67 protein-coding genes, 2 tRNA genes and 1 pseudogene (2 of these 70 cut by a window edge) are annotated in these 52,596 nt (G+C 62.4%); 31 read left to right on the top strand and 39 right to left on the bottom strand.

Features of this window, described 5'->3' with window-relative positions; all coding sequences use genetic code 11:
* Together DVK01_RS17765 and DVK01_RS17760 are read left to right on the top strand one after the other, a co-directional pair.
* Positions 1–40: the end of a hypothetical protein gene (locus tag DVK01_RS17765; protein ID WP_233560827.1), read on the top strand. It extends 161 nt beyond the left edge of the window; 40 of the gene's 201 nt are visible here — the last part of the coding sequence; its start codon lies beyond the left edge, outside the window; its stop codon occupies positions 38–40.
* Positions 41–46: 6 nt separating this feature from the next.
* Entirely contained in the window at positions 47–580 is a 534-nt protein-coding gene (locus DVK01_RS17760) for a hypothetical protein (RefSeq protein WP_121537802.1), read from the top strand.
* On the opposite strand, the gene DVK01_RS22335 is transcribed toward DVK01_RS17760, so the two are convergent.
* The 14 genes from DVK01_RS22335 to DVK01_RS17705 all read right to left on the bottom strand — a co-directional run bounded on the left by DVK01_RS22335 (position 577) and on the right by DVK01_RS17705 (position 7,582).
* Positions 577–714 carry a hypothetical protein gene (locus DVK01_RS22335; protein WP_199722362.1) on the bottom strand — a complete coding sequence of 46 codons (138 nt, stop codon included), beginning with the start codon at positions 712–714 and terminating at the stop codon, positions 577–579. The two genes, DVK01_RS17760 and DVK01_RS22335, sit on opposite strands and share 4 nt — an antisense overlap.
* Positions 715–752: 38 nt before the next feature.
* A complete protein-coding gene (locus DVK01_RS17755) occupies positions 753–977 on the bottom strand; it encodes a hypothetical protein (protein ID WP_121537800.1) in 225 nt (74 codons plus the stop codon).
* Between the two features lie 335 nt (positions 978–1,312).
* Positions 1,313–2,947, bottom strand: a complete 1,635-nt coding sequence (locus DVK01_RS17750; RefSeq protein WP_121537798.1) for a helix-turn-helix domain-containing protein — start codon at positions 2,945–2,947, stop codon at positions 1,313–1,315.
* Positions 2,944–3,474, bottom strand: coding sequence for a hypothetical protein (locus DVK01_RS17745; RefSeq protein WP_121537796.1), 531 nt, complete (start codon positions 3,472–3,474; stop codon positions 2,944–2,946). Before DVK01_RS17745 ends, DVK01_RS17750 begins: the two co-directional genes overlap by 4 nt.
* Positions 3,474–3,992 carry a hypothetical protein gene (locus DVK01_RS17740; protein ID WP_121537794.1) on the bottom strand — a complete coding sequence of 173 codons (519 nt, stop codon included), beginning with the start codon at positions 3,990–3,992 and terminating at the stop codon, positions 3,474–3,476. The genes DVK01_RS17745 and DVK01_RS17740 overlap by 1 nt, the downstream gene beginning before the upstream one ends.
* On the bottom strand, positions 3,992–4,114 hold the full coding sequence (locus DVK01_RS22885) for a hypothetical protein (RefSeq protein ID WP_255410232.1): 123 nt from the start codon (positions 4,112–4,114) through the stop codon (positions 3,992–3,994). Before DVK01_RS22885 ends, DVK01_RS17740 begins: the two co-directional genes overlap by 1 nt.
* Positions 4,107–4,307 (bottom strand): hypothetical protein, encoded by a 201-nt coding sequence (locus DVK01_RS17735; RefSeq protein ID WP_121537792.1) that lies wholly within the window; start codon positions 4,305–4,307, stop codon positions 4,107–4,109. The genes DVK01_RS22885 and DVK01_RS17735 overlap by 8 nt, the downstream gene beginning before the upstream one ends.
* Positions 4,304–5,218, bottom strand: a complete 915-nt coding sequence (locus DVK01_RS17730) for a DUF6884 domain-containing protein (RefSeq protein WP_121537790.1) — start codon at positions 5,216–5,218, stop codon at positions 4,304–4,306. The genes DVK01_RS17735 and DVK01_RS17730 overlap by 4 nt, the downstream gene beginning before the upstream one ends.
* Positions 5,219–5,554, bottom strand: coding sequence for a hypothetical protein (locus DVK01_RS17725; RefSeq protein ID WP_121537788.1), 336 nt, complete (start codon positions 5,552–5,554; stop codon positions 5,219–5,221). It lies immediately after the preceding gene.
* Positions 5,551–5,991 carry an HNH endonuclease gene (locus DVK01_RS17720; RefSeq protein ID WP_121537786.1) on the bottom strand — a complete coding sequence of 147 codons (441 nt, stop codon included), beginning with the start codon at positions 5,989–5,991 and terminating at the stop codon, positions 5,551–5,553. Before DVK01_RS17720 ends, DVK01_RS17725 begins: the two co-directional genes overlap by 4 nt.
* Positions 5,991–6,113 carry a hypothetical protein gene (locus DVK01_RS22880; RefSeq protein ID WP_255410231.1) on the bottom strand — a complete coding sequence of 41 codons (123 nt, stop codon included), beginning with the start codon at positions 6,111–6,113 and terminating at the stop codon, positions 5,991–5,993. The genes DVK01_RS17720 and DVK01_RS22880 overlap by 1 nt, the downstream gene beginning before the upstream one ends.
* Positions 6,114–6,190: 77 nt before the next feature.
* A tRNA-Trp gene (locus tag DVK01_RS17715) sits at positions 6,191–6,371 on the bottom strand.
* A gap of 54 nt (positions 6,372–6,425) precedes the next feature.
* Positions 6,426–6,653, bottom strand: coding sequence for a DUF5795 family protein (locus tag DVK01_RS17710; RefSeq protein ID WP_101349970.1), 228 nt, complete (start codon positions 6,651–6,653; stop codon positions 6,426–6,428).
* A 41-nt stretch (positions 6,654–6,694) separates the two neighbouring features.
* Positions 6,695–7,582, bottom strand: coding sequence for a DUF5794 domain-containing protein (locus DVK01_RS17705; RefSeq protein ID WP_101349969.1), 888 nt, complete (start codon positions 7,580–7,582; stop codon positions 6,695–6,697).
* 411 nt (positions 7,583–7,993) lie between these two features.
* Between DVK01_RS17705 and guaB the strand changes: the two genes are divergently transcribed.
* Positions 7,994–9,478, top strand: a complete 1,485-nt coding sequence (gene guaB / locus DVK01_RS17700; RefSeq protein WP_101349968.1) for an IMP dehydrogenase — start codon at positions 7,994–7,996, stop codon at positions 9,476–9,478.
* A gap of 185 nt (positions 9,479–9,663) precedes the next feature.
* Here the strand turns inward: guaB and DVK01_RS17695 are convergent, their stop codons facing one another.
* Complete coding sequence (locus DVK01_RS17695; protein WP_101349967.1) at positions 9,664–9,888, bottom strand: hypothetical protein; 225 nt, start codon at positions 9,886–9,888, stop codon at positions 9,664–9,666.
* A gap of 87 nt (positions 9,889–9,975) precedes the next feature.
* On the opposite strand from DVK01_RS17695, the gene DVK01_RS17690 reads away from it, so the two are divergent.
* Complete coding sequence (locus DVK01_RS17690; RefSeq protein ID WP_101349966.1) at positions 9,976–10,416, top strand: GNAT family N-acetyltransferase; 441 nt, start codon at positions 9,976–9,978, stop codon at positions 10,414–10,416.
* A 124-nt stretch (positions 10,417–10,540) separates the two neighbouring features.
* Here DVK01_RS17690 and DVK01_RS17685 read toward each other — a convergent pair.
* A tRNA-Lys gene (locus DVK01_RS17685) sits at positions 10,541–10,614 on the bottom strand.
* Between the two features lie 251 nt (positions 10,615–10,865).
* Here DVK01_RS17685 and DVK01_RS17680 point away from each other — a divergent pair.
* Entirely contained in the window at positions 10,866–12,332 is a 1,467-nt protein-coding gene (locus DVK01_RS17680; protein WP_101349965.1) for a DHH family phosphoesterase, read from the top strand.
* Here the strand turns inward: DVK01_RS17680 and DVK01_RS17675 are convergent.
* On the bottom strand, positions 12,329–12,628 hold the full coding sequence (locus DVK01_RS17675) for a PRC-barrel domain-containing protein (RefSeq protein WP_101351430.1): 300 nt from the start codon (positions 12,626–12,628) through the stop codon (positions 12,329–12,331). The two genes, DVK01_RS17680 and DVK01_RS17675, sit on opposite strands and share 4 nt — an antisense overlap.
* 204 nt (positions 12,629–12,832) lie before the next feature.
* Between DVK01_RS17675 and DVK01_RS17670 the strand changes: the two genes are divergently transcribed.
* Positions 12,833–13,288, top strand: a complete 456-nt coding sequence (locus tag DVK01_RS17670; RefSeq protein ID WP_121537784.1) for a redoxin domain-containing protein — start codon at positions 12,833–12,835, stop codon at positions 13,286–13,288.
* Here the strand turns inward: DVK01_RS17670 and DVK01_RS17665 are convergent, their stop codons facing one another.
* Both DVK01_RS17665 and DVK01_RS17660 read right to left on the bottom strand, forming a co-directional pair.
* Positions 13,289–13,828: a GNAT family N-acetyltransferase gene (locus DVK01_RS17665; protein WP_101349963.1), complete on the bottom strand. Its 540-nt coding sequence runs from the start codon at positions 13,826–13,828 to the stop codon at positions 13,289–13,291. It lies immediately after the preceding gene.
* A 55-nt stretch (positions 13,829–13,883) separates the two neighbouring features.
* On the bottom strand, positions 13,884–14,402 hold the full coding sequence (locus DVK01_RS17660) for a GNAT family N-acetyltransferase (RefSeq protein ID WP_101351429.1): 519 nt from the start codon (positions 14,400–14,402) through the stop codon (positions 13,884–13,886).
* A gap of 117 nt (positions 14,403–14,519) precedes the next feature.
* Between DVK01_RS17660 and nth the strand changes: the two genes are divergently transcribed.
* Complete coding sequence (gene nth, locus DVK01_RS17655; RefSeq protein WP_101349962.1) at positions 14,520–15,203, top strand: endonuclease III; 684 nt, start codon at positions 14,520–14,522, stop codon at positions 15,201–15,203.
* A 16-nt stretch (positions 15,204–15,219) separates the two neighbouring features.
* Here the strand turns inward: nth and DVK01_RS17650 are convergent, their stop codons facing one another.
* A complete protein-coding gene (locus DVK01_RS17650; protein ID WP_101349961.1) occupies positions 15,220–15,726 on the bottom strand; it encodes a universal stress protein in 507 nt (168 codons plus the stop codon).
* Between the two features lie 90 nt (positions 15,727–15,816).
* Positions 15,817–16,299, bottom strand: a complete 483-nt coding sequence (locus DVK01_RS17645; RefSeq protein WP_101349960.1) for a hypothetical protein — start codon at positions 16,297–16,299, stop codon at positions 15,817–15,819.
* 87 nt (positions 16,300–16,386) lie between these two features.
* Between DVK01_RS17645 and DVK01_RS17640 the strand changes: the two genes are divergently transcribed.
* The 8 genes from DVK01_RS17640 (at position 16,387) to DVK01_RS17605 (ending at position 21,585) form a co-directional block, all read left to right on the top strand.
* Positions 16,387–17,310: a hypothetical protein gene (locus DVK01_RS17640; protein ID WP_121537782.1), complete on the top strand. Its 924-nt coding sequence runs from the start codon at positions 16,387–16,389 to the stop codon at positions 17,308–17,310.
* 64 nt (positions 17,311–17,374) lie between these two features.
* Positions 17,375–18,031: a halocyanin domain-containing protein gene (locus tag DVK01_RS17635; protein ID WP_101349958.1), complete on the top strand. Its 657-nt coding sequence runs from the start codon at positions 17,375–17,377 to the stop codon at positions 18,029–18,031.
* A complete protein-coding gene (locus tag DVK01_RS17630; RefSeq protein WP_101349957.1) occupies positions 18,031–18,450 on the top strand; it encodes a hypothetical protein in 420 nt (139 codons plus the stop codon). The genes DVK01_RS17635 and DVK01_RS17630 overlap by 1 nt, the downstream gene beginning before the upstream one ends.
* Before the next feature lies 1 nt (position 18,451).
* Complete coding sequence (locus DVK01_RS17625; RefSeq protein WP_101349956.1) at positions 18,452–19,318, top strand: cytochrome B; 867 nt, start codon at positions 18,452–18,454, stop codon at positions 19,316–19,318.
* A gap of 3 nt (positions 19,319–19,321) precedes the next feature.
* A complete protein-coding gene (locus tag DVK01_RS17620) occupies positions 19,322–20,125 on the top strand; it encodes a cytochrome bc complex cytochrome b subunit (protein ID WP_058996093.1) in 804 nt (267 codons plus the stop codon).
* Between the two features lie 4 nt (positions 20,126–20,129).
* Positions 20,130–20,894, top strand: a complete 765-nt coding sequence (locus DVK01_RS17615; protein ID WP_053968070.1) for a cytochrome bc complex cytochrome b subunit — start codon at positions 20,130–20,132, stop codon at positions 20,892–20,894.
* 111 nt (positions 20,895–21,005) lie between these two features.
* Positions 21,006–21,305 (top strand): hypothetical protein, encoded by a 300-nt coding sequence (locus DVK01_RS17610; protein ID WP_101349955.1) that lies wholly within the window; start codon positions 21,006–21,008, stop codon positions 21,303–21,305.
* Positions 21,306–21,315: 10 nt separating this feature from the next.
* Entirely contained in the window at positions 21,316–21,585 is a 270-nt protein-coding gene (locus DVK01_RS17605) for a hypothetical protein (RefSeq protein WP_004517812.1), read from the top strand.
* 45 nt (positions 21,586–21,630) lie between these two features.
* On the opposite strand, the gene DVK01_RS17600 is transcribed toward DVK01_RS17605, so the two are convergent.
* From DVK01_RS17600 to DVK01_RS17585, 4 genes are all read right to left on the bottom strand, one after another.
* The gene (locus tag DVK01_RS17600; RefSeq protein ID WP_077067787.1) at positions 21,631–21,807 is read right to left on the bottom strand and encodes a UPF0175 family protein; all 177 of its coding nucleotides are present in this window, start codon (positions 21,805–21,807) and stop codon (positions 21,631–21,633) included.
* A gap of 232 nt (positions 21,808–22,039) precedes the next feature.
* On the bottom strand, positions 22,040–22,501 hold the full coding sequence (locus DVK01_RS17595; RefSeq protein ID WP_101349954.1) for a hypothetical protein: 462 nt from the start codon (positions 22,499–22,501) through the stop codon (positions 22,040–22,042).
* 41 nt (positions 22,502–22,542) lie between these two features.
* The gene (locus DVK01_RS17590; RefSeq protein ID WP_101349953.1) at positions 22,543–23,256 is read right to left on the bottom strand and encodes an NAD(+)/NADH kinase; all 714 of its coding nucleotides are present in this window, start codon (positions 23,254–23,256) and stop codon (positions 22,543–22,545) included.
* A 54-nt stretch (positions 23,257–23,310) separates the two neighbouring features.
* Positions 23,311–24,546, bottom strand: a complete 1,236-nt coding sequence (locus tag DVK01_RS17585) for a digeranylgeranylglycerophospholipid reductase (protein ID WP_101349952.1) — start codon at positions 24,544–24,546, stop codon at positions 23,311–23,313.
* Between the two features lie 111 nt (positions 24,547–24,657).
* On the opposite strand from DVK01_RS17585, the gene DVK01_RS17580 reads away from it, so the two are divergent.
* The 3 genes from DVK01_RS17580 (at position 24,658) to DVK01_RS17570 (ending at position 26,929) form a co-directional block, all read left to right on the top strand.
* The gene (locus tag DVK01_RS17580) at positions 24,658–25,827 is read left to right on the top strand and encodes a hypothetical protein (protein WP_121537780.1); all 1,170 of its coding nucleotides are present in this window, start codon (positions 24,658–24,660) and stop codon (positions 25,825–25,827) included.
* Between the two features lie 68 nt (positions 25,828–25,895).
* Positions 25,896–26,444 (top strand): hypothetical protein, encoded by a 549-nt coding sequence (locus DVK01_RS17575; RefSeq protein ID WP_121537778.1) that lies wholly within the window; start codon positions 25,896–25,898, stop codon positions 26,442–26,444.
* Complete coding sequence (locus DVK01_RS17570) at positions 26,444–26,929, top strand: metal-dependent hydrolase (protein ID WP_101349949.1); 486 nt, start codon at positions 26,444–26,446, stop codon at positions 26,927–26,929. Before DVK01_RS17575 ends, DVK01_RS17570 begins: the two co-directional genes overlap by 1 nt.
* A 21-nt stretch (positions 26,930–26,950) precedes the next feature.
* Here DVK01_RS17570 and DVK01_RS17565 read toward each other — a convergent pair whose 3' ends face one another.
* Positions 26,951–28,321 carry a deoxyribodipyrimidine photo-lyase gene (locus DVK01_RS17565; protein WP_121537776.1) on the bottom strand — a complete coding sequence of 457 codons (1,371 nt, stop codon included), beginning with the start codon at positions 28,319–28,321 and terminating at the stop codon, positions 26,951–26,953.
* Between the two features lie 280 nt (positions 28,322–28,601).
* Positions 28,602–29,792, bottom strand: a complete 1,191-nt coding sequence (locus DVK01_RS17560) for an ABC transporter substrate-binding protein (RefSeq protein WP_121537774.1) — start codon at positions 29,790–29,792, stop codon at positions 28,602–28,604.
* 127 nt (positions 29,793–29,919) lie between these two features.
* Between DVK01_RS17560 and DVK01_RS17555 the strand changes: the two are divergent.
* Positions 29,920–30,177 (top strand): annotated as a pseudogene (locus tag DVK01_RS17555) (zinc ribbon domain-containing protein); the annotation flags it as partial.
* Between the two features lie 474 nt (positions 30,178–30,651).
* Here the strand turns inward: DVK01_RS17555 and DVK01_RS17550 are convergent.
* On the bottom strand, positions 30,652–31,515 hold the full coding sequence (locus DVK01_RS17550; protein ID WP_004517803.1) for a 2-oxoacid:ferredoxin oxidoreductase subunit beta: 864 nt from the start codon (positions 31,513–31,515) through the stop codon (positions 30,652–30,654).
* Complete coding sequence (locus DVK01_RS17545) at positions 31,512–33,272, bottom strand: 2-oxoacid:acceptor oxidoreductase subunit alpha (protein ID WP_101349947.1); 1,761 nt, start codon at positions 33,270–33,272, stop codon at positions 31,512–31,514. Before DVK01_RS17545 ends, DVK01_RS17550 begins: the two co-directional genes overlap by 4 nt.
* Before the next feature lie 205 nt (positions 33,273–33,477).
* On the opposite strand from DVK01_RS17545, the gene DVK01_RS17540 reads away from it, so the two are divergent.
* On the top strand, positions 33,478–34,113 hold the full coding sequence (locus DVK01_RS17540) for an FAD-dependent oxidoreductase (RefSeq protein WP_101349946.1): 636 nt from the start codon (positions 33,478–33,480) through the stop codon (positions 34,111–34,113).
* A 66-nt stretch (positions 34,114–34,179) separates the two neighbouring features.
* Here the strand turns inward: DVK01_RS17540 and DVK01_RS17535 are convergent, their stop codons facing one another.
* On the bottom strand, positions 34,180–35,049 hold the full coding sequence (locus DVK01_RS17535) for a universal stress protein (RefSeq protein WP_101349945.1): 870 nt from the start codon (positions 35,047–35,049) through the stop codon (positions 34,180–34,182).
* Positions 35,050–35,173: 124 nt separating this feature from the next.
* Here DVK01_RS17535 and DVK01_RS17530 point away from each other — a divergent pair, with 124 nt between their 5' ends.
* Positions 35,174–35,464, top strand: coding sequence for a transcriptional regulator (locus tag DVK01_RS17530; RefSeq protein WP_004592932.1), 291 nt, complete (start codon positions 35,174–35,176; stop codon positions 35,462–35,464).
* A 36-nt stretch (positions 35,465–35,500) separates the two neighbouring features.
* Here DVK01_RS17530 and DVK01_RS17525 read toward each other — a convergent pair whose 3' ends face one another.
* From DVK01_RS17525 to DVK01_RS17500, 6 genes are all read right to left on the bottom strand, one after another.
* Positions 35,501–35,917 carry a Rieske 2Fe-2S domain-containing protein gene (locus DVK01_RS17525; protein WP_101349944.1) on the bottom strand — a complete coding sequence of 139 codons (417 nt, stop codon included), beginning with the start codon at positions 35,915–35,917 and terminating at the stop codon, positions 35,501–35,503.
* A gap of 92 nt (positions 35,918–36,009) precedes the next feature.
* On the bottom strand, positions 36,010–36,882 hold the full coding sequence (locus DVK01_RS17520) for an aminotransferase class IV (protein WP_121537772.1): 873 nt from the start codon (positions 36,880–36,882) through the stop codon (positions 36,010–36,012).
* On the bottom strand, positions 36,867–37,631 hold the full coding sequence (locus DVK01_RS17515; RefSeq protein WP_121537770.1) for an aminodeoxychorismate/anthranilate synthase component II: 765 nt from the start codon (positions 37,629–37,631) through the stop codon (positions 36,867–36,869). Before DVK01_RS17515 ends, DVK01_RS17520 begins: the two co-directional genes overlap by 16 nt.
* On the bottom strand, positions 37,628–39,097 hold the full coding sequence (pabB, locus tag DVK01_RS17510) for an aminodeoxychorismate synthase, component I (protein WP_101349941.1): 1,470 nt from the start codon (positions 39,095–39,097) through the stop codon (positions 37,628–37,630). The genes DVK01_RS17515 and pabB overlap by 4 nt, the downstream gene beginning before the upstream one ends.
* Positions 39,098–39,160: 63 nt before the next feature.
* Entirely contained in the window at positions 39,161–39,760 is a 600-nt protein-coding gene (locus DVK01_RS17505) for a helix-hairpin-helix domain-containing protein (RefSeq protein ID WP_101349940.1), read from the bottom strand.
* 50 nt (positions 39,761–39,810) lie between these two features.
* Positions 39,811–40,608 (bottom strand): shikimate dehydrogenase, encoded by a 798-nt coding sequence (locus tag DVK01_RS17500; RefSeq protein WP_101349939.1) that lies wholly within the window; start codon positions 40,606–40,608, stop codon positions 39,811–39,813.
* Positions 40,609–40,739: 131 nt separating this feature from the next.
* Here DVK01_RS17500 and DVK01_RS17495 point away from each other — a divergent pair, with 131 nt between their 5' ends.
* From DVK01_RS17495 to DVK01_RS17465, 7 genes are all read left to right on the top strand, one after another.
* Entirely contained in the window at positions 40,740–42,101 is a 1,362-nt protein-coding gene (locus DVK01_RS17495; protein ID WP_121537822.1) for a sodium:calcium antiporter, read from the top strand.
* Positions 42,101–43,456 (top strand): D-aminoacyl-tRNA deacylase, encoded by a 1,356-nt coding sequence (locus tag DVK01_RS17490; RefSeq protein ID WP_121537768.1) that lies wholly within the window; start codon positions 42,101–42,103, stop codon positions 43,454–43,456. Before DVK01_RS17495 ends, DVK01_RS17490 begins: the two co-directional genes overlap by 1 nt.
* Before the next feature lie 103 nt (positions 43,457–43,559).
* Positions 43,560–44,720, top strand: coding sequence for a cell division protein FtsZ (ftsZ, locus tag DVK01_RS17485; RefSeq protein WP_121537766.1), 1,161 nt, complete (start codon positions 43,560–43,562; stop codon positions 44,718–44,720).
* Positions 44,721–44,846: 126 nt separating this feature from the next.
* Entirely contained in the window at positions 44,847–46,085 is a 1,239-nt protein-coding gene (locus DVK01_RS17480) for an ABC transporter substrate-binding protein (RefSeq protein ID WP_232794539.1), read from the top strand.
* Positions 46,082–48,535: a methyl-accepting chemotaxis protein gene (locus tag DVK01_RS17475; protein ID WP_121537764.1), complete on the top strand. Its 2,454-nt coding sequence runs from the start codon at positions 46,082–46,084 to the stop codon at positions 48,533–48,535. The genes DVK01_RS17480 and DVK01_RS17475 overlap by 4 nt, the downstream gene beginning before the upstream one ends.
* A gap of 140 nt (positions 48,536–48,675) precedes the next feature.
* Positions 48,676–48,855 carry a protein translocase SEC61 complex subunit gamma gene (locus DVK01_RS17470; RefSeq protein ID WP_004516835.1) on the top strand — a complete coding sequence of 60 codons (180 nt, stop codon included), beginning with the start codon at positions 48,676–48,678 and terminating at the stop codon, positions 48,853–48,855.
* Between the two features lie 4 nt (positions 48,856–48,859).
* Positions 48,860–49,297, top strand: a complete 438-nt coding sequence (locus DVK01_RS17465; RefSeq protein WP_121537762.1) for a transcription elongation factor Spt5 — start codon at positions 48,860–48,862, stop codon at positions 49,295–49,297.
* Between the two features lie 121 nt (positions 49,298–49,418).
* On the opposite strand, the gene DVK01_RS17460 is transcribed toward DVK01_RS17465, so the two are convergent.
* Entirely contained in the window at positions 49,419–49,718 is a 300-nt protein-coding gene (locus DVK01_RS17460) for a hypothetical protein (RefSeq protein WP_004516837.1), read from the bottom strand.
* A gap of 115 nt (positions 49,719–49,833) precedes the next feature.
* Between DVK01_RS17460 and DVK01_RS17455 the strand changes: the two genes are divergently transcribed.
* Entirely contained in the window at positions 49,834–50,595 is a 762-nt protein-coding gene (locus tag DVK01_RS17455) for a PHP-associated domain-containing protein (protein WP_121537760.1), read from the top strand.
* On the opposite strand, the gene DVK01_RS17450 is transcribed toward DVK01_RS17455, so the two are convergent.
* Together DVK01_RS17450 and DVK01_RS17445 are read right to left on the bottom strand one after the other, a co-directional pair.
* Complete coding sequence (locus DVK01_RS17450) at positions 50,592–51,098, bottom strand: metal-dependent hydrolase (RefSeq protein ID WP_121537758.1); 507 nt, start codon at positions 51,096–51,098, stop codon at positions 50,592–50,594. The two genes, DVK01_RS17455 and DVK01_RS17450, sit on opposite strands and share 4 nt — an antisense overlap.
* 36 nt (positions 51,099–51,134) lie before the next feature.
* Complete coding sequence (locus DVK01_RS17445) at positions 51,135–51,644, bottom strand: CinA family protein (protein ID WP_101349933.1); 510 nt, start codon at positions 51,642–51,644, stop codon at positions 51,135–51,137.
* 78 nt (positions 51,645–51,722) lie between these two features.
* On the opposite strand from DVK01_RS17445, the gene DVK01_RS22330 reads away from it, so the two are divergent.
* Positions 51,723–51,866, top strand: a complete 144-nt coding sequence (locus DVK01_RS22330) for a hypothetical protein (protein ID WP_198560230.1) — start codon at positions 51,723–51,725, stop codon at positions 51,864–51,866.
* 38 nt (positions 51,867–51,904) lie between these two features.
* Positions 51,905–52,596, top strand: partial view of a pyridoxal phosphate-dependent aminotransferase gene (locus DVK01_RS17440; RefSeq protein ID WP_121537756.1) — the 5' portion only. Its footprint extends 427 nt past the window's final position; only the first 692 of its 1,119 coding nucleotides appear in the window; its start codon is at positions 51,905–51,907; the stop codon falls past the right edge of the window.

The raw sequence follows: 52,596 nt of genomic DNA, 5'->3' as shown, positions 1-52,596 counted from the left end.
CGACGAAACTAACCCGGCCGTCGACCGGAGGGCAATCTGAAATAGTATGATACAAGCATTCACAACACTGTTTTCGACTGTTGCACAGCAGACTGCTGAACTGACCGGTTTTGAGTCAGGACTGGCGACTATAGCAGCTATCACCGCGGTAGGGTTAGTCGGCTTGCTGGTGTTGATCCAGACCTTCACCAGTCGAAATATCTGGAACTATCTTTCGCGGGTTAATGGAATCGGTGTCGTCGCCATCGGCACGTCGCTATCGGTGCTGTACGCGGTCGACACACAGAACACCGAGTTGCTACGGGTGTATGGGACACCGATTGCCGGCCTCCTGATCCTCGTAATCGGTATCATGTCCGAGCGAGTGTCAGGGCCTGCGGGGCTGTTAGAGTGGCTGACACTGGATGATGCACTGCGGTCAATCATCGTTGCAGCCTCTGGTACAACGCTGATCGGCGTATTCACCCCTGAATCCGTGGCGGTGTCTGATTACCTAGCCGGGTTTCCGGCAGCAGGTCTGCTGATTCTTGGAGTGATTGTAATAGTCCCGGCAAAGAAACTGAAAGAACCAGACGATTAGCGCTCGATTAATTCACCAGTCTTGATCAGTGCTAGCGGGTCGTACCCGTCCCGATAGACCGTATAGAGATAGTACGCAAATGTGAGGAAGACAAGCCCCGACACGATAACAAACCCCTGCATTCCGGAGTTCATATCTGATATTACGAACATTCTGAAAATATATGTTTGGGTCACTCAGCGGCTTCGGGATGGTCGACGAGTGAACTGTAGACGGCAGGTTCTCTGCCTTTCCCGCCCTGTTTGGATAACACGCCCGACTCGTGCATCGTTTCGAGGCAGTCCCTCGCTGTGCGCTCGCTGACGCCGATTGCGTGGGCGAATGCTTCAGGCCGAATCTCGTCGGTTTTCTTGAGTGCGGTGTTCCATATCTTATCTCGGCTTGTCCACTTGGTCATACAGAAGATATCTTCAACACGGGATTGTAAAGCTTTGCTATAATCTGGCGATTGGGGGTTTGTAGATAGCTAAGACAAGCGATAGAATATATCTTCTACACAACCGATGGCGGAGCGGTGCGGTGTGTATTTTTGCGCCCCGCAGGGGCGTGGCCTTAGCCACACCCGCTAAGGGGGTTTGCCCGCCGGGCGGGAACGCGGCCAGCGCCGAACTGCTGACGGACGCAACACCAGACCAGAAGCGACTCGATGCGAGACCGTGGCCCGTGGTCAAACGCGGGACCACTTATAAAGGAACGGGCCGCAGAACAGTGATGCCTCTCAGCTGTCGGGCGTTACCGGAGGGTCCGAACCGGGCGCTCAGACCGCGAACCGTCGATGCTGACATCGACAGTTGCGTCCAGCAGTGTCTCTGGGTCGCGACCGTCCTTCCGCCATGCACGCATCATTTCGGTGATGACCTTACCGACGAGCGGCTTATCCGTTGACCGCAGCTCGGACAGCACCGTGTCGATGCGGACGACGGGTCGCTGTCCGTCGTGATCGGGGGCATCGAACTCAGCTCCGTACTTAGCGAGCCAGCGGTCGAACGCGCTCGACACCGACTGTCGCACATCCATATCGACGATGCGCGCCGCCCGGTCGGCAGCAGAGTCTATCGCGTGCTCGACGGACTCAACGAGCCCACGAACCTCCTGCCGGAGCTTCTCGGAGACGAATCGAACGTGACCATTGTCACTGGTGACGACTCCCTCTAACCGCTGCAGCATTCGATAGACAGTCGAGAGAGATGTGTCCGTGGCGTCGGCAAGGTCCTCCGCGGGCATCCCACCGTCGGTGGCAAGCGTCTCAGTCAGGTTCTTATCTGACGGCGTCATGTCGCGCAGGACAGACATCAGGATATGTTCTTGCTGTGCCTCCAGGCGTGGCAGCGGGTCCTCGTGGATCGGAACCGGAGAGTCTGCGGGGGCTGCCTCGAAGTGATCGTCGGCGACGAACGTGGTTCCGCCAGCCTCGGTCGGCACGTCTGCCCACGACAGCAGCGACAGCAGACGTTCATCGAGTTCCTGAACCACGTCGTGGCGGTCGGCCCACGAGACCGAGCCCGTCGACGTGCGCCCCGAGCCGAACTTCACACCAAGCTTCGGGTGGTATAGCGGATCGTCGGGTGTGAAGTTCTCTGGATTCTCTGGCAGGTAGCTCTTGATTTGCCCGCCAAGACGGTGGTTCGGAACCAGTTCGCGGGCGCTGACAGACCCGTGCTTGAGTCTGTGGAGATGGCCGCGCTCTTCCTCGTTGTCCCACTTCAACTCGCCGACAGTGCCATCCGCATCGGACAGCAGCATCGTCAGCCGGTCGAAAACACCGCCGGTCCCGATGAGTTTCTCGTTCATTGAGCGGGTGAGTCGAATGTACCGCTCAACAGCGTTGACGTGACCGTCAAAGGGCGCGTCGAAGTATCCGTGGTAAAGACCAATGCCAGCGTCGTTGGCCAGCTCGAATATCGCCCGCGCCAACAGGCTCGGGAGTTCGTCGAGGTCGATGTTCGATGGCTGGGCGTGCACACTCACTCCGGAGTCAGCAGAACTGTGGTGGAACGGGAACGTCAGCGCTTCGCCGTCCGGTTTCCGCATCTCCGGGAAGCGGGGCGAGACGTTGAAATTGCACTTACGTTCACCTTCACCGTCGACGTGGATGTCGAACTCGTACAGCGTGTCTCTGTCGACGGGATCAGTCAGCCGTGGCGCGATGCCCGAACCCGAGTAGTTCAGTCGGAGGTCGCACACTTCGCCGTCGATGACGACCTCGGAGACCTCGGTGTAGCCGTCGCACTCGTTGATAAGCAAGTCGGCGAGTGCCCAGTATGGGTCGAGACCGTCGTAATCGTCGGCTTTGCTGTTCCCGTCGGTGACCGGGCCATAGTACAGCCACGCATCGGCCTCGTGGATGTGTGGCTCGACGTGCGTCACTGCGGTTCACCCCCGTCGGTCGCGAACGCTCCAAGCGTCGACGCTTCCGTTTCCGGACTCGTCTCGCTCGTATCGACGCCGTCAGCCTGGTAGCTCTCGACGAGGCGCTGGGCGGCAGCTTCGTCACGCTCCCGGAGATCCTCGGGCGTGACCTCCGACTCCCCGTCGCAACAGTCACAAGGGCGACGTGGGCCACACGGCAGCCGGTCTGGTCTCTCGCCGTGGAGTTCAAGCCACTTCTCGCGCTGTTCCAGACGCTGCATGATCTTCGCCCGCGGTTTTTCGAGCGGGTTTCGCGCTTTCTCGGCAACACGGTCACTCGCGAGTTTTCGCTCAGTACCTCGCCAAGCACGAATCCGCTCGATACTGTCGATGCCGTCGATGAGCGAGAAGACCAGTTTGCGGCGATCCGGGTGCGACAGCAGGTCCTGATCCAGCCAGCGGGCAGGGTCCTCGCCGATATCCTCGACAAGCCTGGGACAGCGCAGCCGCTCGCGGCGGTCTCCTGCCTGGTTCTCCGACGGCATTACGCACCGTCACCTCCGAGTACCCTTGCTAACACGTGAGGCCAGCCGAGCTTCGCGAGTGTTCCCTCGCGACGGTCAGTATCGCGCCATCGACCGCGGAGATGCTCATCGAGTAGTGTCGCAGGGATAATCGCGATAGCGAGGAGTCGTCGCTCGTCGTCGGGCGTCGTCTCGTAGACTGTCAGGGCGTATATAGCGGCGCTGTCCAATAGCGTAGCATGCTGGCCTGCATCGCGACCTTTCAGGACCCACCGTCCTCGAACGTCACCGGAACCGTTGCTCGTCCAACGCTTCGCGGCCTTGATTTCGACAAGCGTTCCAGCTTCAACGAGCGGTGTACCGGCGAAGACGACAGGGACACGGGCATCCAGTGAGGAGGGTTCCAGCAGCCCAGCGGTAACGGCGTCGTGATGCGCATCGTCATTATCAGCTGCATCAAGGACACCGAGGGCGTTGACGACCAGTGTCTCGATGTCCGTCCCGATCGCCTTCGGCTGGGCGAACGCGTCGGTGCTCATCAGGCGACCCTCCAGAACCGCGAGAAGTGCTCGCGACGAGTCCAGGGCTTGACGCTCACGCCGCCGCTGCTGTATGCCCAGACGGTTGCGCCCAGCAGGTGCTCGCGGGTGATGCTACGCACCGTCATCACCTCCTGTGAGGTCCGCGTCAGCACGGAACAGTCGCGACGAATCCTTCCCCGTTGAGCAGCGCGGGCAGAGTTCGTCGGTGACGGGCTCGCCCTCGTCGTCGGGCTGGTTGGGACGGAGGTAGCGGTAGCGCTTGTCCGTCGGCGTCTCCTCACCACACCCGTCGCAGTCGAACGTGGCGCTCACCGCGACCCCTCCTGGTCGGTGGCCGTGCGTAGTGATCCCCCACCGTCGGTAGCAACGTAGTGCTGGATGTCCGCCTGCCCGGGTGGATGGTAGCTGTCGATTTCCTCGCGGAGCCAGCTCTGTTGATCGCCGATCCCTTCAATATCATCCCCACGGAACGGAAATGCAACGTGTCGGTGACGATCAAGTTCGTCCTCGATGTGCTGGTGGCCGACGTAGTCCTCTCCAGCGAGCACGACGTAGCGAGTGTACGGTATCTTCATCGAGGTCCAGACAGAGAGCGATTGAGCGGTCTCGACAGCCCACACGCCGGCCTCGTAGTCGCCGATATAGCTGTCTGACCGAGGGTTCAGCGAGGCGTCGTAGCTCTCGATTTCCGTCTCGGGATCGAGGAGACCGTGCTTCGCCGAAAGGATTTTCCACTCATCACAGCATTCCTCGGCGTACTCACGCTTCAGCGAAAAGTACGGTGAGGTGTAGAGGTCCTTTGCTGGGACAGTCTCGCCCTCGTCGAGATCCTGCTTTGCAGAGCCACACGCGACGAACGCGACTCGCGGCGTATCGACGCACTCGTGGCAGTACTGGCCGTCCTCGCGAGCGAACGCGCTGTCGATACCTCCACCCGGTGGAAGCCGGCTATCACAGTCGAGACAGCGGTCAGTACCATCCATAGGCTGCCCACCGTCGGTCATCGGCTCGCCGCCGTCGGGGCGGGCACGGCTCTTTCGGTTCGCTTTCGCGCGAACGCGGTTGGCCTGTCGGGGCTGAGATTCACAGAACCACCGCCAAATGTACGTCCAGCGCCGTTCGCAGGGTCCGCACATCTCGCGGGCCTCACCATCGGGCCACCGCATTCGACAGGTCCGACCGACGGCGCCGCAGGAGTCACACTCGTCGTCGTGGGTGACCATCTACGCATCACCTCCCTGCTTGTCCCACTCGAACTCGTGATCAAGCGAGGTAGAGGGATCGGCGAGCTGGGCGGCAAGGGTCTCTTCGGGATAGTCGTGGTCGCCGAACTCACTCGTATCGGCGTCGTCGCCGGTATCGATGCTCCGGTGAAGCTTCGACCCGTTTTTCGGGGTGACCAGAAACGTCTCGATATCCTTCTCGTCGACGGTTCTCTCGCCGTCGGGGAAGCACTGACTACAGAAGTCGAAGTCGGCGACGCGCGTCGAGTCTACGGCGGCCCGCTGCCAGCGCCCGTTCGCCAGGCACGGCGTTTCCAGCGTGGGTTCGGGCGTCACGCGGACTCACCTCGATTTCGCTTTTCGTTCTCAGCCCGCTCTAAGCCGTGTATTTGACTGTGCTCTGCATGGGACACCGGCTCCAAATTCTCGGGTCTGTTGTCCCATGGGATTGAGTTCTTGTGGTGGACATCCTTACCAACAACCTGGTCGAATCCATACTCAGCAACAGCTACAAGACGATGGACACGAACTGACTCTCGCTCACCACGGTAGCGATGCAGCCACCGCTCGTAGCTCGTTGTGTGAGTTCTGAACGGAACCGCGTCGTGCCTGATAGAATGTGCCTGATGCTGGTCGCGAGATTCGATCCCGTGTTTTTTGAGCCATCGGCAGACGGTCCGGGCGCTACATCCGAGCCGCTCACCGATTTCTTCCATCGAAAGCTTCTGGTCGATGTAGAGGGACTGAAGAACCCTCTTTTCGCGCCAGCGCATTAGGGACGACACCTCCGGCCGTCGTCGGTGGCTGGACAGCGCTGGTCGTCGTCCTCGATAACCTCGCCGCAGAATTCGCAGATGAGGGGAAGCCCCTCAGTGGAGCGGCGGTCGAGGCTCATGCGGACCACCTCGTGCTAACCGCTCTGGAGTGGTGAAGCGAAAGCGGCGAAATAAACCGCTTTACTTTTATACGGAGTGGGGTCGGAGGGATTTGAACCCCCGATCGGCTGATATCTCCGTCCTGCGCCTCGGAACTCCAGAGGGTCATCGTCGCGAACCGGTGATCAGCCGGCCGCTCAGTATATCAGCCCTCGAAGTGTCGTCCCAGGCGCGTGGCCTCTGGAGTCAGCCGCCTTCCCGGACTAGGCCACGACCCCGCACTCCGGCGTAAGCCGACTCGCATTAAAGGGATTTCGATTGGCAGACGGCGATCAGTCGCGGTCGGTGTCGGCCCAGTCGCACTCCTGGCACTTGTATCCAGTAACAAATTCCAGTGCAGAGGGCATGTAACCTACAGAGATGACGTTTTCACCACATTCCGGACAGTCGGAATCGGCGTCTTCGATCGGTTCTGCGTCCATGACGTCCTCGCCTTCGATGAGTTCGGCTAGGCTCTCAGGGGTCTGCATCCGTCCCTGGACCACGCGATTGTCGCTCATACCGGACAGCCGGGCCTGATGGGCCTAAAAGTTCTCCCTCGTCATAGCCACGGGGCGCGTTCTTGCTCGGGTTCGTACTCGACCGCAGCTCCTTCGTCGGTCTGTTCGTCGGCGGCGACGCCCTGTGACGCGCCGCCGTCGGCGAAGGCAGCGGTGAGGTCCACGGCGTCAGGTCGGTATTCCGTGTGGCGCGTGCGGGCGTTTTCCGGGTCGAACGACAGCAGCGCCGTGACGGCGAGCACAGCCAGTGCCACTGGCGCGTCGGTCGGCATCACGCCGAGAACAGAAAGGGCGAGGACGCCGAGCGCGACAGCGCTACCGAAGCGGAACCGGTCGATGTCGACGGCGTTGCGGAGCCACGGACTCGCCAGCGCGACAGCCAAGGCGAAGCCGATACCGACGCCGGTGGTAGCGGCGGCGCGGAGCAAGACGCCGGGTTCGATGGCGGTGACCAGCTTTGCGCCCGCGGGGTCGAGGCTGGCTAGCAGGCCGAGCATGACGATAACGGCCGGCCGCGGGAGGTACTCGCCGATGCGGGCGCTTGCGGTCTGTGCGGCGATTGCGAGGATGACGAGGCCGGCGAAGCGTTCGAGGGTCGCCAGTTTGACGATCCCGGCGATCGTCGGCGCAAGGGCTGCTTCAACGAGCGCAATCGGCATCAACACAGCGCCGATGATGAGGACCGAGCGCGCCTGCTGTCGGGGGCCGCCTTCGAGTTCGGCTAACACGACGGCAACAGTGGCCGATCCGCCGAAGACGAGCAAGCCCACTTCAAGGACGCCCATCCAGGTCGAAAGTGCCCCTGCAAGGACGAGTACCGGGAAAATGCCGTCGACGAGGGGGAGACCCATGACAGTCGCCAGTAGCCGACCACCGCGGCCGACCTGCTGCTCGATGTCGAGAGCAATCGGGTGTCTGGAGATACTCATGTCGTGTTACGGTCGAGCGTAACCCAACTCTCGTCGGGAAGTTCTCACTCGGTCCTGACGAACACGACAGGCTTGCCAGAACTTGTTACCGAACCACGTGAACGTTGTGTTGCCCGACGCTGTGGACGTCATCTGACGGGCAGTACCGTTCCGTGCGGGTTCGGTGAGTCGCATGTTTTTAATTATCCTTCATTCGCACATAATCGTTGCGTGAGAACTGCGCACATGCGCCACCGTTTTTCCGGAATACCCCGTCGTTTGTGGACGGATGTCTCACCTTCAACAGCAGGGTGTGACAAATGAGTGGTCAGGAGCGGATTTCTGGAATGCTGCCGAGGACAGGTGTGGCATCGAACCCCACGTAGCGCCGAGTCTCGCAACGCTTTTGCCGGGCCGTCGTGGACGATTTACATGGCGAACGATTCCGAGCCTTTCTCAGAGAAGCTCCGAGTACCGGAGGCGCTGACGTTCGACGACGTACTCCTCAGACCCAAGGAGTCTCGCGTCGAACCAGACGAGGCAGACACGACGACGCGGGTCTCGAAGTCGGTCGAACTGACCGTCCCTGTCCTCTCCGCGGCGATGGACACCGTCACCGAGAGTGACATGGCGATCGCGATGGCGCGGCAGGGCGGTATCGGTGTCCTCCACCGCAACATGAACGCCGACCAGATGGCGACCGAAATCGAGCGGGTCAAACGCGCCGACGAACTCATTATCCGCGACGTCGTGACAGCCAGCCCGAACCAGACCGTGCGCGAGGTCGACGAGATGATGGAACGGGAGGGCGTTTCTGGCGCGCCGGTCGTCGACGACGACAGCGGCGAAGTGCTTGGCATAATCTCCGGGACTGACATCCGCCCGTACCTCGAAGTCGGGGAGGACGACGCCGTCACGGACGCGATGACCGACGAAGTCGTCACCGCCCCCGAAGACGTGACGCCCCGCGAAGCGCTGGAGCTGATGTACGACCACAAGATCGAGCGCGTCCCCATCGTCGACGGCGAGAACCGACTCGTCGGGCTGGTCACGATGCAGGGCATCCTCCAGCGTCGCGAGTACGACCAGGCCGCCCGCGATCACGACGGCTCGCTCCGCTGTGGCGCGGCTGTCGGCCCCTTCGAGATGGACCGCGCGCAGGTCGCGGACGAGGCTGGCGCCGATATCCTGTTCATCGACTGTGCGCACGCCCACAACGCGAACGTCATCGAGAGCGCCCGCGAGATTAAGGCCGAAGTCGACGCCGACGTGGTCGTCGGCAATATCGGGACCCGGGAGGCCGCCGAGGCCGTCGTCGACTTCGCCGACGGCGTCAAGGTGGGAATCGGTCCCGGTTCTATCTGTACGACTCGCGTGGTCACGGGTTCGGGAATGCCTCAGATCACTGCCGTCGCGCAGGTCGCCGACGTGGCGAGCCAGCACGACGTGCCGGTCATCGCCGACGGCGGCATCCGCTACTCCGGGGACGCCATCAAGGCCATCGCCGCCGGCGCGGACGCGGTCATGCTCGGCTCGTACTTCGCCGGCACCGACGAGGCCCCGGGCCGCGTCATCACGATGAACGGCAAGAAGTACAAGCAGTACCGCGGGATGGGCAGCGTCGGCGCGATGAACGAAGGCGGCGGCGACCGCTATCTCAAGGACGACGAGGAGGGCGAAGAGTTCGTCCCCGAGGGTGTCGAGGCCGCGACGCCGTACAAGGGCTCGCTGGCCTCCGAACTCCACCAGCTCGTCGGCGGGATGCAGTCCGGGATGGGCTATGTCGGGGCCGAGACGATTCCCGAGTTCAAGCAACGTGCCGAGTTCGTGCGGGTCTCTGCCGCGGGACAGCAGGAGAGTCACCCACACGACGTGATGATTACGGACGAAGCACCCAACTACAGCCCCGACAGCTAAGGAAAAGCCCGCAGTCGACTACGACGCGGTTTCGCAGACCGGACTACACGCTTCTTTCTGTGCCGCATTCGCGTCGGGGTACGCTTTGAACGACTCACCACAACTCGAACACTCGAACGTATCGAAGTCGGACATAGCGACCCGCTGTACTCGCGCCGCGGAAAAAATTATTTCGGGATTGGCGGTCAGTCGTAGTAGTCTTCGTCCAGCGGCAGCTCCGTCCCGGACGACGTGACTTTGTCGACGGTCGTCTCCAGACGGAGTGTCTCGCTGCACTCGGGGCAGATGACCGCCACGTCGACCTGTAGAGCGTCATCGGCGTCGTAGATTCCCAGGACCTCCGCGTCAGAGGCGTACAGATACTCCGCCGACAGTTCGTGCTCGTGGTCACGAGCGTAGTCGTACGTCATGCATGCCCGCTACACCCGGGTCTGTGTTGATGGTTTCGGCGGTTCTCAGTAACAGCACATACAGGGGACCCGCTCGAACCTGCGGCCATGAGTGACTTAGAAGTCGAGGTCGGCACCTGGGAGACATTCGCAGATGCAGCAACTGCCGTTCGAAAGGCGGTGTTCGTCGAGGAACAGGGTGTTTCTGAGGCGGAAGAACTCGACGGGAACGACTCGGACGCCGTTCAGTTTCTGGCCTGTGACGGCGAGTATCCAGTCGGCACTGCCCGGCTCCGGTTTCCTGAACCCACGGTCGGCAAGGTCGAGCGGGTCGCGGTCCGCGAGCCCTATCGGGACGATGGCGTCGGGACAGCACTGATGCGAGCCGTCGAAGACGCCGCGCGTGACGACGGCGCAACAGTGCTCAAGCTTCACGCACAGACTCGTGTCGAGCCGTTTTATGCACAACTCGGCTACGAGACAGTTAGTGACGAATTCGAGGAAGCAGGCATTCCACACGTCAAGATGCGAAAGCGGCTGAATGGCTGACGTGCCCGTCTGACAGGCCGGAAGGGATTTGAACCACCTGCACGTCGCTCATTGACACTCGCTCGTGCCGTCATTCAAATCCCTCCGTGGACGCTTCGCTCGTCGGGTCTATTCCTCGCAGAAGCGGGCCGGAAGGGATTTGAACCCTCGACCGACGGCTTAAGAGGCCGTCGCTCTGCCAGACTGAGCTACCGGCCCAGTGCACTCATTGCTCTGGACGGCCTGGTAAAATAGGTTTTCATTCGGACGCCTCGTGTCGGTCGGTCTCACGCTTCTTGCACACAACACTCGGCTAGCGGCGATTGACTGTGGTAAGAACCGGGGCACTCCTGTGACGGTTCTGAACGACGGTTGACGGCCTCTCAGACCAGCCTGTCTGGTGGACGTTCCCAGTTATTGGGGAAATAGCTGGCATTAAAGAGGCTTGACGCCAAGCGATACAGACACTAATGAGCACAGCCAGCGGCATCACGATGGCCTCTATGTCGACCTACGCCATCCTCGGGTGTGGGAGTGTTGGCCACGCCGTGGCGGAAGAACTCGTCGAGGAGGGGAAAGACGTACTCATCCTCGACGCGGACGAGGGGCGAGTCGAGGCGCTCCGTGATCAGGACCTCAACGCACAGCAAGCCGACATCTGCGAGACTGACGTCGCTCAAACAGTTGCCGACCGCGACGTGGTTCTCATCATGTCCCCGGACGTGAACGCCAACGCCGAAGCAGTCCAAAACATCCGCGAGTCCGGCGGCGAACAGTTCATCGTCGCTCGCGCCGACGACCCGGTGTCGGCCGACGACCTTACTGAACTTGGTGCCGATATAGTCATCAACCCTTCCGCGGTCATCGCGGACTCTGCGCTCCGGGCGCTCGAAACGGGCGAACTTGAGTACAAGGCCTCACAGCTGGGCGATGTCATCGACGGGACCGAAGAGCGTATGGCGATTCTGATTCACCGGTCGCCGGACCCGGACTCCATCGCCTCGGCCGCCGCGTTGCGGGCCATCGCCGCGAGCCGCGATGTCGAGGCCGACATCATCTACGAGGGAGAAATCGGTCACCAGGAGAACCGCGCGTTCGTCAATCTCCTCGGTATCGAACTGACATCGAACGAGGATGTGGACCTCGACGAGTACGATACGTTCGCACTGGTGGACGTTGCCAAGGGCGGCGAACCGGCTATCGACTCGGTCGACATCGTCGTCGACCACTACGAGCACGAACACGAACTGGAACACGACGCCACCTTCTCCGACATCCGGCCGAACATCTCGGCCACGTCGACGATTCTGACGAAGTATATCCAGGAGCTGGACCTCAATCTCGACCAGAGTGTCGCCACGGCGCTGCTGTACGGAATCCGCGCCGAAACGTTGGATTTCAAGCGGGACACGACGCCGGCGGACCTGACCGCCGCGGCGTACCTGTACCCGTTCGCCGACCACGACACCCTCGAACAGGTCGAGTCGCCGTCGATGAGTCCGGAAACCCTCGACGTGCTCGCCGAAGCGATCCGGAACCGCGAGGTCCAGGGGAGCCACCTCGTTTCCAACGCCGGGTTCATCCGGGACCGCGACGCGCTAGCGCAGGCAGCCCAGCACCTCCTGAATCTGGAAGGCATCACGACCACAGCGGTGTTCGCCATCGCCGACGACACCATCTACCTCGCCGCGCGCTCGAAGGACATCCGGATGAACATCGGGAAGGTGCTGTCGGACGCGTTCGGCGGGATGGGCGAGACTGCGGGCCACTCCACCGACGCCAGCGTCGAGATACCGCTGGGCATCTTCACCGGCTTAGATACGAGCGACGACAATAGAGACACACTGCTGGAACTCACCGAAGAAGCCGTCAAACGGAAACTGTTCGAAGCGATGGGTGTCGATAGTTCCAGTAGCGAGAGTTCGAACGGCAACTAGGCGGGAACTTCTTCTTCTTCGTCGCCGGCCTCGGGCTGACGGAGCCGTTCGACGATATCGCTGACGATGATGACATCGCCGACGGCCTGGACCCACCGGTACGGAATAATGACGCCGCGTGCCGCGTTCACTTCTTCGTCAAATAGCTCCGTGTTAAGCTGGTGGAGTGCCAGCCCTGTCACTTCCTTGCGGTCGAGTTCCAGCCGGAGGTCTTCGACTTCGCCGACAAACACGCCGTTTTTCGAATACACCTCGCGACCCACGAGGGCTGTAATCTCCTGTGGCAGATTCTCCATTCCCATACGACGGTGGTTGGTCGGACGGGTTATAAAGCTTCTTTGCGACTGAAACATCCGTCATGCGGGGCGTCACTCACACGCAGTCCGTTCGAAACCCGACCGTCGGGCTGCTCCCATCGCGCCGATAGCGCTGCCTCCACACGGGGAGCGGTCGCTTGGTCAGGCCACGGAACTTTTGGCCCGCACTCCCGTTCGCTCAGTATGCTCTCGCCCGGTGACCCTGCCCCCGATTTCGATCTGCAAGGGACCGCTGACAGGGGTGTTGGTGCCTATCGACTGTCGGCTGCGACGAACCGCGCGCCGGCGGTTGTGGCGTTCGTTCCCAGTGACGACCCCGATTCACAGACTCTCCTCACCGAGTTATCCCAGACAGACTGGGCGAGCGTAGCGGATGCCGTGGCTGTCTTCGGCGTTCTCGCGGCAGATATCGACGACTGCCGGTCGCTCGCGGCATCGCTATCGCTTCCCTATCCGTTACTGGCCGACACCCACGGCGTCGCTGCTCAGTTCGGTGTCCGAATGCAGGACGGCCACGGGCAGCGAGCGGTGTTCGTTGTCGACCAGCGATGTCGTGTTCAGGCGGCGACTGTGGTCGACGACACCGACGGGGCCGGGTCGGCTCTCGACACGGTCCTGCGTGGCCTTGCCGAGCTGTAGCTACGCATCGCGGTTCAGTTCGTCTTCTAACAGACCGTAGAGGTACACGTCTTCGTAGCGGCCGTCGCGGAACCAGTGGTCCCGCATCGTCCCCTCTCGCTGGAACCCGGTCTTTTCGAGCACGCGCTGGGAGCCTTCGTTGCCGGCGAAGACCTTCGCGTACACCCGATGAAACCGCCGCTCCTGAAAGGCGTACTCGGTGATCGTCCGGGCGGCGTCGGTCGCGTAGCCGTTGCCCCACGCGTCGGGCGTGAGCCAGTAGCCGAGTTCGGCCATTCCGATCCGGTCTGTAACGTCGTTCAGCCCGATGATGCCGACCGCCTCGCCGTCGACACAGACGAGCAGATGCACGTCATCAGTCTCGCCGCTGGCGACGGATTCGACCCACTCGCGTTCTGCCTGTTCGGAGATCGGCTCTGTGGCCGAGAGGCCGTGTCTGACATCCGGGTCGTTGACCGTCTCTTGCAGGAACTCGACATCTTCGTCTTCGACCGTTCGGAGCGCTACTGTTTCGCCCCGGAGGAATGTTGGTCCGGGCATACACGAACCGATGAGGGGGTACTGAAAGAAGCTTCGGTAGGTGTGTGAGTGTATTTCAGGCCGTCCACTCGTCAGCGAGCAGGCCATACTCCAGCAAGTCGACGTACTCGCCGTCAACGAAGGCGTGGTCGCGCCGTCGTCCCTCCTGCTGGAACCCCACCTTTTCGAGCACACGCGCGGAAGCCGGGTTGGTGGCGTAGCAGTCCGCACCGAGTTTGTTCAACCGCAGTTCTTGAAACGCATACTGTGCGAGACAGTCGACAGCATCGGTGGCGTAGCCGTTGCCCCAGTGATCCGGACGGATCGAGTACCCGAGTATACCAACCCCCCACTGATGGCGGTCTTCGTGAAGCAGACACGACCCGACCGGCTCATCGTCTACACAGACAACAAAGTGCGTATCGGCATCGCGACTATCGAAATCTTCGGCGGCAGACTCGGAAAGTGGCTCGTAGAACCCGATGTTCTGCCGAACCTGCGGCTCGTTGAATAGGCGCTGGAGCAGGTCGCTGTCGGTTGCTTGCTGTGGATGAAGCGTCACCCGGTCGCCGTGGAGAAACACTGGACCTGGCATGTGTGACTCCACTCGCAACTGATACAAGGGTGTTACCGTAGTCTGTGAGGCGACACCATACAAATACGACCCGGCGGAAAGCGACACGGAGAAGGGGGCCCAGCACTGCCCTGCGGTATGGGAACGCCGCTGGAGTCACGCGAGGAACAGGCAACGGAGGTCGTCGACCGTCTCCACGAGGAATACCCCGATTCAGCTATCTCGCTGAACTACAGCAATCGGCTGGAACTGCTGATTGCCGTCGTCCTCTCGGCACAGTGCACTGACGAACGAGTCAACGAAGTCACAGCGGACCTGTTCGAGAAGTACCAGAGCGCCGAAGACTACGCCGCGGCCTCCGAGGAGCAACTCGCCGAGGACATCTACGGCATCACGTTCCACAACAACAAGGGCGGCTATCTTCAGGGAATCGGAGAACTTCTGACAGACGAACACGGCGGCGAGGTCCCGGACACGATGTCCGCCCTCACTGACCTCCCGGGCGTGGGCCGCAAGACGGCGAATGTCGTCCTCCAGCACGGCCACGACATCGTCGAGGGAATCGTCGTCGACACGCACGTCCAACGCCTGTCACGACGGCTGGGCCTTACGGATCAAGAGCGCCCGGAAACTATCGAGCAGGATCTGCTCGACGTGGTACCCGAAGACGAGTGGCAGCAGTTCACACACCTGCTCATCGACCACGGGCGAGCGGTGTGTGGGGCGCGTTCGGCGGACTGCGATGCGTGCGTACTCGCGGATGTCTGTCCCTCTGAAAAGGGCGACAGCGAGGTCGACCTTGCCACCGGCGAGGCGTGGTAGCCGCGTGCCGAACGGCTCAGTTTTCGCCGTCACCGAGACGTGCAGTGAGCACAGGCACGTCGGACGTTCGAACAACCTTTTCAGCGACGCTGCCGAGTAGATACCGCTCGATTCCCGTCCGGCCGTGGGTCCCCATCACGATGAGGTCGATGTCGTTCTCGGAGGCGTAGTCGAGGATCGCGCTGTGCGGTGGGCCGCGTTCGACAGTGGTGACGGTATCGACGCCGTCGACCTCGTCCGCCGCAGCCTCGACGATTGCCTGCGCTCGCTCCTGCAGTGACGATTCGATGTTGTGCTCTTCGCCGACCATCCCCGGCTCCGACGCGTCGTGTTCCTCCGCAATCATGCCGGTCGTCGCTCCCTCCGGCCCGGCGGAGGTCATCCCGATGTGTGGCGACGACGTATCGAGCACGGTCATGATGTGTAACGTCGCGTCGTGCGTCTCGGCGAGATTCCGTGCGTGTGCCAGCGCGGCTGCTGCTCCGTCACTCCCGTCTGTCGGAAAGAGAATGTGTTCGTACATTGGAACCACAGCTAGCGATGGACATGCCATGCTAATGAAACATCTAGCCTGTTCGCAGAGGCCGAGAATGAGGCCCGCTGTCAGCGACACTTACGCGACGTACCGGAGAGCGAACCGGACGATGCCGACCAGATACGCCAGCAGCCAGAAGATCACGTAGCCGAACACGCCGATACGGAGCCGTGAGCGCCAGTGGCTGAACGTCTCGTCACCGATTTCGTCCAGTAACAGGTCTTCATCGTACTCGTTGTAGAGGTCATGTTCCCGCTTTGCACGGAAGATGCGGACGATGCCCGTTCCACCGAAGGCAAGCAACGCGTAGGCTTGGAGCCCGAGCATCGCGTGAACAGCGGACAGCCCACCGAGCTGATCCGGCAGGCGCGGGATCATCCAGACCACCATCGGGACGGTGGTCAACACCAGCCCCGTCGTGACGAACTTCAGATGATGCACGAGCACGTCCCAGGTGACTGGCTCTGTCTCGATGATGTAGTACGCGCCGTACAGGAAACAGGGGAGGCTGAGGCTTACCGACAGTAACACGACTGTGGCCACGAGGCCGTCCGACACCATGAGTCGACCTAGGGACAGTGCTCGCTAAAGACTGCCGGATGCAGAAGGTCAGAACTTGTAAGCCGTCGCGGTCCGTACACCCGAGCAATGGCCGACCCGGACTCGACGTCTCCCACGGAGGACGAGCGCGGGAACACCCCTGCGGACGCAGTAACTGCCGAGCCAGAACCCGGCGAGCCCGGGGCCGAGGGCGACGGCGGTGAGACGGCCGAAGACGGCGAGTCGGGTGACGACAGTGAGCCGGACGAAGAGCTCGACACGGAGGCGCTCCGAAAGCAGGTCGAAAAAAAGTACGACTTCGACAACTTCGGCCCGGCGGATATGGCCGAGATGACCGCCGAGGAGTGGGACGTTGCCTTCGACGAAGACTCCTGGATCACCGGCGACGAACTCCTCGACCGGGTCGCTCGGGACCTGCGAAACCGCGTCGCAAACCGCGACGTGTTCGCCCGTATCGAACGCCACCGGGACCCACCGCGAGTGCTTGCGTACTCTGATGAGGGCTACGCGGTCGTCTATCCCGATGGAAGTCTCGAAGGCGAGGGGACCGTCATGCGTGACGTAAAGCCCACAGTCGCCCTGTGTTCCATGGATTCCTACGACGTACCTGAGAACGTCCCCGACCGGCCCCTTCCCCAGCCGGACGAGGTCCCCGAAGGTGGCGGCGAACTCGGGAACTGGATGCTGCAGGCGATTGCTGGGGCACAGTTTTTGGCCGGGATTGCACTCCTGGGGGGCGCAGTACTCGCGACCGCTGGCGTCATCGGCAACAGAGGAACCAGTATCGCGCTGTTGGTCGTGGCTGGTGTCGCTTTCATCGGCGTTTCGCTCGTCCTCTTTTTCACCGTCGCAAACGCACGACTCTCCGATACCTTCCGCTCCGAGGAGTACAGAGACAGACTGCGTGCCATCGGGCTTGAGGACGGCGAACGACCGGAGTTCGTCCCGGAGCTTGACCCGCAGAATTCGGGGTCTGAAGCGGGGGCTGACGAAACTGACGAAGCCGGGTAATGACGGTTCCTGCGGGTGGTATTCGGTGGGTTTATACAAACTCAGTCCTGATTCTACAGTGTATATGAACAGACGGGAGTTCGTCCGGACAGCAGGGGGGGCCGCCGGTGCTGCGGCGACCCTCAGCGCCACCGGCGCTGCCGCCGCACAGGAGGAAGGCGGTGACGGTGCGAAAACCGTCCCGGACTACGGCGGTTTCCTGGATTCGGTCGGGAACTTCGACGGGTCGACCGTCGATGCGACCGGGCAGGACACAGTAACTGTCGAGGTCGGCGTGCAGGCCAACGGCGGCGCGTACGGGTTCGGTCCGCCAGCTGTCCACGTGGACAACGGCGCAACCGTCCAGTTCGAATGGACGGGCAACGGCGGCGGCCACAACGTCGTCTCGGACGGCGACGGACCACTGGACTCCGGAAGTACGACGTCCAGCGCCGGCGTCAACTACGAGCATACCTTCGAAGAGGACGGCATTTACCCGTACCTCTGTGTCCCCCACGAGGGACTCAACATGAAGGGCGCAATCGTCGTCGGCGAAGAGTACCCGACACAGACAATCGGTGGCGGTGGTCCGGTCGAAGTCGACCCGCACTACGCCGGCGTCCCGATCCAGCCCCACTTCGTCGGATTTGGCGCTGGACTCGCAGTTATCATCCCGCTGATATTCACCTTCTTCCAGTTGAAGTACGGCGAATCGCCCCACACTAGTGGAGGGAACAACTAATGGCATCCGAAGGTTCCACCTACGGCGACATTCACCGCTACGAGCCGCCGCGTGAGAGCACAGCGGCGGCCGTTGGTATCGTCCTCCTGACGATCATTCAGGTCGCCCTTGTCGGGCTGTTCACGTACGGCATGATTGCCGGATGGGCGTCCGGTATCGGGACAACGCTGACCGTCCGCCTCATTGAGGCCAATATGTTCATGGGCGGCGTGTTGACAGCGATATTCATCGATCTGGCGTTCATCATGTTGCTGTACCGCAAAGAGTTCCTCCCAGACGTGATGATCGTCAAGAAGCGCCGTCGCAAGTGGGAAGACCTCTATATCCGTCAGGAAGACGTCGACGGCACGACGATGGCGGACGGCGACAAGCTTGCAGAGACATTCAAACGCGCAGTGTACCCATACTACAAGAAATAATATGCCACTTGATGAAGACAAATATCCGGCTGAAACAGGCCGTCGTCGCTTCGTAAAGGGCGTCGTCGGGAGTGCAGCACTCTCCAGCGTCGGTGTCGGTGGCGCCGCAGCCGTCGACGCGACGACAGACGCCGCCGGCGAAGGTGGCGGGACGACCCCGTTCGTCGCCGTCGAGAACACCGCCGGACCGGCCCCGCGAGGGATGCCGATCATCCCTATCGAGATCAACGGTGGCGAGATCAGTGGCCTCTGGCCGGAGTACGACGAGAAAGCCGGCGCAGCCGTCGCACCGGACTTCGGCGGGAGCGGCATCGACTACTCCTCGCAGTGGTTCCAGTACTGTGGTATCCAAAGCACCGCAGCCATCTATCCGCAATCCGACCGGAACAGTACGTTCCTCAACGACACCGGGACCTTCTCTTGGCAAGGGGAGTACGAATCCGGCAAACCACTCACGGTCGACATGTTCGACGACTACAAGGAATGGGGCAACGGCATCGGTGACCCCGGTGTCGGAAAGCCTGCGAGCGTCGTCTGGCGGACCAACAGCGACGGAAAGAACGGCGCTCCGGTGCAGATAATCAGGTCCGTCGAAGTCGAAAAGATGGCAAACGGTGAGGGCGAGTACGCGGAGCTTCCCAGCAGCGTCCAGTCGTTCGTCTCCGAGGCGACTGACCAGGGCTTCATCGCCTGGCTGAACAAATGCACGCACTTCTGTTGCGTGCCAGGGTTCAAAACGCAGAGCGGGAGCGCTAACTTTGCCGCAGCCAACGATATCTACTGTCAGTGCCACCAGTCCGTGTACGACCCGTTCAGTCCCGTGCAATCGACGTTCGTGGCGCTGCCACGCCCACCACAGACGGAGTAATCAATGAGTCTCGAACGCAAAGACGAACACGATCACAAAGGCTGGATGGAATCGCGCGAGCTGACGCCGATCGAATCGGTGTACCTGACCGTGCTTATCTGGCTCGACCGACGGCTGCGCGTCGTTGACTATCTTGAGATCCTCGAAGATCTCTACTACAAGGTCAACATGCAGATGCCGAAGAGCCACACGGAGCAGTACAACCTCGACAACAAGTTCTGGTACTGGTACCCGCTGTACGCACTCGGGTCGTTCTCGACAGTTGCGTACATCGTTGCCGCGATATCCGGCGCGCTACTTGGCTTCTACTACGCCCCGGCCGCCGCGGCTGCCGACGGGTCACCGACGGTCGCGTACGACTCGGTGATGCTCATCATGGGCCAGCTCAACCTCGGCTACTTCCTGCGCTCGGTCCACCGCTGGGCCGCCCAGATTATGGTCGCTGCCGTGTTCCTCCACATGCTTCGTGTGTACTTCACCGGGGCATACAAGGAACCGCGCGAACTGAACTGGCTCATCGGCATCGTCCTCATCTCGCTGACGCTGGTGTTCGGATACACCGGCTACCTGCTGCCGTGGAGCCAGCTCTCGTTCTGGGCCGGCCAGATCGGCGTCGAGATGTCCCTTTCCATCCCGCTCATCGGTGAGTGGGTCGCACAGCTGATGTTCGGCGGGTTCACGCTTTCGCAGGCCACGCTACAGCGGATGTACATCCTGCACGTGTTCTTCCTGCCGTTCATCACGACTGCCATCATCGCGGTCCACATCGGCATCGTCTGGATGCAGGGGATCGCTGAACCACACTAATACTATGAGCGACAACGACACAGACGACGTTCGCACGGACGGTTCCGGCACCGGTATCGTTTCGCCGGACGACGAGACTCCCGCATGGTCCGAGCGAAAGGAACGGACACAGGGGCTCTCCCGGCTGACGTACGAGTACTTCGAACGGGCACGCCGCGAGGACCAGGACCTCCGCCAGCAGTCGGACTACGTCGAGCGTGACGTGCTCGCGTTCCCGGCCTGGCCCCACGAGATGATGCGCAACATCGCGCTGACGTCCTTCTTCGTGGGCATGATCCTGTTCGTCTCGGCGACGCTGCCCCCGGAGATGCCAAACCCTGCTAACTCCAGTGTGACGCCGGCGATTATCCTGCCGGACTGGTATCTCTACTGGTCCTTTGGCCTGCTCAAGCTCGGTCCGCTGAACCCCGACCTGAGCATCCTCGGCGGCTCGAAGCTCATGGCCGACCGAACCTACGGTGTGTTGGCAAACGTCGTGGTCGTCGGCTTCGTCGCCATCGTCCCCTTCCTGAACAAGGGGTCCGCGCGCCGTCCCGTCGAGCAGCCCTTCTGGGCCGCGGTCGGGATGTCCGGCGTCATCTTCAGCCTGACCATCGCCGCACTGTCCATCAAGAACCTCGTTCCGATGGACTCGCACCTGCTGTTTGACCTGACGTTCCTCGTCCCCATCGTCAGCGCGACGATCACCTACGCGGTGCTCAAGACGATGCGCGAGGGCTACATGTTCGACCTCAACCGTCGGTACTACCGGCTGCGACCGCCGAAGTAACCGACTCGGCCAGTTTCTCCGTCGTTTCTTTGCATCCGCAGCTCAGTTCCACCGCAAGCGTAGTGACTTCGTCTCGCCGCAGTAAAGTGGCTCCCGTCCGTAGTAGTAGCGATGACAGAGGACCAGCCAGCGGGGACTGAAGACGGTTCGGACCGGCGGGATGTCGTGGTCCCGCTGCGCGTGTACAAGGCTGTGACGGTGTTCTCGACGCTGTTTGCGGTGATAAGCGTCGTCGCCGGATTCATCCTCGTCGACGTGGCGACACAGCGGGCCTCAGCGCCGGCCTCGGAGATTGACGTGCCGGTCGGCATCGCCGGAATCGCGTGCATTCTCGCTGGCACAGTCGTGTACGCGTTCTCGACGCGGTTCCGTACCGAGGAAATGGGAAAGTCTAAAGACGACGCTACCTAACGTTCGGATAATGGCTGACGAGTTCATGAAGGGGTTCGCGTGCCTCATGGTCGGCGGACTGGGTTGGATGACCATCAAGGGATGGTACAACACGCCGAGTTTCGAAGGGGCACAGCTCACTGGCGAACTTACTATCGAGGAACCGACCACGTTCGACCAGATCGCCCTGTTCATGGGCGACGCGTTCTTCTGGTTCGCAGTGCTGGGCGCACTGACCTTCTGGGTCGTGCTCCCGCTGATCAGCGAATTCCAGGCGTACCTCAACGAGCGGTCGGCATAACAGGACGCAGTCGTTATGTCTTTCTAATCGGGGCCGACGCCGCCCTCAGTTTGCAGTCCGATCCACCGGCGTGTGGTCTTCGTCGCGTACCTGAATCCCGCGGGACCGAAGCGCCGTGGCGAACTTGCTCGGTGACACCCCGCTGTACGTCGCTGCTTCTTCGAGTGTGAATGTTTCCCCGCGGTACAGCGTCAGCGCCGTTGTGAGGGACCTGTGTGACATCTTCCTCTACACCGACACAACGTTGTGGTGGTATTAAACTATTTCGCCAGGTTTTCGTCTGTTCATACAGTGTGCGCGAGTACAATTACACACTCAAATAGTATTTCAAACTAAAACCACACATACGGGGTTGTGTAGTTGTGTGGTGATTGCCGGCCGCACGCGCAGCGCTATCGATAGACGCGGCTGGGAAGCGACAGGTAGACGAAGTCGGTAAAACGAGAATCTGTCTTCAGACGATGGCGCTCCACGGGCCCTTGATGAGCCAGAACAGGCTCTGGTAGCCCGCATACATGAACACCACAAGAGCGGCGACGATGGCCCCTTTTGGCCGTTCCAGCGGGATGTCACGGCGGGCTTCGACCTTGCGGGACTCGAACTCGAAGAAGTCAGTGATGACTGCGCCGAGAACGAGTACGGACAGGACCATCCCACCGTGATGGTGGAGCGTCATGTAGAAAAACGACAACACGACCAGTGCGATGTTGCTGAACGTGTGTGCCGGGTGACGGCTGATCGCCTCTGCGCCATCGTTTTTATATTGCTTGACGTGGCTTCTATGGGCGAGCTGCCGCGTGAGGAAGTTGACAATTACCACTCCGAAGATGATGTATTCGATGAGGAGCGCACCGCCGACTGTGGGACTCCCCAGAATGGTATCCAGTGGCCCAAAGAACGTTACGGATGGCTGCATATGCAAAGCTCTGTCCACCGTCCATTAGTGTCTTTCCAATCTCACTCGAATCTGGACCGACTCTCGTCAACGACGGCGGTTCGAACGGGGGACCCGAGCGAGATCGTGATACGCTCCTGATAGCTGACGGGCCGCGATATGTGGTCATCGACGAGTAGCTTGACGGTCGCCTCGTCGCGTTCAACCAAGGCATTGAGGCCATCGGCCGGCAAGACCCAGTGATCCGGATCAGTCGCAAACGGTGCGATCGGTGCCACCACCGCCTGCTCCGACGGTGCCAGAATTGGGCCGCCGACGCGATGGGCGTAGCCCGGCGAGCCAGCGGCCGTTGCGATCACGACGCCGTCGGCCCGGAACTGTCCGATGCGGTCGGCCGTCGACGTGACAGTAAACTCGGAGATACGGGCGGCGTCTGCGGTAACGAGGGTCACGTCCCAGAACGCCTGTTCGACCGTCCCGTCAGGCATCGTCACGCGGAGAACTGGATGTCTTTCGACCCGTGCTTCAGCAAGTCCCGACACGGCAGCGACAGCGTCGTCCCGGGGTACTGACCGGACGCCGCGACCCGCCGCGACCGGTAACACCAGCGGGTCACCCACAGCCCGTGCCACGGCAGCAACGGCGTCCTCGCCGACAGCGACGACCCGGTTGGTCTTCGGAACAGCGCCGTCACGACCCCGTTCAACAGCCATGCCGGCGTCTCGAAGCACGTCTGCTAGGGCGTTGTCACCGACCACACCAATGGGGGTTCCCATCACCTGAATCTCCGGGCCGGCGGAAAAAAACCTGCCGCACTTCTCGCGGTCACGTCAAATATCGAGGCGGCGGCGGGCGTATTCGACGAGAATCGGCATGTCCGAGAGATGGGTGAGCTTCGCAATCGCCCGACGGTCGCCGCCGTTGATTTGCCTGAGTGTGTCCTGTCCGGTACTCCGGAGGTCGTCCATCAACTGATCGTACCGCTCGTTCGGAGCGAGATACAGCAGTTCCGTCATCATCAGGCGGGCGTTGTGTTTCGGGGCCACCTCGCTGTGCCAGAGCTGGTCGTAGACAGAGAGGTTCTCCGCCGAGGTGTCGGGTTCGTCAGGCTTGAGCGCCGAGTCGGCCGTTGCGGCGGCGGCACGGGCCGACTTCATGCCCTTGTGAATGCCCTCACCCCACAACGGGTCAACAGTCGGGACAGTGTCGCCGATAGCCATGAAGCTGTCCGTGCTCATCGAGTCAGGAGGCTGGATGTGGGCCGACCCGCGGTGGGCTTGCGTACCCTCGATCTTTTCGGCGTCGTCGAATCTGGGGTCCGAATCGAGCCAGTACTCCAGATAGTCGTCGATGCCCATCCCGTCTTTCGCGTACTTCTGGTGAGAGCCGTTCTGGATGTAACAGAGGCCGACCTTCGCTGTGTCTTCACCGGTGTGGAAAATCCAGGAGTAGCCACCCGGGGCGAGGTCGTGATCCAGGCGGAGCATCATCGCATCCCGGAGGTCGGCGTAGTCATCGTGATCCATTTCAACGCCCTCGAACTCGTACTCAACGCCGATTGCCTGATGGTCCCGCTTGAGGTCACACACGTCAAGTTCCTTCGCCAGCGGCGCGGCGGGGCCGGTGGCGTCGATGACGATGTCCGCGTACACCTCCTCGTCGCCGTCGTAGCGGACGCCGACGATTTCCCCGTTCTCCATGATGGGGGCCGAGACGCGGGCGTCAAAGCGGTAGGTCGCTCCCTTATTCCGTCCCTCAGAGACAAGCCACTGTTTGAACTCCGCGAACTCTAGGACGGCCCCAGTCTGATTACGGACGTAGTGGTCGTTGGGGGACTCAAGCACGACGTTGTCCGTGTAGTTCATCACCACGTCATCGGGAATCGCAAAGCCCGTCATCGCCGACATGAACGTCCCGGCGGTGGACTTGTTGCTCTGACGCGGGAACTCGTCTTCGGACTCGGTTTCGAGAACGAGCACCTCGTAGTTTCGCTCCGCTAGATCACGGGCACACTGCGCCCCGGCGGGCCCGGCTCCGGCTATCACCACGTCAAAGCGCTCGCGCATGGTTGTGGGTGTTGCCTGTCGGTAATCAGTCTTTCCGAATACACCGAGGGCGGTCTCGAAAGGGTAAAGACGGCCCCACTACCATGACGGGAACACCCGGGGCGACATACAATGGTTCTCAAGACAGGCGCGGGCGTGCTCGCGGACAGGCGGCGGCTGCCCACGGCGCTACGGGCGGTGCTGGGATACTACGCGGACACCGGCGTGTTCGATGCCGGCAGCCTCTCACTGAAATCCGAGATTGACGACCGGACCGAAGCGATGGTTGACGACGTGACCGACCGCATTGAGGCTGCCCTCGAAGACGAGTTCGGCTGTCCGGTCGAGTTCTCATACGATACGAAGCTCATTCTCCCCGCACAGCTGACGCTGGGCTACGTCTACCGTAACGCCCGTCAGCAGGCCCCCGGCGACCCTGTCATCGATACAATCGCCGACGGCGTTCCGACCGTCGATGAGACGGCGCTGGAACAGGGGCCAGCACAGGACCTTGCACCCCGTGAGATGGTCGTGCGCGCCGAGCAGATGACTCGCCTCTCCATCGAGGCGCTCATCGACGGGGACATGCGCGACGCTATCAATGATGACGAGTTCGAAGATTTCGAGGTTGACTTTGACGCGAGTGAAGCGGACCGCCGCCGCGTCGCCGAGGTCGCCCAATCCGCGCTGCAGTCCCACCTCGACGGCCTGTTGGAGGATATGCCTCCCGTCGTCGAGAACGCCTACCAGTGGGCTGTCGACTACAGCGAGGCCCATCAGGACCGCGACGACTACTTCCGGGAACTGATGACCGCGGCTGAGGACGGTGACGCCGATGCGCTGACCGATATCCGGGAAGCGTACAAGTTCGCCGAGTACGACGAGGCGCCAGCGACGCTCACCGAGACGGAGAAGAAACTTCCCTACAGCAAAACCCAGTACGCCCGCGTCGGTGTCCTCTACGACGGGATGCTCGACCTCTACCGACTCGCTGGCCTCGACATCGACGACGAGTTCGCCAAGGCCATCGTTCTCGCCATTATCGGCGCACAGGTGTGGCTCGACGACGTGGACGACTACGAGGATGATCGAGCGGAGGGCCAACTGACGCCCGTCACCGCCGAGTACCTGCTCGCGCCCGACGACGAAGCCGCCTATCGACGAGTCGTCGACGTGACCGAACAGTATCTCGACCTCGCGAAGTCGTACGCAACGGCCGCCGACTCGCCGCTGACCGGCGTCGCTGTTGAGTACATCTACCGCTCCGGAAATCCGGATGTCCTGCCCGGCAAGTCTGAGTAGGCCCACGAGCGACACCGGCCCGGCCCAAGCACCAGAGTTTATATCTCGCCGCCCGCACCGAGATTTGAATGCTTCATTCGCGGGTGGGCAGGGTCGCAGCTGTCTGTGGACTGCTGGCCATCTTATTCGCACTCATGATCGGATTCGGTATGGCCACGCCGGCCCCCGAACTGGGCGACTATCCCGATGGAAACGCGCTGGCCCAGCATCCTGACAGCCACGTCGGTGAGGCCGTTCAGGTGACCGGCAGTGTCATCGGAACCGAGCCAGTCGAAATCGCCGTCGAATACGAGTACACTGCCAGCGGCGAGTACCACAGCGGCACGCTCACGGTTACAGTCCGGAATGTCGACATAGCCGTCGACGAAGGCGAGTCGCTGCAGGTGTACGGCACGTTCGGTCCAGACCGGACCATCACCGCGGAGAACAGCGTGCGCGTGCCGGCAGTGAACTACATGGCGATGTATATCGTTTCTGCCCTCGCCGGCCTGTGGACGCTGTGGCGACTGGTCTGTGAGTGGCGGCTGAACTGGCAGACAGGGGGACTGTGCCGGCGTGAGGAGCCACTTCGGCCGATACAGGCGCTTCACAAGAGAGTACAAGAGGTGCGTGCCTGATGCCGGACCTGCTCTCGCACGCCTTCATCGCGTTCACCATCTGTACCCTCCTGTCACTACGGTACAACTGGCTCACTGGCGAGTACGTCACCGTGGGGATGGCCGGCGCGTTCATCCCGGACATGGCGAAGATCAAGCTTCTCGTGGACGCTGCAGCGGTCGAGGCAGCGCTGGGGATCCCGTTCAACTGGCTGGGTATCCACACACTCGGCGGCGCGTTCGTTGCAGTCCTCGTAGGGACGGTCGTCGTGAACCGCGCCGACCGACGGCGCGTGTTCATGCTGCTGTCGCTCGGGGCTGTAAGTCACCTGCTCGCCGATTCGCTTTTGTTGAAGGCCTCTGGGCGGTCGTACGAAGTGCTGTGGCCACTGACACAGTACCACCCGCCCACGCCGGGGCTGTACCTGAGCACGGACATCTGGCTCACGGGCGTCACCGGTTCTGTTGCAGTGGCGGTTTATTTCCTCGTGCAGTACAGGGCATAGTGCCACTGTCTTTCCCCTCCCTCAGCGTTTCCCTAACGCCGTCTCAAACACGCGCTGTGCTCGCTCGTAGGCGGCGTTTCGGTCGACGATTGGATGATAGTAATCCGGAGCCAGTTCCTCGCGTTCGCCGTCAGAGAGCGTCGGCCAGTCGACGATCTTGTTCGCCGGAACATCACGAAGCTCCGGCACGTATTCCGTGACGTAGTCCGCCCCGCTGTCGTACTTGCTCATCTGTGCGACCGGGTCGAAGATACGCACGTCCACGGAGTCGGTCCCGGTAGACGCCGTCCACTGCCAGCTTGCGGCGTTGTTAGCGGGGTCGTGGTCGACCAGTCGCTTCCTGAAGTGCCGTGCGCCTTCGCGCCAGTCGACCAGTAGATGTTTCGTGAGGAAGGACGCGACGTTCTGGCGCGGCCGGTTGTGGATGTATCCTTCCCGTTCGAGCTGGCGCATCCCGGCGTCAACGAACGGATACCCCGTCTCGCCGCGCTTCCAGGCCTCGAAGTTGTCCCCGTCGTTTTCCCACTCGATACGGTTCGGGAACGACTTGTAGTTCGCTGACAGCAGCGTGGGGTTGTGGTACAGCAGGTGATAGCTCTGCTCGCGCCACGAGAGTTCGTAGCGGTACTTCTGGATGTTCCGCTGGGCGTCACCGGTGGCTTCGGTGTGGCGGTCGGACGCATCTCGCCATATCTCGCGGATACCAATCATCCCTGCCGCGAGGTACGGCGACATACGCGAGACGGCACTGGTCGGCCGCTCGACGGCTGCCTGCATGTCATCACGGGTCTCGTTGTACGTCTCGATGCCACCGGTGAGGAAGTCGTCGTACCGCTGCCGTGCCCCCTCGTAGCCGGGGGTTGGCAGGTCCATATCCGACTCGATGCTCGGAGCCGTCGTCGGGTCCGACACGTCGGCAAACGAGTCCGCTTCGGGCGGGTCGACCGGCGGGAGCTTGTGGTGGGCCTGCCAGTCGTCGTAGAAGCGGCTGTGGTTCTCGTACCGGCTGTCGAGCCCGGCCGGATCGACGAGGACGAGGTCGGTCAGGGACTTCGTCGGCACGGCCTCATCGACACGGCGCTGTCGGTTCCGGCGCGCCGGCCGGTAGTGGTCGTTGTAGTACACCCGGTCGGCGTCGTACTCCTCGACGACGGTTGAGAGCACATCGGCAGCGGCCCCCTTCCTGACGAGCAGGTCACCGTCGCGGTCCCGATACGCCGCTTTCAGCGCTCTGACACCGGCCAGCAGGAATGCTCGCTGCCGCTTCCCGACCTTCGACAGCAGGTCCGTATCGAGAACGTACACCGGCAGTACCTCGTCGTCTGCGGCAGCGGCAGTCAACCCGCGGTTGTCCGGTATCCGGAGATCCCGCTGATGCCAGAAGATGTGCATACCTTCCGTTAGAGATACCGACATATGGGTCCGAACCCGATTCTATTGTGTGTGTGACAGAAGGGCATGATATCCGGCGCATCGGCTCCCATATATCGCCGACCTACCGTGACTCCGGTTTGCGAACGAGATAGCAATGTTGCGTGAAGCTGACGAACGTCTCTCCGCGAGCGTCCTTTCTTGTAGGTCCTCCGCCTAGGCCTGTGCCACTTCTCGCCCAACAGCTTCATCGTCGGCTAAGTGGTCCTCGATGAACTGCATGAGATGATACATGCGTCAGTTAGAAGCGTCCCTGAATGATGTCTTTCACCCGCTGCCGGTCGAACAGTTGCTTGTCGTCGGCCACCTCGGGAAACCGTTCGGGTTCGAACTCGCCAAACTCCTCAGGATAGAGCTGCTGGGCGACCATCTCAGTCTGGAGCAGGTTCACCAGTGGGCCCTGTGACCCGAACGCACCGGGGTATATATTGCCCGCCTCAACCGCTGTCAGCTGGCTGCCGACCGGATCGGTCTCCATCGGCTCGACGAACTGCTTGTGGAACGCTGACAGCGAGAAGCTATCAGTGTTGCCGGTGGTTTTGATTCCCCAGTGGACGACGATGATCTCGGGGTCGACTTCAAGCAGCTGTTCGTAGTCGATGGTTCCATTCTCGACCAGCTCAGGGGTGAACGAGCTTTCGATGCCGAGATCCTGGTATGGTTTCATTTCGATACCTTCGGCATCCGTATTCATCGGATAGAACGTCCCTTCGCTCGGATTAGTGGCGCTGTTGACGAGACCAATCGTTGGCTGGTTGCCATCCGACGGGAGCCGCGATTGGATCTCCCTCTGAAGATCGTCGTGAACAGACGCCATCGCCTCGTAGCGCTCGCGTTCCTGGAACAACTCAGCGAGCCGCTCGAAGGCCCCGTACAGCGAGTAGAGTTTGTAGTCGTGGAAATCGCGTCGGCGCAGGATGTTGTTCCCGAAGAAGGGAGCAACGTTTTCGCTGATTTCCCGGGTATCTGACTCGTCCCATGAGTCGTCCCAGCCGGTGCCATGCATGTAGTGAGGGTCCATCAAAATCACATCGGGCTCGCGTTCGTAGAAGATCTCCTTGTCCCAGCTAATCGCCGACATCGACTCCGTCTCCGAGCGCGGCGGTACGTCCAGCCCGAACGGCTCGAAGAGAAATCCGGGTATCATGTTCGTCGACGTCAGGAACCCGTCGCGTTGACCCAGCGCAAAGGCCATATCGGCCCACTCGCCGTTGTTGACGATGTAGGTCTCAGGTACCGACTCGAAAGTCTGACACCCTACTGGCTCGATACAGGCCTCGTAGCTGTCTGCCTGTTCTGTCCGAGTCGACTCATTTGAGTTTTCCGTGTCGTCTGACTCGGTCATCGACGCACAGCCGGCCAGTGCCGCGCCGACTGTGAGACCGGTCCCTGCGAGTAACTGGCGTCGTGTTGACTGACTACCATATTCCATATTTTTAGGCTGACCTAATAATATGTAAAGATTGTTGTTTCTGTTTATCAGAACCTTCCGGCCACTGAGAACCACGCCAGCAGCCAGAGGGACCCACGGATCAAGCGAGAGCCCCTCATCAACGACAGTCCATCCGGCGTACACCAGTCAACGGTGTAGTCACGCCGACTGTGGATTCACGCACGAGGACAACCGCGACGGCGACGAGTTTGCCTGCCAGAAGTGCGGCAAAGAGCTACACAGCGACTACAACGCGGCACGCAACATCGCACACAGGTACGTCCAGAATCGGCTCAAGTCTGGTTCTGGACGGGCGACCAATCACCTCGCCCTCAAGTCGGGGACGTTGAACGGGAACGGCGACTACTCGCCTTCCACGGTATAGTGGATAGACCGGGAGTCCACCGACAAACCTCGGCGTGAACGCCGAGGTAGGTGATCACGCGCCGAAGAGATATCTGGCGCCATAGAGTATAGCACAGTGGGCGAGTGTCGGTCCGTCTTCAACGCCGGGAACGTGTTCTCCAGCGATGGTGCTCCCATCGGCCGCAATCGTCGAGTTCGCACAGATGATTTCCGCGTCTGGATTCGTGTGCCGGACGCTTGCTTTGCCCCGTGAATTCAGGCCACGTCGGCGGTGGTCCCCCTGTTGATGAGGACGTAATCCGCTAACCAGAGATGGGTTTTTCCCGGCTAGGATCGAGGTTCTGACCCGCCACGGTGATTACCTGCCACGAAGACGTGCCGGCGGCTCCCCGTGTTATGCTCAAAGCGCCCCTCGAACTGCCCGCCGAGTTCAATATCGACGTGCAGGAACTGCTCCAACGGGGCGGGGAGATCAGAAACAGAAACGGCTGGTCTAGTAGAACTCGCGGACGAGGTCCATCGCGCCCTCGGGCGCGCCGTCGGGAATCTCGGCCATCGAACCCTCGACGCCCTCGCGTTCCTCGAACGGGACCGAATCCTCGTCCTGGTAGAGGACGCCCATGTACTCCTTCTCGCTTTCGAGAATCTTGTCCTTGGCCTGGTCGCGGTCCGACGGGTCGTGGTCGGTTTCGTCGAGGTCCACGATGGCGTCGCGGAAGTAGTCGTAAGTGTCCACGTCGTTGAACGTCACACACGGCGAGTAGACGTTGACGAAGCCGAACCCGTCGTGCTCGACGGCTTTCTGGACGATCTCGGCGTGGCGCTGTGCGTTCGAGGAGAACGACTGCGCGATGAACGTCGCGCCGGAGGCCAAGGCGAGCGCCTTGGGGTTGACCGGCGGCTGGTTCGGGCCGTCCGGCGAGGTTGAGGTCTCGAAGTCCTCGCGCGAGGTTGGCGAGGCCTGACCCTTTGTCAGCCCGTAAATCCGGTTGTCCATTACGACGTAGCTCATGTCTACGTTGCGGCGGACAGCGTGGATGAAGTGGCCAGCCCCGATGGAGTAGCCGTCGCCGTCACCACCCGAAACCATCACTTCGAGGTCCGGGTTGGCCATCTTCACGCCGATTCCCACGGGCAGGGCGCGGCCGTGGACGCCGTGGAGCGCGTAGCTGTGCATGTACGTCCCGATCTTGCCGGAACAGCCGATACCGGCGACGATGAAGGTGTTATCGGGGTCGTTGCCCGTCTCCGCCAGCGCCTTCATCATGCCGTTCATCGTCCCGAAGTCACCGCAGCCGGGACACCAGGTCGGTTGCTTGTCGGATTTGAAGTCTGTGAAGCGAACGTCGGAACTCATTGTGTTGCCTCCGCGGGTGTGTCAAGCGTCTGCTTTATCTCTGTCGCCAGTTCGTCTGCCTTGAACCGAACGCCGTTGTACTTGTTGATGCGCTGGACCCGTTCGAGGACATCGTGTTCGATGACATCCGCGAACTGGCCGGTAGCGTTGCACTCGACGACGATGACGTCCTCGGCCGCCTCGATCTCCTCGGTGAGGTCCGGTCGGGGGAAGATGTACGGGACCGAGAGGAACCGGATGTCGTAGCCGTCCTCCTCCAGCAGTGTCAGCCCCTCGCGGAGCGCGCCCTCGTTGGAGCCCCAGGAGATGACTAGCGTGTCCGCGTCGGGGTCGCCGAACTCGCGGTAGTCGAAGTCCTCCTGCTCGCGGGCGGTCTCGACTTTCCGCTGGCGCTTGTCGACCTGCTCGATGCGGATGTCCGTGTCTTCGGTCCGCCGACCGAGTTCGTCGTGTTCGAGGCCGGTCGTCATGTGCGCGCCGTCGGTCGTCCCGGGGAACGCACGCGGCGAGATGCCGTCGGCGGCGGCGAAGTGGGCCTGGAAGCGGCCCTTCTCGTCGAGCCAGGCGTCGATGTCGTTCTCGTCGACGACCTTGCCGCGGTCGATTTCGACCTCGTCCATGTCGAACGTCTCGGGGGAGAAGGTCTGCTCCGTCACGGCCATCGCGAGGTCCGAAACGAGGAAGACCGGGGTCTGGTACTTCTCGGCGAGGTTGAACGCCTCGACGGTCTTCCAGAAGCACTCCGAAACCGTGGTCGGCGCGACGACGAACCGCGGAATCTCGCCGTGGCCGCCGTACAGCGTCATGTTGAGGTCGCCCTGCTCCTGCTTGGTCGGCATCCCGGTCGAGGGACCGGAGCGCATCACATCACAGATAACCAGCGGCGTCTCGCTGGTGGCGACCAGCCCGAACGTCTCGGTCATCAGGTCGATGCCCGGGCCGGACGTGGCGGTCATGGCTCGGGCACCGGCGCGGGCCGCACCGAGGGCCATGTTGATTGCGGAGAGTTCGTCCTCGGCCTGGACGACCTTCCCGCCGAACTGGTCGACGCGGCCGGTCATGTACTCCATCACGTCCGTCGCCGGTGTGATTGGATAGCCGGCGTAGAAGCGACAGCCGGCGGCGATAGCGCCCATGCCGATGGCCTCGTCCCCGTTGAGGAGCACGTAGTCCTCGTCGGTGGTCTCCATGTCGTAGTCGAACTCGCCGTACTCCTCCTGCACGTAGTCCTGTCCCTTCCGGGCGGCTTCCTTGTTGTTCTCGACGATGGCCTCGCCCTTGTCGCCGAAGCGCTTTTCGAGGCTTTCGTCGAGGTTCTCGATGGGGAAGCCGGTAACCTCACACGCCGCACCGAGGGCGACGACGTTGAGCATGATGGCCCCACCCGCGTCCTCGGCGAGCCGTTTCAGCGGTACTTCGAGTGCCGTCGCGTCGCCGGGCACTTCCACGTCCTGCATCGTCGAACGCTCGCCGTCATAGATGATGACGGAGTCCTCGTGGAGTTCGTCCTCGTTCTCGTGGATCGTGCGCTCGGTGAGTGCGATCAGGATGTCGAGGCGGTCGACGACACTCTCAACGCGGTCGACTGACGTCCGTACCTTGTAGGCGGTGTACCCGCCGCGGATGCGGGAGGCGAAGTCCTTTGAGGTGAAGACGTGTCGACCAGCCCGGGAGAGTGCCTGCGCGAAAATCTTCCCGGTGGAGTCGATTCCATCGCCGGCTTCGCCGCCGATGGCCCAGTTCAGGTCCTCTGGCATTATATCCCTCGGGTAGCCAGCGTGGTAGGAAAAGCCTTCCGTAAGCGCCCGCGCGCGTACTACTCGCTTTTGAGTGAATTTTGGTATGGTCTCGAGCAAAAACCGGCATAATCACCCGTATGTAGGAAAAAACCGGCAATACGATCCGACTAGGCTGAAACTCCGCGACCGTAACCCCCTTGCCCAGTCACGGTAACTCTGGGATATGGATGAACGAGTCCTCGACGTGGTTGCCGTCCGAGATGTCGGACCAGACACCGTGGCGATTGACTTTGAGACACCGGATGCCTTCGACGCACAGCCGGGTCAGTTCGTCAAACTGACATTGACCGTCGACGGAGAGAATATCTCGCGGTTCTACACTATCTCTTCGCCGACGGTCGACGAGGCGTTCGAGATCACCGTCGGTATCGACCCCGACGGCGAACTGGCACCGAAACTCGGTGCGCTCGAAGCGGGCGACGGCGTCCGTATCGCCGGGCCGTTCGGGTCGGATTACTACGAGGGCGAGAGCCGCGTCGTCGTGTTGGCCGGCGGCCCCGGCGTCGGTCCGGCGGTCGGTATCGCCGAGCGTGCACTGGACGATGGTAACGAGGCCGCAGTCGTGTATCAGGACGACGCGCCGGTCCACGGGGACCGACTAGACGCGCTCGCCGAGGCCGGGGCGCTCGTCTCGGTCATCGATGGCGAGGCGTCCCTGACCGAGCCAGTCGCCGATGCCGTTGAGGACGGTGGGCAAGTGTTCATTTACGGCTTCGCGGACTTCCTCGATGCCGCCACGGAGGCGCTGGAGGCCGCTGGCATTAGCACTGATGATGCCAAAGTCGAGAACTTCGGATAGCTCGTCCCACCGCCATTCGAGCGTCGTCCCGCCTGCTAACTCACCGTTTGACCGGTGGTAGCGGTGTTAGCTCTCGTCACTGGCGCTTGGTGCTCGAACGGTCAGCACCGGTACCGGCGACGTTCGGACCAGCTTTTCCGCGACGCTACCCAGGAGGTAGCGGTCGACACCGGTGCGGCCGTGAGTGCCGATGACGACGAGGTCGGCGTCAGTATCCTCGATAGCGTCGAGGATGGCCCGATACGGGACGCCGTGAGTGATAGCTGTCTCGACAGTCTCGACTCCCAGCTCGGAGAGCCGGTCGGACGCCCCCCCGACAGCATCCGTCGCGACCGACTCCAGTTCGTCGACGATGACAGTCGATCCGACGTCGATACCGAGCGACCGCGTGTCCACGACCGAAACGAGATGGGTAGTGGCATCGGTTGCGCTTGCGAGCGCGCCTGCCGGTTCAATAGCCGCCTCTGCACCGCTGCTGCCATCGGTCGGGAGTAGAATGTCGTCGAACGAGACGGTCCCCGGCTCAGCGTCGGCTTTGACCGAGAGGACCGGCACATCGGCGAGGCGAACGACCTTTTCGGTGACACTGCCCAGAAGGAACCGTCGGACACCGGTCCGACCATGGGTTCCCATGACGATGAGGTCGATATCGTTCTCGTCGGCGTAGTCGAGAATCGCGTCGTGGACGACTCCCTCGCGGACGGCGGGGGTGACGGACAGACCCTCGGTGTCGACGTGGTCGGTCTGGGATTCGACGAAGGCATCCGCCGGGGAGCCGTCGTCGTAGTCCCAGTCGTCGTCCGTGGGCCCGTGCTCGTCGACGACCGAGAGCACATGGACCGCTGCATCGTGAGTGCCGGCAAGCGTCGCAGCGACCTCGAACGCGCGCTCGGAACCGGGGCTGCCGTCGGTCGGAACGAGGATTCTATCGAACATTGGGTGTCGCTATTCACCGCCGTCGGTGATAAAGTATCGTGGCTGAGACAGGACTACCGAGAGAGTCACTGCGGGGCTCCGAGAACAGAACAAAGCCTATAACAGTCGGATGCGAACTTCTCCCATGCGCGAGGCAAGTCGGACGACGCGCCAGCGCATCGCTGACCAACTACGCGACGAAGCGATGGCTGCAGGGACAATCGCGAACGAGTTCGAGATACAGACCAGCGACGCGCTCACGCACGTAGAGCATATCTCCAAGTCCCTGGAATCGACCGACGAACAGCTCCTCGTCGCGCCGCCGGAGTGCGAGGAGTGCGGCTTCACGGACTTCGACGACCTGACAAACCGACCGAGTCGGTGTCCGGAGTGCAAATGCGAAGCGGTCTCGGAGCCGGCGTACCGGATCAGCTAACCCGTAACGAATCCCGGAGACGCCGATTCCAGCCGTTCAGTTCCCCGAGAAGCCGATGCGACCGCGCGAAGAGAGGTCGTGGTCGCCCGACGGCCCCTGATTTTCGAACTCGTAGCGCTCGTCGGTCAGGTAGACGTCACCGTCCTCGGTGGTGATAGAGACTTCCTCCAGAACCGCTCCCTCGCAAGGGCCGTAGTTACACAGCCCCGAATCGGATTCGAACGTCGCCCCGTGTTTCTCACACACCAGTTGCCCGTTGCGAACTGTCGCCCCACTGCCCTTGTCGAGTCGGACATCTGTCCAGTGTGGACAGTAGTTCTCGAACGCGACGACCGCGTCGGACAACTCGACGATAATCGCCTCCTTCGTGTCGAAGCCGTCGCGAACAGTGAACAGAAACGTTCCGTCATCGGGCACCTCGTCCAGCGCGACGATACGGCTGTCCTCGTCCATACTATGCATCCGTAAGTACGTAAGCCGTTTCAAACCGCCGGTTCCGGCCCTATTCACGTACTGAAGCGATGACCCACAAAACGAAGCCCATCTCAGTAGTGCCGCTCCTCGATTCGCTCGTCGAACAACCGCTGAAGGAGCTTCGTCATCGGCCCGCTCCCGACGGAGATGCCGTCGACGGTCGCAATCGGGCGGATCTCCCACGTCGAGTTCGTGAGAAACGCCTCGTCAGCATCACGCAGGGCATCGAGCGAGTAGTGGCCGGTCTCGACGGGGAAGTCCTCGCCGCGGGCGATGTCCATTACCACGTCGCGGGTGACCCCCGGCAGTAGGTCCAGATCCGTACTCGGCGTCCGGAGGCCGTTGTCCGTGACGAAAAAGAGGTTGCTCGTCGCTCCCTCGGCCAGATTACCGTCCATGTCTCGGATGAGACATTCGTCGGCGGGCTCGCCGCCAGCGGCGGCCTTTCGAAGTTCGAGCCGGCCGAGAATCCCGTTGAGGTAGTTGTGCGTCTTTGCGTCCGCCGGGACGGCCTCGCTCGGAATCCGCCGGGTCCGGACCGTCTGGACCGACGCCGGCTCGTCCCAGACGCGCTCGCCGTTGAGCCCGCCCCTCGGGAGCCCCTTGCAGATGACGACGACAGTGGGGTCGACATCCTGTCCCGGAGTGAGCTTCCCGGGCTGGACACCCCGTGTGACAGACAGCCGGACGTACGCCTCGTCGAGGTCGTTGGCCGCGAGCGTCTCGTCAACGCGCTCACGGAGGTCATCGGGCACGGCGTCGGCGAAGCCCAGCGTCTCGGCCGTCCGCTGGAGGCGCTCGCGGTGGGCGTGCCACTGGAACGGCTCGCCGCCGTAGGCCCGGAGCGTCTCGAACGCCGCATCGCCGTACATGAACCCGCGGTCGCGCACTGACACCGTCGCCTCGCCTTCGGGGACGAGCGCCCCGTTTACGTGGTATTGCATAGCAGGCAGAAGTTCTCGATCATGGTCTTGCCGTGGTCGGTCAGGATGCTCTCGGGATGGAACTGGACGCCGATGTGCGGGCGGTCGTCGTGGCGCACGCCCATGACGACTCGTGACTCGTCGGTACCGCCTTGGCCGACGTCGGTCGGTTCGGAGCTGTCGTCGCCCGTTGCGTCACCGTCGGTGACGGTGTAGGCCGTCTCAGTTAGCACGTCGGGGAGGGTCTCGCGGTCGACCGCAAGCGAGTGGTACCGGCCGACATCGAACGGGTCCGGGATGTCTTCGAACACCCCTGTGCTGTCGTGGGTAACCGACGAGGATTTACCGTGGACGACCGCTTCGGCGTGGCCGACGGGCGCGCCGTTGGCCGCACATAGCGCCTGATGTCCGAGACAGACACCCAGCGTGGGGTATTCCAACGCCTCGAATATCGGCATCGAGACGCCCGCCTCCTCGGGCGTCCCCGGCCCCGGTGAGACGACGATACCGTCGGGGCCCATCGCTCGGATGTCTTCGATGTCGATGGCGTCGTTGCGCCGGACGATGACATCGTCCTCACTCCCGCCGAGGCGGAGGACTACTTCGCCGACGTACTGGACGAGGTTGTACGCGAAGGAATCGTAGTTGTCGACGACCAGTACGGTCGGAGCCAGCGAGTCTGTCGCTGGACTACCTCCGGCGTTGTTGCCGCTGGTGGCCCCGCCGTCGCCGCTATCGCCGCTCCCCCCGCTGCCACGGTGGCCGCTCATCCCTCGTCCTCCATCGCCAAGTCGACGCGCTTCCCGAGCGCCTCGTCGACGGCGTTGACGAGGGCGCGGCCCTTGTCCAGCGTCTCCTGATACTCGCTGTCCGGGTCTGAATCGTGAACCACGCCGGCACCGACACGGAGGTGGTACTCCTCGGCGTACCGGACCAGCGTTCTGATGACAATATTCAGGGTCGCTCGGTCGTCGAAGCCGAACAGGCCGATGGAACCGGTGTACGGTCCCCGTCGCGTGGCTTCGACCTCATCGATAATTTCCATCGTCCGGGGTTTGGGCGCGCCGGTGATGGTGCCGCCGGGGAACACCGCGGCGATGGCGTCCTGCAGGGACGCGCCGTCACGGAGTCGCCCCTCAACGACCGAGACCAGATGCATCACCTCCGAGTAGCGGTCGACGCGCCGGTAGTCCGGTACCTCGACGCTGCCAAATTTGCTTACTTTCCCGAGGTCGTTGCGCTCTAGGTCGACGAGCATCGCGTGTTCGGCCCGTTCCTTCCCGTCGTCGAGCAGGTCCGCCTCTAGGCGGTCGTCGGCCTCGCGCGTCTCGCCCCGTGGCCGGGTTCCGGCAATAGGTTCGGTCTCGATTCGGTCGCCGTCGCGGTGCAAGAGCAGTTCCGGGCTAGCGCTGACGAGGTCGACGCCGGGGAACTCAAGCAGGGCGGAGTACGGTGCCGGATTCACGCTTCGCAGCGCGTCGAAGGCTTCGACCGGGTGGACCGCCGCGGGGGCACGGAGCCGCTGGGAGACGTTCGCCTGGAACGTGTCGCCGTCGCGGATGTACTGCTTGACCGTTCGGACCCGGTCAGCAAATGACTCGCGCGTGCAGTCGCTCTCGAAGGTCGCTTCGTCGGTCTCGACTGGCGGCTCCTTGACAGCGGGGTCTCCCTGTACGGCCGCCCGAGCCAGGTCCAGCGCGTGCTGTTTGCCGAACTCGTAGGCCAATTCTGGCGTCTCGAAGTCACCGACCCGCGGACAGGCCGTCACGCGCAAGGTCACCGACTCACCGCGGGGTTCCTCCCAGGCGGCGAAGCGGTCATAGCGAGCTATCTGTAGGTTCGGGAGCGCGCGGTCGGCGTCGGCGCTGTCGGGCAGTGACTCCAGTTCCCGCGCCACATCGTAGGAGAGCCATCCAACGGCTCCGCAGGGATACGGCACGTCACAGTCAGCGCGGACCAGGCGCTCGCCGTCGAGGAACTCGGTCAGTGCAGCGAGAGTCCGGCCCGCTCCGGGGTCGACCTCGCGGAAGTCCGCCGGAGCGGTCCCGAAGTAGCCCCACCCCGACTGGCCGCCGGTAGTCGCCAGATACACGCCGCCAGTTTCGTCGCGCGCCCGGCGATAGGCGAGAAACGGGTCAGCAACGTCCACCCGAACCTCGACAGGGACGCGCGCCACTGAGGGTGCGTCGGCCGCACGGTCGGTGAACGTCGTCCGGTCGGTTTCGACCGATTGCATTACCGAACGAAAACAGTGCGGCGACTAATTCCCTTGCGGTTCAGAAATGGACTGCCAGCTGTCTCAGAACTCTTCCGCCCGCTCGATCCAGCCCGAAACGCGGCTCTCCGAGAGGTCGGTGTCCGCGGCGATGGCCGCTGCGTCCGCAGTGGCAAGCTCGCCTACGGTCTCGATGCCGATACCGGCGAGTCGGTCGGCGTACGCGGGACCGATACCTTTGATCTCCGTCACTGGGGCAGTGTTTTCCCCGTCATCGGTCTCACCCGCGTCCCCAGCAGCAGCCTCGGCCGACTCCTCGTCAGCGGTGGTCTCCGAGTCGCCGGCTTCGTCGTCGAGCGCTGTTTCTTGCTCGGACGCCGCGGAAGACGCATCGGTCACAGATTCTGTTTCGTCGTCAGTGGGAGTTGGTGACACAGCAGGCTCTGACCCGTCCGTCTGCGTGGCTGTTCCACTCCCATCCCCTGATTCGGTCCCGGCCCCGTCCGCAGTATCGGATGTGTGGGTCTCGGTAGTCGCAGCGGTGTTCGTCCCCTTCACAGCGTCTTCGTCTTCAGTAGAGGGCTCTCGCTCGACGGTCACGTCCACGTCGCGGTTCGTTCCCGACGTGGCTGACCCAGTCCCGTCAAGCCCGAGGGCGGATTTCAATTTCTGAAGCAGACCCATACATGAACGTATTTATCCCCCACACAAATCTCTTGCTGGTGACCGGTCCGCTACAGGCGCTCGCGCAACTGGCTGTTCATCCTATCCACGGGCGCGTCCTCGCCAGTCCAGCGTTCGAACGCTTCGACCCCCTGATACAGGAGCATCCACGCGCCGTCAACTGTCGTTGCGCCCGCGGCCGCCGCGTCCTGTAGCAGACGGGTCTCAATCGGCGTGTACACCGCATCGAGCACCGCGAGGTCGCCGTGCAATGCGTCGGCGGGGACCGGCGTCGCATCTTCATCCATGCCGACGCTGGTGCAGTTGACGAGGATGTCGGCGTCCGCAAGCAGGTCGGGAAGCGAGTCGAGTCCATGGCCGGAGGCGTCCGGGACCTCATCGGCGAGTCCGTCGGCTTTGGACTCGGTGCGATTCGCAATCCGAACCGACAGTCCCGCATCGGCGAGCCCGAACGCGACCGCTCGGCCCGCACCGCCGGCCCCGACGACGACAGCTGTGCCCGACAGCGCCACGTCGTGATGACGCAACGCTCTGACCGCACCGACCGCGTCGGTGTTGTAGCCCGTGGGCGTTTCACCGGTGAAATCGACGGTGTTGACCGCGCCGATGCGCTCGGCGAGCGGCGCGGGGTCGACAGCGTCTAGCACGTCCTGCTTGAACGGAATCGTGACGTTGAGGCCGTCTATTCCGAGCGTCTTCGCCGCGTCGATGGCGTCGGCACCAGAGTCGGCCGCTGGTTCGAACGTGACGTAGCGTGCATCCAGTCCCAGTGCTTCGTAGCCCGCCTCGTGCATCGGCGGCGACAGCGAGTGCCCGACCGGGTTTCCGATGAGTCCGTAAACGTCCATACCAACGTCAGCGCGCCCCGGTCGTATCAACGCCACGCTCTGCGAGTCACAGCTTCCTGCCGACACTTTCGCAAGCTTTTCAGCCGGACCTAGCCACATGTCCGACAGTGAGTCGTCTACGTCACCCACTGCTGCAGGTTGCCGTCGCGATGGCCCTGACTGTCGGCTGGATTTACCTCTTTACTTCCGGCATTGACGTCGGGACCCTGACCACCGTCGCGGTCAGTGGGTTCGCCGTTCTCGGGGCGTCGTTCCTGCTGGCCTGGGGCGCTGAAACCGCCGAAAAAGACGTGCCGAGGGCCTTCGCTATCGCCGTCCTCGCAATTCTCGCAGTGGCTCCCGAGTACGCAGTCGACGCGCTGTACGCCTGGAACGCCGGGGCAGGCGGCGCGACGACAGAAGCCTGCCGGCAGTTCACGGCGGCAGAAATCGAGTCCGCGACCGGGGGGCTCGCTCGCGCCTGTCACGACGCGAATCTCGCCATCGCGAACATGACCGGCGCGAACCGTATTCTCATCGGCATCGGCTGGGCCGGCATCGCCGTGTTCACCGTCTGGCGGGCCGCGAAAACGCGAGACCCCGCAGTCACGAAACGCGACGGCTTCCTGACCGACGCCGTCCAGCTGGACACCGACATCGCGACCGAGATCACCTTCCTCTTTCTGGCGACGATGTGGGCGTTTCTCGTCCCCCTCGGCGGCGGCATCGGTATCCTCGATACGCTGTTTCTGGTCGGCCTCTACGTCGGGTACATCGGTCTCGTGCTCAAGTCCGACATCGAACACAGCGAGCACACCGTTGGCGTGCCGAAGTACTTCCAGGAGTGGTCGCTGCCGTGGCGGCCGCTCGTCGTCCTGGCGCTGTTTGGCTACTCGGGTGCGATGATTTTCACTGCGGTCGAGCCGTTCGCCCACGGGCTGGAGGAGATTGGTGTCGCGAACGGCATCCCCGAGTTCTTCATGATCCAGTGGGTCGCCCCGCTGGCCAGCGAGTCGCCCGAACTCATCGTCGTCGCCGTGCTGGTCAACAAGGCCCGGTCGACGGCGGGGTTCAACGCCCTCATCTCGTCCAAACTCAATCAGTGGACACTGCTCATCGGGACCATCGCAGTGGTGTACTCCATCGCGCTCGGCGGGTACAGCGTGCTGCCGTTCGACGCCAGACAGGGCGCAGAGATCTGGATTACGGCGGCCCAGTCCTTCTTTGCGCTCGCCATTCTGGTCAACTTCGAGATCAGCATCCGCGAAGCAATCGGGCTGTTCGTGCTGTTCATCTCGCAGGTGGTTCTTGAGTTCGCTATCATCAGAGACCTCGTCGCTGTGCCAATATCGAGTCACGACCTCCTGCTGGCGTACACGGGGCTGTACGTCATTATCGGGACCGGACTGTTTGTCCAGCGCCGCGAGGCGCTGAAACACCTGTTCGGGCTGGCCGGAGACGCCGTCCGGACCGCGATAGGCCGTGACCCAGCTACTCTGGAGAACGCGGACTGATGCTCGGCATCGTTATTTCACACGCCGACGTGGCGTCGACTCACATTGGGGAGCACCTGCGCTCGCTCCGAGAGTGGGAGACAAGCGTCGACGAGACGCGGCCCGGCAGCGAGGGCGGCGGCACGGTGTACCGAACTGACGGCGTGGAACTCCGCGAGTTCGAGGCGTTGCATCTGGACATCGAACGCGTCGGGGCGGCGTTCGACAGCCCGGACCTGCTGGTGTTTGCCTCGAAACACGCCGGCGAGACGGATGAACTCCTGACAGCCCACCACACCGGGAACTTTGGCATCGCGGAGTACGGCGGCGAAGACGGCCGGTTCGCCCGGGCCTGTCCTGGTGCACACACGGCAGTGGTTTCGGCGCTCCAGCGCTACGCCCCGCCTGACTACGAGGTCGGCATGGAGTGTACGCACCACGGCCCGACAGCGGTGGGCGTCCCGTCGATGTTTGTCGAGGTCGGCAGCGCGGAACCACAGTGGAAGGACCCGGATGCCGCTGCGGCCGCCGCCAGAGCCATACTGGACCTCGCCGACGAACCGGCCGACAAGCCGCGGGAGAACGGGACGCGCCGCCATCTCCTCGGTGTCGGCGGCGGCCACTACGCCCCGCGGTTCGAGCGCGTTGTCCGCGAGACGGACTGGGCGGTCGGTCACATCGCCGCTGACTGGTCACTGGATGCGCTGACGGAGTGGGCCGACAGCGACGAGGAGCGCGACGCCGTTCTCGAACGCGCCCTCCAGGCCAGTGCGGCCGACTACGCCCTCATGGAGGGCGACCGGCCGGACCTACAGGCGGCTATCGAATCGCTGGGCTACCGCGTCGTCAGCGAGACGTTCGTTCAGGAGACGACCGGCGTCAACTTGGCCCTCGTCGAGGCGCTCGAAGACACTGTCTGCCCAGTCGACGATGGCCTGAGGTTCGGTGAGCTTGCGCCCGGATACGACGGCGAGTGGACCGTGCTCGAACTCCCCACTGAACTTATCTCGGACGTACGCGGGGTCGATAACGAAGCGCTGCGCGAGACCATCGAACGGCAGTCCATCGCGTACGTGACCGAGCAAAACGGGACGGTGTTCACCGGGCCGATCATCTGTCCGGCGGGGACGGACCTGCGAGCGGTCGTCGACCCGCTCGTCGAAATCCTCGAACGACGCTTCGACAGTGTCGAGTGGGCCGCGGACGAACTCATCGCCCGCGAGACAGCGTTCGATCCTGACCTCGCGCGAACGGCTGGCATCCCTGAAGGACCGAAATTCGGGAAGCTCGCCTCGGGCGAGTCAGTCGAAATCGATGGGGAGGAGATCGGACCGGAGCGCTTCCAGCGCGAGCGTATACGTCGATATACGCTGTGAACACTGGCGCGTTAGCCGCCGAAACTGGGGATCAACACGTCAGACGAGCGTCAGACAGAGGGGGAAAACTAATAACTATTCGTCTGCAAGGACGCTTTAAATTATGGATTCGATAATTGACGACGCTATCGACGAGGCAGAACAAGACGGGGAGGACGCGGACGGAGGAACTGTCAACGAAACCACATCATCGCCGTCACAGGACATGTCGACGTCGGGGACGATGTCCGACGAGGAACTGGCAAGCGTCGTCAAGGACCTGGAGACGAAGATCACGGTTGTCGGCTGTGGCGGTGCCGGCGGGAACACGGTCACCCGGATGATGGAGGAAGGCATCCACGGGGCCAAGCTCGTCGCCGCAAACACCGACGCACAGCACCTCGCCGACGAGGTGTCTGCTGACACGAAGATTCTCATCGGCCGCAAGCGAACCGGCGGCCGCGGGGCCGGTTCAGTCCCGAAGATCGGTGAGGAGGCCGCACAGGAGGATATCGAGGATATCCAGCAGTCTATCGACGGCTCGGATATGGTGTTTGTCACCGCCGGTCTCGGTGGCGGCACCGGGACTGGCGCGGCCCCGGTGGTCGCACAGGCCGCACAGGAAGCCGGCGCACTCACCATCTCCATCGTCACGATTCCGTTCACCGCGGAAGGTGAGCGCCGCCGTGCCAACGCTGACGCCGGCCTCGAACGCCTCCGCTCCGTCTCTGATACGGTCATCGTCGTCCCGAACGACCGTCTGCTCGACTACGCACCCAGCATGCCGCTGCAGGACGCGTTCAAGATCTGCGACCGTGTGCTGATGCGCTCGGTCAAGGGGATGACCGAACTGATCACCAAGCCCGGCCTCGTCAACGTGGACTTCGCCGACGTTCGGACCATCATGGAGAACGGCGGCGTCGCCATGATCGGCCTCGGCGAATCCGACTCCGAAAACAAGGCCCAGGACTCCATCCGCTCTGCCTTGCGCTCGCCGCTGCTCGACGTGGAGTTCGACGGCGCGAACTCCGCGCTAGTCAACGTGGTCGGTGGTCCCGACATGAGCATCGAGGAAGCCGAGGGCGTCGTCGAGGAGATTTACGACCGCATCGACCCCGACGCTCGCATTATCTGGGGCGCGTCGGTCAACAATGAGTTCGAGGGCAAGATGGAGACGATGATTGTCGTCACCGGCGTCGAGAGTCCACAGATCTACGGTCAGAGCGAGGCCGAACAGGAGAAGGCCGCCCAGCAACTCGGCGAAGACATCGACTACGTCGACTAATCTGCCTCGCCGCCTCGGTTTTATTTTCCTCTAATCGCCGTTACGTGCCGCTCTATCTACATTTTTGCTATCATAAATGATACTCCCGCCGAAAAGCGTTTATCCGGAAATTCAGATTCTCTGTTCATGTACTCGGATTCGAGGCGTGGTGTACTCAAAAAATGTCTGGCAGCCGGGGGTTTGGGCATCTCATCTGGCTGCCTTGGGTCCCTGAACGGGAGCGGTGGCACTGTGCAGTTCGGCGCGCTCCTCCCGCTCAGTGGTGCGCTCGCCCCACTCGGGCAACACGGCAAGCGCATGGTTGAGCAGGCAGCAAGCGATGTCAACGCGGCCGGTGGTATCCGCGGGAATGATGTCGAAGTGACCATCCTTGACACTGAAGCGAACGCCGAAACCGCTGTCGAGCAGTACGGGACACTCGTCGACCGAGGTGTCATTGGTTTCGTCGGTGGCCTCGTCAGTGACGCGTCGCTCGCTCTCGCACCGGAGGCGGCCAGCGACGAGATTATGGAGGTCAGCCCGGCCAGTACTGCCCCGCAGCTATCGACTGCCGGTCGAGCCAACGGGCGGAAATACTTCGGCCGAACGGTGCCAAGCGACGGGACGCAAGCGGTGGTGATGGCGAAGGTCGTCGACGACCCGCTGTACATCAACGCTGATTCCGTCGCATTACTGAGCATCGACAACTCGTTCGGTGCTGGACTGGCAGCGGCACAGCGTGAGGCGCTGGACGCCGAGGTCGTCGCCGATGTGCGGTACGACCCGTCGTCGGAGTCGTTCGACGACACGCTTGCGGACGTGTTCCAGAACGACCCTGATGCCGTCACTTTCACCAGCGTCTCCGGGCAGGAGCGGGGTATCCTTGACGCATACAGCCAGTCGGAGCACGATGTTCCGTGGGTGTTGTCTGCAGGGATGTTCGGTGGCGACCTCCCGTCGTACTACGACGGGTTCTACAGCGCGTCGCTGTCCTCTGCACGGACGCAAGCGTACTTCGAACTCGTCCGTCGGCTCTCAGATATCGACCAGCCCAGAGCGTACTCGGTCAACGCGTATGACGCGCTGTTTTTGATGGCGTGTGCCGCCGAACAGGCCGGTGAAGCCAGCGGCCCGGCAATCGCCGAGACCATTCAGTCGGTTTCCGGCGGGTCTGGACACACTGTTTCAGTCGGCGACTTCGGTCGTGTTCGGTCACTCACCGAGGCAGGTCGAGCGGTGAACTATCAGGGCGCGTCCGGAAGCGTTGACCTGACGGCGAACCTCGAACCGCTGAGTTCGTACCTGATCGAACGGGTCACGAACGGGTCGGTCGAGTCGCTGGAGCTACTGCAGTCACGGTTCTTCAAATCAGGAGGCAATCAATGAGTTCACTCCCCAGCCGGCTGGTACAGGCGACGGAACGTGCGCTCCCTGACGCTATTCGGCGGCGCTACGCCGCGAAGTTCGGCGTCCTGTTGCTCGGTGTGGTCGTCATCCTCGCCCTCGGCGGCGCGGCGATCCACCTCGACACGGGCTCACTGGTCGAGTCACAGACTGAGGAGCAGATCCTCGGCGTTGCGGAGTCTCAGTCCAGTTCCGTGTCGAGCTGGGTCTCGAACAAGCAATCGACAGCGGCGTTCCTCGCGGCGTCTATCAGTGACCAGTCCGAGTCAACCACGGATACAGAACACCAGCGGTGGCTCGAACAGAAGCTCATCGGGCTTCCCGGAGACGTCCGGGCGCTGCATTACGTCGACGCTGCTGACGGCACAGTCACCGCCAGCACTGACGACGACCTGAACGGCGTCGCACTGAGCGACGTTGACGACCCGTGGACGGACGCGAGTGGTGCAGTCGTCTCGTCAGGACCGACGGACACGTCCGAAGCATACCAGAGCGGTAATGAATCAGTCATCGCGTTCGTTCAGCCCGTCTCCGGTAGCGACGAATACGTCGTACTGACAGCGTCGCTTGAGGCGCGCTCTCATGAGTTCACGTCACCGTTTGCGACGGGCGACGTGAAAGTCGTCGGGTCAGGTGGCCAGATCATACTCGACAACCGGAAAAGCTCGATTCTCGAAGAGTACGCGGCAACCGGAGACGCGACCGATACGAGCGTTGAGGCGGCGCTGAACGGCGAAACCGGTTACAAATCCGTCTCTGCCAGAACGGGCATGGAAGACGGAAAGTACGTGATGGCGTACACGCCGGTGACCGGCACTGAATGGGCGTTGCTGTATCACGTGCCCCAGGACCGCGCGTTCGCACTGCAGTCGGCTGTCTCCCAGAACATTGCGCTTCTGCTTGCGCTTGCCGTCGGGGCGCTGTTCGTCGTCGGCGTGACAATCGGACGCGGAACCGCGAACGCACTCGCCCGTGTCGCTGAAAGCGCAGAGGATATCGCCGCAGGTGAGATCAACAGCACCCTCCCGGAGACTACTCGCGTCGACGAGATGGGACAGCTGTACGACTCCTTCGCATCGATGCAGGCGTATCTGACGACCGCCGCAGACCAGGCCGACGCGCTCGCTGCAAAGCGGTTCGACGACCCGGCGCTGGACGAGAGCATCCCCGGCGAGTTCGGTGCGGCGCTAGAGGAGATGGGCGAGGACATCCAGGCGTTGATTACCGACGTCGAGGCTGCCAGAGATGAGGCGGAGGCGGCAAAAGAAGACGCCGAGTCGATGGCAGCCGCCCTCGAAGCCAAGGCGGCCGAGTTCAGCAAAGTGATGGACAAGTCGGCAGACGGGGACCTCACCCAGCGGATGGCCACCGATAGCGACTACGACGCGATGGTCGACATCGCGGAAAGTTTCAACGAGATGATTGCGGAACTCGAACGGACAGTCAACCGCATCGAAGGGTTCGCCGGCACTGTCGACAGCTCGACGGAGACGATCTCCGCGAGCGCACAGGAAGTGCGGTCGGCCAGCGAGTCGGTGAGTGAGTCGGTGCAACAGATCGCCGAAGGCGCTGACGAGCAAAACCGGAACATCCAGCAGGTGAGCGACGAGATGACCGACCTGTCGGCGACCGTCGAGGAAATCACCTCGTCGACCGACGAAGTCGCGTCGAAGTCCCAGCAGGCCGTCAACGACGGCGAGTCCGGCCGCGAATACGCCGAGCAGGCCGCCGCCGAAATCGAGGCGCTCGAACGGAAGTCCACCGAAGCTATCGAACAGGTGGAGTCCCTCGCAGAGGAGATGGAGCGCATCGGCGAGGTTACGACGCTTATCGACGAAATCGCTGAACAGACGAATATGCTCGCGCTCAACGCGAACATCGAAGCTGCGCGGGCGGGTGAGGCGGGCGAAGGGTTCGCCGTCGTGGCCCGCGAGATCAAGACGCTCGCCGAGGAAACGCAGGAAGCGACGACTGATATCGAGTCGATGATCGACGACATCCGGTCCCGGACGGACACCACCGTCGAGGACATGCAGGAGATGGGTGAGAGCGTCGACACCGGGAAAGAGACGGTCGAGAACGCGACCGACGCGCTGACCAGTATCGTCCAGCAGGTCAACGAGGCCAACGACGGTGTGCAGGCTATCAGCGACGCGACTGACGAACAGGCCGCCTCGATGGAAGAAGTCGTCTCGATGGCCGAGGAAGTCGGCTCGATCAGCGAGGAGACATCTGCCGAGGCAGAAAACGTCGCTGCGTCCGCCGAGGAACAGACGGCGTCGATCACGGAGGTCACCGAGAAGATACAGTCGCTATCCAGTCAGGCGACTGACCTCAAGGAGCTTATCGACCAGTTCGAAACCGACGATGCCGGTGACGGGGGCGACCTGGGGACCCACGGAGCGGGCGGAACTGCGCTGACTGACGACTGACCGAACGGGTTCTGTACGCCCGTTCCGGGGTGTCGGCCCTTCTGTCGACTACGCTTTTCAGCGACGCGATACGCTGTGAGCGGTTCGAGTCGTCGCCGCGCACCACAATATAGAAAAGCCACCAGTGGGTACGACCCGCTATGGACGTTCCATACGATCTCACCTCCTACATCCGCGTACTCAAACTGGCGAGTACGCCGTCGTGGGAGGAGTTCTCCCAGATCGCGAAAATCGCCGGCGCGGGCATCGCGCTGGTCGGACTGCTCGGGTTCATCATCTTCGCCGTGATGACCTTCGTACCAGGCAGCAAGCCGGTGTAAACCGATGGGTATCTACGCAGTCAAAACCACGGCCAGCCAGGAACGCACCGTCGCGGACATGATCATCTCCCGGGAAGAAGACGAGATTCACGCCGCGCTCGCGCCGGACTCGCTGACGAGTTACGTGATGGTGGAAGCCGACGACGCTGCGGTGTTCGACCGTATCCTCGACGAGATTCCCCACGCTAACGGCGTCGTGCAGGGCGAGTCCTCGATGGCGGAAGTCGAGCACTTCCTCTCCCCGAAACCGGACGTGGAAGGGATCGCAGAGGGCGACATCGTCGAACTCATCGCCGGCCCGTTCAAGGGCGAGAAGGCACAGGTCCAGCGCATCGACGAGGGCAATGACCAGGTCACCGTCGAACTGTACGAGGCGACGGTCCCGATTCCGGTTACCGTGCGTGGTGACCAGATTCGGGTTCTTGACTCCGAAGAGCGATAGCTCTCCGTTCAACCCGAATCGGAGCGGTGTACGCCGCGGAAAAGCGATCACATAGCGGTTTCAAACTGGTTTCCAGTCACCACTGTGCAGGTCAGGCGACGCGGTAACACAACGGCAGTCGCTACGCTTCGCCGCCTTCCAGTCGGTCGATGACTTCGCTCATGTTGGCGGCGGCCTCGACGGACTCCTTGATCTGTTCGCGGCGGCGGACCTCGGCGGCGGAGGCGTCGTAGGCGCGAACGTACTCCGCGCGGGAGTGTTCGTCGAACGCGTGCTTGATAGCGAAGTAGCCGTCGGGGACAACGGCACCACAGACCTTGCACTCGATGCGGTCGTGTTCGACCGACTGGTGGATGATGAGCTCCTCGACGCGGTCGAACTGTCTGTCGTCCCCTTCGATGTCGCACTCCCAGCGTGGCATTTGCTCAGTGGCAGGCGACGCGGGGTTAAAAACGTTGGCTGCCACCTGTCAGCCGTCTGTCTCGCAGACTGCCGAAACGGAAACCCCTAATGGCAGTACGGAGTTAGCGTCGACCGTGCAACCCGAGGGGTACGCCGTTGATCTCCACGTGAAAGTACTCGACGACCGGGTCGTCGAGCGCGCGAAGGCACGTGGCCTCGACGGGCTGGTGTACGCGCCGCATTTCACGCGGCTCCCGGAGATACGGCAGCAAGCAGAGGCGTTTTCCGACGAAGAGCTGACAGTGTTTCCAGCCAGAGAGATCTTTACTGGCACCTGGCAACAGCGCCGGCACGTACTGGCCATCGGTCTCGAAGAGCCGATTCCAGATTTCATTACCTTCGACGGCGCGATGCGAGAGCTGGACCGCCAAGACGCCGCCGTCCTCGTCCCCCATCCCGGCTTTCTCAACGTCAGTCTCGGACTGGATGATATTGAAGCGTATGAGGACAGTATCGACGCGCTGGAGGTGTACAACCCCAAACAACTGGCCCACCACCGGGACCGCGCGCAGTCGTTCACGTCGGAAACCGGTCACGAGCCGTTCGTCTCGTCGTATGCCCACGTCCGTGGGACCGTCGGTGAGGCGTACGTGACCTTTGCCGAGGCGTTCGACGACGTGGCGGCGCTCAGTACGGCGCTGAAAAACGACGTTGAGCGGTCACTGTTCCATCGCGACGGGCTCTCACACGACCTCCGGCGGGCGGTCGAGTGGGCACATCTGGGGCTAGAAAACACGTGGGGCAAGTTCGACCGGCTGATGCTGCAGGGGACTGAGCCGACGCACCCCGACCACGTCGCGTACGACGGTCGGTTCAACGAGGTGAAGGTGTACTAAACCAGAAATGCGCTGTTGTCGACGACGAAGGTTCTGACCACCGGCGGCAGGTACTGCGGGAGGACGTGGACGAGCAGGGCGACCGCGAGTAGTTCGAAGACGGTAATCACGACAGTAACGACTTCGGCGCGGTCGCTGGACGTTGTCACGCCCGTCGGTGAGCCGTACTCCGTGTCCGAGATGGGGTAAAACAGCGCGATGCCCCGACGGGAGCCGAAGTAGTCCAGCACGTAATGCGTGAGGACACCGAGCCACACCCACTGGAGATTGCCGCCGTGATACAGTGGGTGGGCCAGGAATATGATGAGGACGGGAATGTTGTGCAGCGTCTTGCGGTGCTTGCCGAAGGCCGTATCGACATCGGGGAACAGTGCGCCCAGGACGATGGGAAGAAACACTTCCGCGATTGTCGCGAAAGTTGTCACGTCGCCCGAAGGGTCGAGAACGTACCCCAGTCCGATGCTCAGGAGGACGGCGTTCAGGACGTGCCCACGTTTGTTCATCTACCTGACCGTCTGTGTCCCGACTGAAAGGGCTTACTACTCCTGTAAGGCGGTTTCCAGGTCCCGGAGCGCCTGTGTCGCGATGGCCGCCTTGACCTCGCGACGGGTGCCGTCGAACTCGTAGCGGGACACCGTCACGCCGGACTCGTTTGTCCCCCACGGCGCGGCCTCGGCGACGGCGATGTAGACCGTCCCGACGGGCGTCTCCGGTGTGCCACCGTCGGGGCCGGCGACGCCGGTCGTGGCGACGCCCCAGTCGGTTCGGGCGGTGTCGCGAACGCCCTGAGCCATCTCCGCTGCGACCGGTTCTGACACTGCACCGTGAGCATCCAGTGATTCCCGCGAGACGGCCAGCAGTTCCCGCTTGGCCTCGTAGGAGTAGGTGACCAGCGAGCGGTCGAAGTAGTCGCTTGAGCCGGGGATGTCCGTTATTTTTGAGCCAACAAGGCCACCGGTACAGGACTCCGCGGTAGCGACTGTAGCATCAGCTTCTCGGAGACGCTTGCCGACGCGCTTCTCGACTGGGTTCGCTGTGTCGTCTGCCATTGGCGGTAGTTGTCGTGACGGGCGAATAAGCGTTCATGGCAGGCCGGGGTATTTCAGTTCGGAGACACAACTGCGGGTATGAGCTATCAGACGACGCTTGGCTGGTCACTCGTTACGTCGGGCCTCGTGACGCTGTTCCTCTGGGTCCTGCCGGGGTCGGACCTCCTGTGGGGACTGCTGTTGCTGGCGGCTGGCGGGCTGACGCTGTACGTCCGCCAATAGACAGAAAAACAGACGGGGCCGGCGGCCACAGAACCCGTATGGACTACACGGAACCCCAGTTCTTCCGGGTCATGCAGTACGCGGCCCGGGCCGACCGGGACGTGGTGGACATGGTGTCAGGCAATCCCGACTGGGACCCGCCGGAGGGCCTTCGGGACGGGCTCAGGGACTACGCCGAGGCCCCAGCCGACGACTACCAGTATCCGCCCAGCGTCGGGCTGACGCCGCTCCGCGACGAAATCGCCGCTCGGCGGGGCGTGGACCGGAACCGCGTCCTCGTCACCAACGGCGCGGGCGAGGCGAACCACCTCGCGATGACCGGCGGGCTCCACTACTTCGATGGCAACGAGATTCTCCTGACTGACCCCGTTTACCCCTACTACGCCGGCCGGGCGAACTTCATCGGCGCGGACATCTCGTTCGTCCCGGTCGACGACCACAACCGACTCGCTCCCTCGGACCTGCGGGCGGCCGCGAGCGAGGAGACGGCCGTCATCGTCGTCAATTCGCCGAACAACCCCACCGGCGCGGTGTACGACGCCGACGCGATAGCCGAGTTCGCGGCCATCGCCGAGGAGTACGACGCCCTGCTGCTCAGCGACGAGGTGTACGACCACTTCGACTACGCGGGCCGGTTCAGTTCGGCGCTGCACGCCGACTCCGACCACGTCGTCGCCACCAACTCCCTCTCGAAGACGATGGCAATAACGGGATTCAGGGTCGGCTACGC

Source organism: Haloarcula sp. Atlit-120R (genome assembly GCF_003665885.1).
Taxonomy (GTDB): domain Archaea; phylum Halobacteriota; class Halobacteria; order Halobacteriales; family Haloarculaceae; genus Haloarcula; species Haloarcula taiwanensis.
The sequence above is the reverse complement of the archived record's forward strand: the minus strand, read 5'-3'. Positions and strand labels throughout refer to the sequence as shown.

What these genes read in the sequence shown, in the direction of transcription:
- DVK01_RS17630 (WP_101349957.1), top strand. Translation starts at nt 18,031, where the DNA reads ATGGCATCCGAAGGTTCCACCTACGGCGACATTCACCGCTACGAGCCG.
- DVK01_RS17710 (WP_101349970.1), bottom strand. Translation starts at nt 6,653, where the DNA reads ATGAGCGACAATCGCGTGGTCCAGGGACGGATGCAGACCCCTGAGAGC.
- nth (WP_101349962.1), top strand. Translation starts at nt 14,520, where the DNA reads ATGGGAACGCCGCTGGAGTCACGCGAGGAACAGGCAACGGAGGTCGTC.
- DVK01_RS17590 (WP_101349953.1), bottom strand. Translation starts at nt 23,256, where the DNA reads ATGGGAACCCCCATTGGTGTGGTCGGTGACAACGCCCTAGCAGACGTG.
- DVK01_RS17620 (WP_058996093.1), top strand. Translation starts at nt 19,322, where the DNA reads ATGAGTCTCGAACGCAAAGACGAACACGATCACAAAGGCTGGATGGAA.
- DVK01_RS17650 (WP_101349961.1), bottom strand. Translation starts at nt 15,726, where the DNA reads ATGTACGAACACATTCTCTTTCCGACAGACGGGAGTGACGGAGCAGCA.
- DVK01_RS17560 (WP_121537774.1), bottom strand. Translation starts at nt 29,792, where the DNA reads ATGGAATATGGTAGTCAGTCAACACGACGCCAGTTACTCGCAGGGACC.
- DVK01_RS17665 (WP_101349963.1), bottom strand. Translation starts at nt 13,828, where the DNA reads ATGCCCGGACCAACATTCCTCCGGGGCGAAACAGTAGCGCTCCGAACG.
- DVK01_RS17730 (WP_121537790.1), bottom strand. Translation starts at nt 5,218, where the DNA reads ATGGTCACCCACGACGACGAGTGTGACTCCTGCGGCGCCGTCGGTCGG.
- DVK01_RS17645 (WP_101349960.1), bottom strand. Translation starts at nt 16,299, where the DNA reads ATGGTGTCGGACGGCCTCGTGGCCACAGTCGTGTTACTGTCGGTAAGC.
- DVK01_RS17680 (WP_101349965.1), top strand. Translation starts at nt 10,866, where the DNA reads ATGAGCACAGCCAGCGGCATCACGATGGCCTCTATGTCGACCTACGCC.
- DVK01_RS17530 (WP_004592932.1), top strand. Translation starts at nt 35,174, where the DNA reads ATGCGCGAGGCAAGTCGGACGACGCGCCAGCGCATCGCTGACCAACTA.
- DVK01_RS17500 (WP_101349939.1), bottom strand. Translation starts at nt 40,608, where the DNA reads ATGGACGTTTACGGACTCATCGGAAACCCGGTCGGGCACTCGCTGTCG.
- DVK01_RS17740 (WP_121537794.1), bottom strand. Translation starts at nt 3,992, where the DNA reads ATGAGCACCGACGCGTTCGCCCAGCCGAAGGCGATCGGGACGGACATC.
- guaB (WP_101349968.1), top strand. Translation starts at nt 7,994, where the DNA reads ATGGCGAACGATTCCGAGCCTTTCTCAGAGAAGCTCCGAGTACCGGAG.
- DVK01_RS17595 (WP_101349954.1), bottom strand. Translation starts at nt 22,501, where the DNA reads ATGCAGCCATCCGTAACGTTCTTTGGGCCACTGGATACCATTCTGGGG.
- ftsZ (WP_121537766.1), top strand. Translation starts at nt 43,560, where the DNA reads ATGGATTCGATAATTGACGACGCTATCGACGAGGCAGAACAAGACGGG.
- DVK01_RS17660 (WP_101351429.1), bottom strand. Translation starts at nt 14,402, where the DNA reads ATGCCAGGTCCAGTGTTTCTCCACGGCGACCGGGTGACGCTTCATCCA.
- DVK01_RS17600 (WP_077067787.1), bottom strand. Translation starts at nt 21,807, where the DNA reads ATGTCACACAGGTCCCTCACAACGGCGCTGACGCTGTACCGCGGGGAA.
- DVK01_RS17605 (WP_004517812.1), top strand. Translation starts at nt 21,316, where the DNA reads ATGGCTGACGAGTTCATGAAGGGGTTCGCGTGCCTCATGGTCGGCGGA.
- DVK01_RS17480 (WP_232794539.1), top strand. Translation starts at nt 44,847, where the DNA reads ATGTACTCGGATTCGAGGCGTGGTGTACTCAAAAAATGTCTGGCAGCC.
- DVK01_RS17565 (WP_121537776.1), bottom strand. Translation starts at nt 28,321, where the DNA reads ATGCACATCTTCTGGCATCAGCGGGATCTCCGGATACCGGACAACCGC.
- DVK01_RS17635 (WP_101349958.1), top strand. Translation starts at nt 17,375, where the DNA reads ATGAACAGACGGGAGTTCGTCCGGACAGCAGGGGGGGCCGCCGGTGCT.
- DVK01_RS17585 (WP_101349952.1), bottom strand. Translation starts at nt 24,546, where the DNA reads ATGCGCGAGCGCTTTGACGTGGTGATAGCCGGAGCCGGGCCCGCCGGG.
- DVK01_RS17760 (WP_121537802.1), top strand. Translation starts at nt 47, where the DNA reads ATGATACAAGCATTCACAACACTGTTTTCGACTGTTGCACAGCAGACT.
- DVK01_RS17535 (WP_101349945.1), bottom strand. Translation starts at nt 35,049, where the DNA reads ATGTTCGATAGAATCCTCGTTCCGACCGACGGCAGCCCCGGTTCCGAG.
- DVK01_RS17755 (WP_121537800.1), bottom strand. Translation starts at nt 977, where the DNA reads ATGACCAAGTGGACAAGCCGAGATAAGATATGGAACACCGCACTCAAG.
- DVK01_RS17745 (WP_121537796.1), bottom strand. Translation starts at nt 3,474, where the DNA reads ATGCCGTCGGAGAACCAGGCAGGAGACCGCCGCGAGCGGCTGCGCTGT.
- DVK01_RS17670 (WP_121537784.1), top strand. Translation starts at nt 12,833, where the DNA reads ATGCTCTCGCCCGGTGACCCTGCCCCCGATTTCGATCTGCAAGGGACC.
- pabB (WP_101349941.1), bottom strand. Translation starts at nt 39,097, where the DNA reads ATGCAATCGGTCGAAACCGACCGGACGACGTTCACCGACCGTGCGGCC.
- DVK01_RS22880 (WP_255410231.1), bottom strand. Translation starts at nt 6,113, where the DNA reads ATGAGCCTCGACCGCCGCTCCACTGAGGGGCTTCCCCTCATCTGCGAA.
- DVK01_RS17465 (WP_121537762.1), top strand. Translation starts at nt 48,860, where the DNA reads ATGGGTATCTACGCAGTCAAAACCACGGCCAGCCAGGAACGCACCGTC.
- DVK01_RS17460 (WP_004516837.1), bottom strand. Translation starts at nt 49,718, where the DNA reads ATGCCACGCTGGGAGTGCGACATCGAAGGGGACGACAGACAGTTCGAC.
- DVK01_RS17550 (WP_004517803.1), bottom strand. Translation starts at nt 31,515, where the DNA reads ATGAGTTCCGACGTTCGCTTCACAGACTTCAAATCCGACAAGCAACCG.
- DVK01_RS22330 (WP_198560230.1), top strand. Translation starts at nt 51,723, where the DNA reads ATGAGCTATCAGACGACGCTTGGCTGGTCACTCGTTACGTCGGGCCTC.
- DVK01_RS17705 (WP_101349969.1), bottom strand. Translation starts at nt 7,582, where the DNA reads ATGAGTATCTCCAGACACCCGATTGCTCTCGACATCGAGCAGCAGGTC.
- DVK01_RS17610 (WP_101349955.1), top strand. Translation starts at nt 21,006, where the DNA reads ATGACAGAGGACCAGCCAGCGGGGACTGAAGACGGTTCGGACCGGCGG.
- DVK01_RS17675 (WP_101351430.1), bottom strand. Translation starts at nt 12,628, where the DNA reads ATGGAGAATCTGCCACAGGAGATTACAGCCCTCGTGGGTCGCGAGGTG.
- DVK01_RS17580 (WP_121537780.1), top strand. Translation starts at nt 24,658, where the DNA reads ATGGTTCTCAAGACAGGCGCGGGCGTGCTCGCGGACAGGCGGCGGCTG.
- DVK01_RS17475 (WP_121537764.1), top strand. Translation starts at nt 46,082, where the DNA reads ATGAGTTCACTCCCCAGCCGGCTGGTACAGGCGACGGAACGTGCGCTC.
- DVK01_RS17445 (WP_101349933.1), bottom strand. Translation starts at nt 51,644, where the DNA reads ATGGCAGACGACACAGCGAACCCAGTCGAGAAGCGCGTCGGCAAGCGT.
- DVK01_RS17570 (WP_101349949.1), top strand. Translation starts at nt 26,444, where the DNA reads ATGCCGGACCTGCTCTCGCACGCCTTCATCGCGTTCACCATCTGTACC.
- DVK01_RS17615 (WP_053968070.1), top strand. Translation starts at nt 20,130, where the DNA reads ATGAGCGACAACGACACAGACGACGTTCGCACGGACGGTTCCGGCACC.
- DVK01_RS17520 (WP_121537772.1), bottom strand. Translation starts at nt 36,882, where the DNA reads ATGCAATACCACGTAAACGGGGCGCTCGTCCCCGAAGGCGAGGCGACG.
- DVK01_RS17470 (WP_004516835.1), top strand. Translation starts at nt 48,676, where the DNA reads ATGGACGTTCCATACGATCTCACCTCCTACATCCGCGTACTCAAACTG.
- DVK01_RS22335 (WP_199722362.1), bottom strand. Translation starts at nt 714, where the DNA reads ATGAACTCCGGAATGCAGGGGTTTGTTATCGTGTCGGGGCTTGTCTTC.
- DVK01_RS17625 (WP_101349956.1), top strand. Translation starts at nt 18,452, where the DNA reads ATGCCACTTGATGAAGACAAATATCCGGCTGAAACAGGCCGTCGTCGC.
- DVK01_RS17695 (WP_101349967.1), bottom strand. Translation starts at nt 9,888, where the DNA reads ATGACGTACGACTACGCTCGTGACCACGAGCACGAACTGTCGGCGGAG.
- DVK01_RS17720 (WP_121537786.1), bottom strand. Translation starts at nt 5,991, where the DNA reads ATGCGCTGGCGCGAAAAGAGGGTTCTTCAGTCCCTCTACATCGACCAG.
- DVK01_RS17575 (WP_121537778.1), top strand. Translation starts at nt 25,896, where the DNA reads ATGCTTCATTCGCGGGTGGGCAGGGTCGCAGCTGTCTGTGGACTGCTG.
- DVK01_RS17690 (WP_101349966.1), top strand. Translation starts at nt 9,976, where the DNA reads ATGAGTGACTTAGAAGTCGAGGTCGGCACCTGGGAGACATTCGCAGAT.
- DVK01_RS17515 (WP_121537770.1), bottom strand. Translation starts at nt 37,631, where the DNA reads ATGAGCGGCCACCGTGGCAGCGGGGGGAGCGGCGATAGCGGCGACGGC.
- DVK01_RS17540 (WP_101349946.1), top strand. Translation starts at nt 33,478, where the DNA reads ATGGATGAACGAGTCCTCGACGTGGTTGCCGTCCGAGATGTCGGACCA.
- DVK01_RS17490 (WP_121537768.1), top strand. Translation starts at nt 42,101, where the DNA reads ATGCTCGGCATCGTTATTTCACACGCCGACGTGGCGTCGACTCACATT.
- DVK01_RS17505 (WP_101349940.1), bottom strand. Translation starts at nt 39,760, where the DNA reads ATGGGTCTGCTTCAGAAATTGAAATCCGCCCTCGGGCTTGACGGGACT.
- DVK01_RS17450 (WP_121537758.1), bottom strand. Translation starts at nt 51,098, where the DNA reads ATGAACAAACGTGGGCACGTCCTGAACGCCGTCCTCCTGAGCATCGGA.
- DVK01_RS17525 (WP_101349944.1), bottom strand. Translation starts at nt 35,917, where the DNA reads ATGGACGAGGACAGCCGTATCGTCGCGCTGGACGAGGTGCCCGATGAC.
- DVK01_RS17640 (WP_121537782.1), top strand. Translation starts at nt 16,387, where the DNA reads ATGGCCGACCCGGACTCGACGTCTCCCACGGAGGACGAGCGCGGGAAC.
- DVK01_RS17545 (WP_101349947.1), bottom strand. Translation starts at nt 33,272, where the DNA reads ATGCCAGAGGACCTGAACTGGGCCATCGGCGGCGAAGCCGGCGATGGA.